The sequence below is a fragment of the Methylomonas sp. MS20 genome, assembly GCF_050275925.1.
Taxonomy (GTDB): Bacteria; Pseudomonadota; Gammaproteobacteria; order Methylococcales; family Methylomonadaceae; genus Methylomonas; species Methylomonas koyamae_A.
Map to the genome: position 1 here is coordinate 686,614 of NZ_CP189962.1, position 57,671 is coordinate 744,284.

Here is a 57,671-nt window from a genome sequence, read left to right on the forward strand (position 1 = left end):
CTTGGGGTCTTCCTGGCTGGCGTCGCGCAGCGCGGCGATGTCGGGATGCAAGGCCAGGGCGTTGTCGTCGAAATTGATTTTGCCGTCCAGCGCCAGCAGTTTGCCGTCTTCGGTTTCTATCAGCGGATTGATTTCGATCTGGCTGCAATCCTTGCTTAGGAACAGTTCGTACATGCCGTTCAGGATGGCCGGCAATTGCACCTGTTGCTCTTTGCCCAAGCCGAGCGCCGCGCCGATTTGCCGGCCCTGATAGGCTTGCAGGCCGGCGGCGGGGTGCACCGGAATACGGACGATCTTCTCGGGCGTTTCGGCGGCGACGGCTTCGATGTCCATGCCGCCGGCCGCCGAGGCGACAAACAACAGGCGCTCGCTTTCCCGATCCAGCAAGAGGCTCAAATAAAATTCGTTTTTGATCGCGGATGCCTCTTCGACCCAGACGCAGTTGACCGGCAGTCCGAAGGCGTCGGTTTGATGAGTGACCAAGCGTTTTCCCAGCATTTCGGCGGCGTGCTCGGCGACTTCGCGGGCATCGCGGGCCAGCTTGACGCCGCCGGCCTTGCCGCGCGCGCCGGCATGGATTTGCGCCTTGACGACCCAGGCATCGCCGCCCAATTGTTCGGCGACCTTGGCGGCGTTCGCGGCGCACTCCGCGATATCGCCTTTCGGCACCGGTACACCGTACACGGTAAACAGTTGTTTCGCCTGGTATTCGTGGATATTCATGTCCCGCTCCGATTCACGTTGATTGCCGCCGTCACTATAAGACTAGCCGCCGGGCAGGTCCTCCGCCGACTTAATGCTATGATGAAAGCCATCTTCATTCTAACTGAAACCCGCTGACAGAGACGGCATGCCTCCCGGTCAAACCCATACCTATTACCCTTGTCCGTTTTCCCGAGGTTACGGCATACCCGAGCGGCAAGCATGGCTGATGCTGAAGATATTCGCCATCTATCGCTTCATGGCCGGCAGTTTGTTCGTGATGCTGTTTTATTTACGGTTCGGCGCATCGACGCTGGGCACCTACGACAACACATTGTACCAGTTCGCTAGTCTCGGATACCTTGCGATTTCCGTGGTTGCCGCGCCGATCACGCTCAGGCATCGCTTCGGTTACGCGATGCTGGCGCAGATGTTTATCTTCACCGATATTGTCTTTATCACGTTGATGATGCATGCCAGCGGCGGCATCGCCAGCGGCATCGGCATGTTGTTGGCGATTTCGATCGCCGCCGGCGGGCTATTGATCGGCGGCCGTTGCGCGATCTTGTTCGCGGCGCTGGCTAGTCTGGCGGTGTTGGCCGAGCAGGTTTACGCGATTCAGACGCGCAGTTTCGAGCCGGTGACGCTGACCTATTCCGGCATGCTGGGCATTTCGTTTTTCTCGATTGCGTTCCTCTCGGTGATTCTGGCTCAGCGCGCCGAGCAGTCGGCGATTCTGGCGCAACAGCAAGCACAGACTATCGCTCGCTTGGAAGGCTTGAATCGCTACATTATTCAGCATTTGCAATCCGGAATTTTGATCGTGGATGGTGAGCGAATGCTGCAATTAGCCAATCAGTCGGCGCTGCGGTTATTGGATCTGGCGGATATTCCGCCGACATTGGCGGACTTGGCGGCTCCCTTGCAAGAAGCCTTCGGCTTATGGCGCGACAACCCCGAGCAGGATTTTGCCATCTTGCATTTGTCCGGCGACAGGGAAATTCAGGTACGGTTTTCCGTGTTATCGATGGACGGCGAGGCTTTGTATCTGTTGATCATCGAGGATATCGCTTTGTATAACCAACGCTTGCAGCAAAGCAAGCTGGCTTCGCTGGGTCGCTTGACCGCCAGCATCGCCCACGAGATTCGCAACCCGCTTAGCGCAATCAGCCACGCAGGACAGTTGTTGTCCGAGGCGCCAGGCTTGCCCGCCCAGGAAGTGCGGTTAACCGAGATCATTCAGAACCACTGTCAACGGGTGAACTGTATTATCGAGGATATTTTGAAGTTGTCCCGCCGCCACTTCAGCCATAAGCAAAAAATCAATCTGGACGCTTGGTTGACGGCTTATTTCAGCGAGCAGAAATTCGATTTGGGCGGACGCGCAGATGCGTTCGCGCTGGCGTTTGTCAGGACGGGCTTGACGGCTTGCATCGACGACGGCCATTTGAAACAAATTCTGGATAATTTGTGCGCCAACGCACTGCAGTACGGCAGGCCGGAAGCGGGGAAAATCCGGGTTGTGGTCGATCTGGTCGACGAACAGCCGACGATCAAAGTGATCGACAACGGTCCCGGCATCGGCGGTGAACATCTGACGCATTTGTTCGAGCCGTTTTTCACGACCTCGCACAAAGGCACCGGGTTAGGTTTGTACATTTCCAAAGCGCTCGCGGAACTGAATCAGGCCGATCTCGGCTACGTTCAGGATGGCGGAAAATCCTGCTTCGTGCTGGCGCTGGCTAACGCGGAAAACACGGTGATAGAAATATGAGCCCACCCGTCACGCTGGTTGTCGACGACGAGCCCGACATTCGGGAATTGCTGGAAATCACGCTGAACCGAATGGACATTCAAACCCGCTGCGCGGCTGATTTGGCCGGGGCCAAGCAATTGCTGGCCAATCAACGTTTCGATCTGTGTTTGACCGATATGAAATTACCGGACGGCGACGGTTTGGAACTGGTCGACCACATCCAAGCCTGCGGTCTGCCGTTGCCGGTGGCGGTGATTACCGCGCACGGCAATATGGATATCGCCATCAAGGCCATGAAAAAAGGGGCTTTCGACTTCCTATCCAAGCCGGTCGATTTGGCGGTGTTGCGGCAGCTGGTCAACCATGCGTTGCAAGCCTCGCAAGGGCGGGCGGCCGAAAAAGAGCGCCGCACTCGCGATGTGTTGTTGGGCGATTCGGTACCGATGCGGGCGATACGCTCGAAAATCGAGAAGGTGGCGCGCAATCAGGCGCCGGTCTACATCAGCGGTGAGTCCGGTTCCGGCAAGGAATTGGTGGCGCGCTTGATTCATCAGCAAAGCCCGCGCGGCGCGCAGCCCTTTGTCGCGATCAATTGCGGCGCGATTCCGCTGGAGTTAATGGAAAGCGAGTTCTTCGGTCATAAAAAAGGCAGCTTTACCGGCGCGGTCAGCGACAAGCAAGGTTTGTTTCAGGCTGCCGAAGGCGGCACGCTGTTTCTCGACGAAGTCGCCGATTTGCCGTTGCCGTTGCAAGTCAAATTGTTGCGAGCCATCCAGGAAAAGAAGGTCCGGCCGGTTGGCGAGCAACGCGAAGTCCCGGTTGACGTGCGCTTGCTGAGTGCCACGCATAAGGACTTGGCGAAAATGGTCCAGGAAGGGGCGTTTCGGCAGGATTTGTATTACCGGATCAATGTCATCGAACTGAATTTGCCGCCGCTGCGGGCCAGGGAAGTCGATATTCCGCAATTGACCCGCCACTTACTGACCAAGTTAGCCGCCGCCAACGGCACGGCAATTCCCGATCTGAGCGATGCGGCTTGGCGAGCGCTAAAGGGGTACTGCTTTCCAGGCAATGTGCGGGAATTGGAAAACATTCTCGAGCGAGCGTTGGCCTTGCACGAGGGCAATCTGATCGATGTTGACGATTTGAATTTGCCGTTGGGGCTGGAGGCTGCCGCGGCCGAGGATTTCGACGCGCAAAAGATGTCGCTCGAAAGCTATTTGGAGGGCATCGAAAAGAAAGCGCTGAGCAGTGCGTTGGAAGAAAATCGTTGGAATAAAACCGCGACCGCCAAGCAACTGGGCTTGACCTTCCGTTCGTTGCGGTATCGGCTGAAAAAGCTGGGACTGGAGTGATTGCGGCAGCCGGATCGGCTGCCGAGAAGCGGGTTGCGTTAGCGGTACTTGTCCATGGCGGCCAGTTGCTGTAGCGCGGCCTGGATTTTGGTTGTCGCGGCTTCGTCCAGTTCGTTGTTTTTATAGACTTTGTCGAGCAAGCCTTCCTCAACCAGCGCATCCTTGATCCAGCGCTTGGCAAAGGCATAGTTGCCGGAAATTTTCGCGACTTCGCCTGTTTTCGGATTTTTGACGCTGTCGGCAGTGGCGGTCGGTGCGGCGGCTTGGGCTGGCGCGGCCGGCTTGGCGGCGGTTTTGCGGGTGGAAGGACGGGGTGTCGCGGGTTTTGCGGCGGGGGCTGGCGGCGGGGGTGTCGGTTCGGCTTGACTGGCCGTGGGTTCCGGCGCCGGCGTTATCGCCGCTTCCGGTTTGGCGGCGCTCGGCTTGGGATTTTTATCGCCCATGACCACAAAGACGACGTAAGCGACAAATATCGTGGTCGCGATGAATAACAGTTCGGCCATAACCCTTCCCCTTTGTAAATATTATTTTTTGGTTTAAGAACAATGTGATGACAATTGTAGACGCCGGCCGCGAATATACCAGAGGCGGGCGAAGCGGTAAATACGGGCGATTTTCCCGGCGGGTAACTCGGCTTATTTCACCGGCGTTTGATTGGTGTGGCCGTTCAGCAAAATCGCGATCGACACTTTATGGCTATCCAGAAGATTGATGTCGGGCTTGCCGAAGGCGTAGCCCTGGCCGAAATTGACGCCGATTTCCTTGAGCTTGAGCGCGGTGCTGGCCGATTCGACGAATTCCGCGATGGTTTTTTTGCCCAATTTGGCGGCGATTTCGACCATGGATTTCACCAAAATCTGATCGGTTTCGTTTTCCAGAAGGTTTCGGATGAACTGGCCGTCGATTTTGACGTAATCGACCGGAAAGGTTTTCAGGTAATTGAACGAACAAAAGCCGGCGCCGAAATCGTCGAGCGCGAACTTGCAACCCAGCGCTCGAATTTTGTTGATCATGTGGCGGGTTTTTTCGAAATTGTCGACGGCGGCGGTTTCGGTAATCTCGAAGGTCAGGCGGCCGGCTTCCACCCAGGTCAATTCCAGCTTGTCCCGTATCGTCGGCAGCAGATCGGGATACTGGAAGGCGGTACTGGACAGATTGATCGCCAGCGACACGTAAGACATGTAAGACGGCATCGCCGCCAAAAAATCGATCGCGTGTTCGACGACCCATAGGTCGATCGCGTGGATCAAGCCGGTGCGCTCGGCGACCGGGATGAACTGATCCGGCGTGATCACTTCGTTGTTTTCGCCGCGCATGCGCAGCAACACCTCGTAGTGGGAGATATTGCCGTCGCATAACTGAACGACCGGTTGAAAAACCAGAAACAGGTTGTTTTCGCGCAAGGCCTTGCGAATCAGCGGTACCCAATAGATGTCGCGGCGGCGTTCCTTGACCGAAATATCTTCGCTGTTGTAAAGGCATACCTTGTCCCGTCCGCTGTTTTTAGCATAGTTGCAGGCCTGACGGGCGTGCAGAATCATCTCGCCGGGATGCACGGCGGCCACTGAATTATCGAGTGCGGCGATGCCGATCGAAACCGATGCGCTATAACAAACTTCGCCGGTAAAAAAACGGAAATTGTCGACCGCGTTCTTGATCGTCTCGGCGAACACTCTGGCTTGTTTTTGGGTTTTGTTTTCCAGGAACAGACAGAATTCGTCGGCGCCGATGCGGGCGAACAAACTGCCCGGCGGCGCCATTTTCCGGACCAGTATGGTCAATTCGACCAACAGACGGTCGCCGACTTCGAAACCCTCCAGCTCGTTGATCAAGCTAAAGCGATCGACGTCGATAAACAGCAGGGCGCCGTCTTTCTGCAGTTTATTGCTGCGGTTCAGGATTAAACGCAGTTGCCGTTCGAAACTGCTCCGGTTAAACAAACCGGTCAATTCGTCGTGGGCGACCAAAAACTTCAATTTGGCGTCGATGATGCTTTTGGCGGCCAGTTCGTTGATCAATTGTTCTTCCTGCTTGAAGCGCAGTAAACGCTCCTGATGCAGGCTAAGCAGAAAGCGGACCGCCAGCAACAATTCCTGGGTGTTGAATGGATTGTTGATTTTGTACACCAGGCAGTTTTCGTACTCCTGAGGGCATGGCGACGCACTGCAGTCGGGGTTTTCGTCGTCCAGGATCACGACCGGTATCACCGACGCTTCGTTGGCATTGGCCAAGCTGTGACAGAGATCCGCGGTTTTACAGGCCGGCAATTTGGCGTTCAGCACGATCAGGCCGACGGCTTGCGGCTGGTCGTGGAAGGGTTTGAGAATCTGGTAAATTTGTTCGCCGTTGCTGGCCGAACGGAGGTTTCCGAAGCCTTTGGCCTTGAGGGTGGCGGCGATTTTTTGGGCGGAAACCTCGTCATGCTCGGCAATGATGATAAGTTTTTCCTTGAGCGCGTCACTGGCAATCATCTGTCCATACCGTCCAGGTATTGAAAAAATCTTGAACCATCATAAACCATAGCGTGCGCAGGAATCCAGCAGGGTGAGGATTGAAAAATTATATAAATGGTCTAGGTTTAAACTGAGTGCTTAAAGTCATTTCTATAAAGCTGCGGTTTAGTATAGGTTAAATTTTCATTCCAATAATCCAGATGCAACTTTCTTCGTCGTTGGGTTTAAGCGTTTCGGATTTACTTCGAGGCGACATTCAGTTGGTTTCGCCCCCCAATGTTTATTTTCTGCTTAAAAAAATCATAGACGATCCGCAAAAATCGGCTAGCGATGCGGCCTTCGTTATCGAAGACGACGCGGCTCTGGCGTTGAAGGTTTTGAAGATCGTCAATAGCGCGTTTTACGGGTTTCCGTCGCAAGTCAGTTCGATCGCCAAGGCGATTTCGCTGATCGGCATGCGCGAATTGCAGAACTTGGTGTTGGCGATGGTGGTGGTTGAGAGGTTCTCGGAACTGCCGGGGCAATTGTTGTCGATGCACGACTATTGGGCGCGCAATTTACGTTGCGCGCTGCTGGCGAGAGCGCTCGACAAACTGCTGGGAAAGCGTTACGCCGATACCGCCTTCGTGTGCGGATTGGTCCACAACATCGGCCAACTGGTGTTCTACCGACGAATTCCGGTGCTGGCGCGGGAAGTCGATTTGTTGCTGCAGTCGCAAGCCCAACCGGAAAGCGACGACGAAGTGCGCATCGAGCAAAACGTCATTGGCTTCGATCATTTCCAAGTTGGCGCCGAGCTTTGCCGGCTTTGGAAGCTGCCCGAAGTCATCGTCGAAAGCGTCAGGCTGCATTGCTATCCGGACACACTGGCACCCTGCGCCGACATTGCCGCCATCGTCAGACTGGCGAATCTGCTGTGCCGAATCGAGAATCCCTACGATGCTTTTACTATCGACGCTCTGGGCTTGACGCCCGATCAGCTCAGTGTCGTGTTGGACGACATCAGCATGGAATTCGAAGGCATTTTTAAATTGTTCTATTCCTAAACCCGAAGCGGGCTATCCGAGGCCGCCGCCTACGGATTTTCCTTCGCCGAAGCCGGCGAGTTTCAGGTTGCAGCGTCGCTATGCCCGGCTTTTCGGTTTCGTTTGGCGGCTGAATCCGGTTATTATCGGGTTTTGGCCGATTTCGAGGGAAATCCATGATGGCTGCGTCAAACAAACTTCGCCGCGCTGGGTTTTGGTGCGCTTGCTTGCTGATGTTGCGGATGATACCCGCGCATGCCGCCGAAACCCGGCCGCCGGCCTGGCCGGAATTTGTCGAAGGCTTTATTGCCGGCTACTTTGAGCAGCAACCCACCTTCGCCGCCGAGGCCGGCCGCCACGAATTCGACGGTCGCTTGCCGGATTGGAGTCCGCAAGGTTTGCGCGATACCGAACGCTGGCTGGAAGCGCAGCGGATGTTGGCGCTGGCCTATCCGGACCAAGCCTTGACGCCGGCGCAACGTTTCGAGCGCGACTATTTGCTAGCGACCGTGGCCAAGGAATTGTTCTGGCGGCAAGTCGCGCGGCGGCCGTTCAAAAGCCCGCAGTTTTATGCCGGCGCCTTGGACCCGAATCTTTACATCAGCCGGCCTTATGCACCGTTGGCCGAGCGGATGCGGGCGTTCATTGCTTACGCCGGCAACGTGCCGCGCGCCGCTGCCCAAATCCGCGCCAATCTGGAATTGCCGCTGCCGCGCACCTACCTCGACATCGGCAAAACCGTATTCGGCGGCCTGGCCAAATTTTACGAAGCCGAGGCCAAGGCCGCGTTTGCCGATGTCGCCGATCCGGAATTGCAACGGGCGTTTGTAGAAAAAGTCGGTCCGGCGGCACAGGCGCTGCGCGAGTTGGTGGATTGGCTGGAGCAACAAAGGCCGACGGCGACCGACGCATTCGCGCTGGGGGCGGAAACCTTCAGCCGGATGCTGGCTGATACCGAAACCGTCGAGCTGCCGTTGCCGAAGCTGGAGCAAATGGGCCGCGCCGATTTGCAGCGCAATCTGAAAGCATTGGCGCAAGCCTGCCGCCGGTTCGCGCCGCAAGCGACGACGGCCGAGTGCGTGGCGCGGGCGGAGGCGCATAAGCCGGCGGCCGGTCCGGTCGCCGCCGCCGGCGAGCAACTCAAGCACTTGAAAGCCTTCGTCGCCGAGCGGCAATTGCTGACCATCCCCAGCGACGACGAAGCCCATGTCGCGCCGTCGCCGCCTTATGCGCGTTGGAATCTGGCTTACATCGACATTCCGGGACCCTACGAGCACGGCCTGCCGTCGGTGTATTACGTCGCGCCGCCCGATTCGGCCTGGAGCGCGGCCGAGCAGGCCGCCTATCTGCCCGGCCAAGCCAATTTGCTGTTCGTGTCGGCGCACGAGGTCTGGCCCGGCCATTTTCTGCAATTCCTGCACGCCCATCGGGCCGGCTCCAAATTCGGTCAACTATTCGGCAGCTATGCGTTTTCGGAAGGTTGGGCGCATTACGCCGAGGAATTGATGTGGGAAGCCGGCCTGAACGACGGCGATCCGGAAACCCACATTGGCCAGTTGGTCAACGCCTTGCTGCGCGACGTGCGCTTTCTGGCCGCGATCGGCTTGCATACCCAAGGCTGGAGCGTCGAGCAGGCCGAACAAATGTTCCGGGAACAAGCCTTCCGCGATCCCGGCAACGCCCGCCAGCAGGCCGCGCGCGGCACCTTCGATCCGGCCTATCTGAACTACACGCTGGGGAAATTGCTGATCCGGCAACTGCGCGACGACTGGAGCGCCCGGCGCGGCGGCCGTAAAGCCTGGCGGCAATTCCACGATACGTTTTTAAGCTACGGCTCGCCGCCGATTCCGTTGGTCGCGAAGGCGATGTTGGCCAGCGAAGGGCGTTAACTCGCATCGGAAATGCGGTACGTCCGGCGCGGATCGGCGGATGGCAGGCACTCCCATGCCGTAAAGTCGAGGATTAACCGTTGGTCCCGAGCGCGGCCGGAGGGCGAACTGGTAAACCGTCCATGGTTCGACAGACTCACCTCGAACGGTTTACGAGCTACCGCGAATGGTTCGACAGGCTCACCGCGAACGGTTTACAAGTTCACCAGCAACGGTCTACAGGCTTGCCGCGAGCGGTATTGAGGGCCGGTTTAATCGCCAATGGCTTTGCTCTCGCGACGGCTGTTTTTATAACAAAGTCGCCGGTCCAGCCGCCGGCGCACGGTTTCGGCGCGCTGCCGATCGCGGCGGAAGCCGTGCCTACGCCGATGCGTTTTATTCCGCGCGGTGAAAATCCCGTCCTGATCGTTAGGCTATGCCGGTAGGCGGTGGCGGGCCTCAAATTGTGTATCGGTTTCGCTGCACCGCGCGGGATTTTCGGCCGTTGCCACATTCCGCCGAGTCGTCGGCACGGCCGGGTGATTCGACTGTATCCGTCGCCCCCAACAGTGCCTGGACCTTTTTTGCGAGATCAACAAGGCGGTGGCTTCGGCCAAGGCTTTGTCCTTCCGGTTCTTGGAAGGATTCATTTTTTGATCTCAAATTTAAATTCGGTTGAAAATTTGAGGCGACAACTATTCTGACGCGGGCGGTCAGTTGAACAACCTGTCCCACATCGCATCAACCTTTTTAATGACGTCCTCGCGCATCACGATAGGCCTGCCCCATTCGCGCTGGGTTTCGCCGGGCCATTTGTTGGTGGCGTCGAAGCCGACTTTCGAGCCTAGACCGGACACCGGCGACGCAAAATCCAGATAATCGATTGGCGTGTTTTCCAGTATCGTCAGGTCGCGGGCCGGGTCCATGCGGGTGGTGATGGCCCAAATCACGTCTTGCCAGTTGCGCACATCCACGTCGTCGTCAACGACGATCACAAACTTGGTGTACATAAATTGCCGCAGGTAGGACCAGGTGCCGAGCATGACCCGCTTGGCGTGGCCGGCGTATTGCTTCTTCATGCTGATTACCGCCATCCGGTACGAGCAGCCTTCCGGCGGCAAGTAGAAATCGACGATTTCCGGAAACTGCTTTTGCAGAATCGGCACGAACACTTCGTTCAAGGCCACGCCGAGAATTGCCGGTTCGTCAGGCGGCCGGCCGGTGTAGGTGCTGTGGTAGATCGGCACTTGGCGCTGGGTGATGCGCTCGATGGTGAACACCGGGAATTCGTCCACTTCGTTGTAATAACCGGTGTGGTCGCCGTAGGGACCTTCCGGCGCGGTTTCGCCGGGATGGATAAAGCCTTCCAGGACGATCTCGGCGCTGGCCGGCACCTGCAAATCGTTGCTCAGGCATTTGACGACTTCGGTCTTGCTGCCGCGCAACAGGCCGGCGAAGGCGTATTCGGACAAGGGGTCCGGCACCGGCGTCACCGCCGCCAGAATCGTCGCAGGATCGGCGCCCAAGGCCACCGCGACCGGGAACGGTTCGCCGGGCCGCTGCTGTTGCCATTCCCGAAAATCCAGGGCGCCGCCGCGATGCGCCAGCCAGCGCATGATGACCTTGTTTTTGCCTATCACCTGCTGGCGGTAGATGCCCAGATTCTGGCGTTCCTTGTTCGGCCCCTTGGTAATCACCAGCGGCCAGGTAATCAACGGCGCGGCGTCTTCCGGCCAGCAGGTCTGGATCGGATAATCGGCCAAGTCAATCTCGGCGCCGATGCGGATTACTTCCTGACATGGCGGATTGCTGACGACTTTGGGTGCCATGTTCAGCACCTGCTTGAACACTGGCAGTTTTTCGAAGGCATCCTTCATGCCCTTGGGCGGCTCGGGTTCCTTTAAATACGCCAGCAATTCGCCGATGCCGCGCAGTTCGGAAATATCGGTGGCGCCCATGCCCATCGCCACCCGCTTGGTGGTGCCGAACAGATTGCCGAGCACGGCGATATTGGAGCCCTTGACGTTTTCGAACAGCAAGGCCGGGCCGCCTTGCTTCAGCACCCGGTCGCAGATTACCGTCATCTCCAAATAGGGATCTACCTCGATTTTGATGCGTTTCAGTTCGCCTTGTTTTTCCAGTTGGGCGATAAAGTCTCTTAAGTCTTTGTATTTCATCGGATGGTGGGTGGTCAGTGGGGCAGGGAACGGCAGGTTTTAAGACCGAACGACCGGCGGTTCCAGGCTAATCGGCGACAAGTTTGCCCGCTTTGTCGGGGGAATTGCAAGGCGAGCCGGGCGCCCGAGCGGCGAGCGCTTAAATTCGGTCGGCGTCGTTAGGCTTCGGAGCGGATAGCCGGGTACCGAACAGGTAGTCGCACCCAGGCCAGGTCACGCACCAGTTGCCGGGTTTGGGTAAGGTGTGGTGGTCGTAGTGCCAACTTAAATGGCGCCGGCCCCAAGCCGGGTCTAAATGGGCCTTGCGGTGGCGGGTGTAATAAATCAGTAGAGAAAAATACAGGCCGCACGGAAAGCCGGGCCAGATCGCTAGTAACGGCGCGTGCAGCGAGGCGATGCCGGCCAATACCGCCAGTTCCTTGGTCTGCGCGTTCCATGCGTTCAAGCGGATTTTCGCGTAACCCGGATCGTACATCGCGTGTTCGGCGCAGGTCGCGTGGTGCCCGTGCCAGTGATAGGCCCAAAAGCTGTTCCGGCGCTTGCCCAGGCCGTGCAGGATAAATTTATGCATCAACCATTCGCCGAGATTGGCGTAACAGAGCGCTAGAACAAACTGGACGGCAAACATCATCGGTAATCCTGTTCGATTGGGGGAAGACGCTTTGGAGGCGGCTGTGGCGACTTGGACTGGCGTGTCGATGTTCGATTTCTTGTCGGCTGCCCCCTCATCAGGCTCGGTTTTGTGTGGCGGCGCGGCCTGCTGAAGGCTGAGCGTATTGTAACTATTCAGCGCGAAGTAAAAACGCCCTCTCCCGGCGGAACGGGGGATGAACTTCTCAATGTCAGCTATGCCGTTCGCTGAGCGGCGTCGAAGCGAAATCGCTGGCTTCGGCTCCGCTCAGCCAACGCCTCATTTCGGCTCAGCCAGCACCTTATTTCGGTTCGGCCAGCGCCTTATTTCGGCTGGGCCAAAGCCTCATTTCAAGCTCCGTTCAGCCAGCGGCCTACATGGACTGCAACCGTTTAACTTGGCGCCGTTGGTCATCACTTCCCCCCAAAAACGCCTATGACTAGTTACGGCGTATTTATATAAAAAAGCTATCGATATTATAAAAACAATCGATTTTATTTATATAAAAATCTTCTCCAGAATAGCGACCAAGCCGGACGAACCGGGCGAGATATCGCCGCCGGCCTTATCAAACACCTATCAGGAGAACAGCCATGAACACCAGCAAAACCATTAAAATCGCCGCCGTTATCGCCACCGTATTGATGGCCGCCAACGTACGCGCGCACGGCGACCGAATTGAAGCCAATAGCGGGGAAGCCAAAACCGCTATCGCCGAAGTGGTCTACGACAATCCGGCCTATAGCCGGGGCATACACAGCTACCCGAACCCGATCGCGGAGCATCCGATGGGCAAAGCGCGGGCGATCTACGTCGATAAAGCATACGGCCAAGCTATTTATAGCTATCCGGGCAACTGGCGGTAATCGCAACAGCGCCGGGCGGCGCTTAATGGGCAATGCGGTAAAGCTGTCCGGCGCGCTCCAGGATGGCGGTGAGGTCTTCGGCCGGCATCGGTTTGCCGAACAAGTAGCCTTGGGCTTCGTCGCAATCGTTTTGCATCAGGTATTGGGCTTGTTGCTCGGTCTCCACGCCTTCGGCGATGACCTTGAACTTGAGGATACGGGCGATCGAAATAATCACTAGTACGATGGCGGCCGCGTCGGCGTCGTGCATGATGTTGGCGACGAAGGAGCGGTCGATTTTCAACTTGTCGAAGGCAAAGTGCTTCAGTTGGTTCAAGCTGGAATAGCCGGTGCCGAAGTCGTCTATCGAGATTTGCATGCCGGCTTCGCGCAGTCGAGCCAGAATCTCGCGCTTTTTTTCCGGGTGGCGGATGAATAGACTCTCGGTCAATTCCAACTCGACGTATTGCGGCGGCAGGCCGGTATCGGCGACGATCGCGGTCACCTGATCGGCGAAATCCTCGTGATCCAACTGGCGTGCCGAGACGTTGACTGCAACGCTGAACGGCGGATAGCCGGTTTGCTGCCACAAACGGTTTTGCCGGCAGGCTTCGCGTAACACCCAGGCGCCTATCGTTTCGATCAGACCGATTTCCTCGGCCACCGGGATGAAGGCATCCGGCGGCACCAAGCCTAGTGTCGGATGCTGCCAACGGATCAACGCTTCGGCACCGATGATACGGCCGGAATTCAGATCGATTTGCGGTTGGTAGTGCAGAAAGAATTCGTCGCGTTGCAAAGCCCGGCGCAAATCGCTTTCCAACCGCAGTTTCGACGATACCGCGAATTCCATGCTGTCTTCGTAAAAACAAAAAGTGTTGCCCTGTTCCTTGGCGCGGTACATCGCGGTGTCGGCGTGTTTGATCAACAAACCGCTGTCGATGCCGTCGGCCGGAAACAAGGAGATGCCGATGCTGCAACTGATATAGAACTCTTGCTCCATCAGCAGGAAGGGCTTGGCGATGGTGTTGCAGATTTTGTCGGCGACCGCCACCGCGACCTGGGCGTTGCCGATTTTTTCCAACAGTAGAATGAATTCGTCGCCGCCGAAGCGGGATACCATGTCTTCCTTGCGCACGCAGCTCTGGATGCGCTCGGCGGCGGCTTTCAACAATTGGTCGCCGACATCGTGGCCCATCGTGTCGTTGGTGAGCTTGAAGCGGTCCAAATCCAGAAATAACACCGCGTGCAATTGCGGGTGGATGCCGTCGGCCTGGATGACCGCGTTCAGTTTGTCCATGAACTGGGCACGGTTGGCCAGATTGGTCAATGGGTCGTGATAAGCCAGGCGGTTCAGCGTGCGCTGGCTGCGGCTGGCATCCAGCAAGTGGGCGATGCGTTTACGCAACACCGTGAAATGGATCGGCTTGGGAATGTAGTCGTTGGCGCCTATCGAGAAGGCCAACTCCACCGAATGTTCGTTTTCCAGCGCGGTGATCATCAAAATCGGCACTTCGGCGCCGTTCGGCAGCGCCCGGATTTTTTGGCAGGCTTCGAAGCCGTCCATCTCCGGCATTAGCGCATCCATCAGGATCAGATCGGCCATTTGCTGTTGACAAATAGCGACGGCTTGCTGACCGGTGCCGGCCAGGTCGACGATGTAGCCGTCCTTTTCCAGAATATCCTGCAACGCAAAGCGCATCGCGCGGTCGTCGTCGGCCACCAGAATGCGCGGACCTTGCGGCGTGGGCGCGGCGTCGGCGATCGTTTCGGTGCCGATTTCGCGTAGCAGCAATTGTTCGATGAATTGATATTCCTCGCGCAATTGGCGCAGCAGCGCTTCGCTGTTTTCAAGACTATGCTGCTCTCCGGCATCTTCCAGCTGCTTGGCGACGGCCGCCAGCTTATTGGCGCCGAGGTTGCGGCTGGCGCCTTTCAGGCTATGGGCGAGTTCGCGAACCTGTCGTGCGTCGTTGGTCGTCAAGGCCAAAGCCAATTGTTGGATTTGGACCGGCGAATCTTCCAGATAAAACCGTACCATCCGCTCGAAACCTTGACCGATTTCGTCGCGCAATTGGCGCAAGACCTGGTCGTCCAAGGTGTTGGGCGTCGCGTTGGCGCGGATATTGGGCTTCGCCGCGACAGGGGCGTTCTCCAGCCAGTGCAGCAGCTTTTCGCGCAACGGCGCCAATTTGATCGGCTTGGCCAGGTAATCGTCCATACCGGCGGCCTGGCACAAGTCGCTGTCGCCTTGTCGGGCGTTGGCGGTCATCGCCACGATCGGAATGCGCGCCAACGGCTCGGGCAATAGCCGGATGCGGCGAGTGGCTTCGAAACCGTCCATGTTCGGCATGTGGCAATCCATCAAGACCAGGTCGAAGGGTTTGCGCGCCAGCCATTCCAAGGCTTCGTTGCCGGACGCGGCGATTTCGTACGCGCAGCCCAGCCGCTCCAGCATGCCGGCCGCCACCATCTGACTGGCGCGGTTATCCTCGACGATCAGGATTACGCGGCCCAACTCGGCTGAGTGCGGCGTTTCGGCGGCGGCTTCGACCGGCGCGGAGTCCCGGTAATCCTGGCCGACGGTCAGGATGAAGTCGTATAACTTGGATACCTGTACTGGTTTGGTCAGATTGGCGGCCACGTTGGGCAGGCGGGACTGGCCGGCGGTGTTGCCCGGATTGGACAGCAGGATGATTTTCAGGTCGGCCAGCGCCGGATCGTGAGCGATCAAATCCAGCCAACTCAGGTCGCCGGCGTCTTTCAGATCGACGATCGCGAATTGGTACGCCTGGTCCTGTTCGCGCGCCGAGCGCAGCATGTCGACCGCGCGAATGCCGTATTCGCTGTGGCGGTAATGGATTTGCCAATGTTCCAGGGTCTGGGTCAGGAATTGGCGCATCTTGGCGTTTTCGGAAATTACTAGGACGCGCAAATTGGCGAAATAAGCCTGGCGGGCTTCCGACAACGCTTGAGTGCCGCGCGGCGCCTCGAAGGGCACGGTAAACCAGAAGGTGCTGCCGCCGCCGGGCTGACTGACCACGCCGATCTTGCCACCCATCAGATTGACCAGTTGCCGACAGATCGCCAGGCCCAGGCCGGCGCCTTCGTGGTGGCGGGTGCTGGAGCCGTCGGCCTGTACAAAGGCGTCGAAGATGGTTAACTGGGCGGCGGCGGAAATGCCGATGCCGGTGTCGCTGACCTCGAAGCGCAGCAGATGCAGGTCGGCGCTGGCGCTTTCCACGCTAACCCGAATCGAGATTGCGCCTTGCTCGGTAAATTTCAGCGCGTTCCCGACCAGATTGATCAGCACTTGCCGGACCCTGGAGGCCTCACCGTTCATCACCAACGGGATTTCGTCGGCGACGGCGTAATGGAGTTGCAGGTTTTTGCGGTGAGCTTGGCCGGCCATCAATTCGACGACTTCGTCCAACGTTTCGTAAAGTACGAAATCCACCGGCTGACGTTTCAACATACCGGCTTCGATCCGGGAAAAGTCGAGGATGTCCTCGATCAATTTCAACAATGCTTCGCCGGCGTTGCGGGCGATCATCGAATATTCGAGTTGCTTGGGCGTCAGGCCCATGTCCTGCAATAGTTCCAACATGCCCAGCACGGCGTTCAGCGGCGTGCGCAATTCGTGGCTGACGTTGGCGGCGAATTCGCCTTTCAATCTCGCCGATTCCAGTGCGGTGTCGCGGGCGCGTTCCAACTGCTTTTCGCGGGTTTCCAATACTTCCATCATCGTATTGAAGGCGCTACCCATATCGGTGATGTCGCGCGGGCCCTGTAATTTGGCTCGGACGTTTTTCGCGCCGGCCGATGCCTTGCCCATTTGCTTGGCCAGCAGTTGGATCGGCAGGGTCAGGCGGCGGGTCATCGCCAGCAGGAACACGAAAAACAGCATGGCCGCGCCGCCCGAGACCAGCAGCGTCGCCCAGAGTATCTGTTTTTTCATCACGTTCAGCGAGTGTTTGCCCTGGGCCAAACGCACGTAACCGATCAACTCCGGTTCGGCCTGGGCCTCGAACGGCGACGCGTCCTGGTCGCCGCCGCGCGCGAACACCGGTGCCACGAAATACCAGGCTTGATCGGTTTCCTGGACCAGACGCAGGTCGTCCGGCCAGCCGGATGCGTCGCCGCCGTCGGGCAGCGTGGTGTCGCCGCGCTCGAACAAGGCTTGCCGGGCGGCGTTGAAAATCGCAACCCCGCGCACGTCCGGGAAGGACAGAAATCGCCGGGCCGGTTCCTCGGCGTTTTCCTTGCTGGCGTAGAGCAAGGCCAGCGCGCTTTGGGCGGCGAAGGCTTCGGTGGATTGGCGGCCCTGGGCGATCCATTGATCGCGAACGATGCGGTAGGACAAGGTCGAAATGCCGAACGAGGACAGTAGTGAGATCGCCAGCAGCCCGACGGTAAAGGTGACCGTCAGTTGTTGTAAAAAACTCGCTCCCCGCAGGCGTGGCCTCGATCGCTGCTTCATTCGGGCTTAGGGGGTTGGGAAAACCATGGCGAATTCGCGGCGGGTCTGACTGGAAAAACGCAGGCCTAAATGTTCGGCGGTCCGTAAGTTGACGGCGACCAGCAAATCCCGCAGCAATTTGACCGACTCGAATTTGCCGTCGGGCCGGGCTTGTTGCAAGGCCAGGCTGGCCAAGCTGCGGCCCATGCCGAAATTGTCCGGATACAACGAAAACAACGCGCCTTTGCGGACATGGTCGAGATTGCTGGAGAACACCACGAAGTTTTTCTCCCAGGCTTCCCGGAGCACTTCGGGCAACAGCGATTGTTCGTCCATCGCCGCGTTTTCGCGCGGTAGCCACAACGCGATCGAGTTGTCTTTGATTTCCAGCAGGATCTGCCGGAACAGGTCCGAGGAATCGCGTAGGTTGCCGGTCGGTTGGGCCGTCAGGATCAAGTCCCTCTCCTTGGCGGCACGTTCGGCGTGTTCGATTTCCCAGGCGGTTTGGCGGGGATCGTAAATCACAGTGACTTTTTTGATGTCCGGCACCAATTTTTTCAGATGGTCGAACATCGCTTCCGGGGCCGGCGTCAGACTGATGCCGGCCAAGCCTTGCGGTACCTCGTCCGGGCGGATCATCGTTGCGCCGATCACGACCGGAAATGCCGCCGAGAGCGGCTTGGCCACCGCCAGTCCGGCGCGGCCCAGCGTGACGACCACGTCGATCCGGTCGTTTTTCAGGGCGCCGATCAAGCGGTCGGCGGCGGTCGAGTCGCGGTCGTTGAGCAGATAGTGGCCGACCGGTTTGCCCAGTTCCTCCTCCATGCCGCGGGCGATTTCCAAAAACACCGAGCGGTAAGGTTCGCGGACATCCGGATAAACGATTGCTACCGTCGGCGTATCGGCTCGCGCGATACCGGCCATCGCCGACAAAAAGACTGCCAATAGCAGCGTGAAAATCAAACGACCGAACAAAATAACTCCTGAATAATGCATGAATGAGCCAGTCGCGGCGACAATTCGTCGGCTAAAAGTTAACGCTGATTTCCCCGTAAAAACTGCGGGTCGCCAGCGGTAAATCGTTGGGGATGGCGGTCGGGCTGCCAACCAAGCTGGGTTCGCGGGCGCTGACGTCAAATAGGTTGCGAACCGAGAACGCCACTTCGACATGTTTGGCCAGATTTTGCCGGCGTAGGGTCAAGTCGACCCAAGTATAGTCGGCTACCGGCTCGCGTGTGTCGCCGTAGCTGCGTTCGCGGCCGACAATCCACTTGGCTTGCGGGCTGAGCGACCAGTCAGGCAGGAATTCCCAATTGGCGCGCAAATAAATCTGGTGATGCGGCGCATAGCCGGCATCGTGATTCAGCGCTTCGTCGCGGCTGCGTTGGTAGGCGTAATTGCCGATCAGTTTCAGATTGTCGGCGGCCTGCCATTCCGCTTCGAACTCGGTGCCGTAACCTTGTTGGGTGCCGGTGTTCCGCGCGGTGGACGTCGTCGAACCGCTGTCCGGCACGAAGCGGATAATATCCTTCCACCAATAGTTGAAGAAGTTCAAGCCCAGGCGCAGGCTGTCGGTTGGCCGGTAGTCGAAACCCAGTTCGAGGTTTTCCATCGTTTCCGGCTTCAAGCGCGGATTGCCGAGCTGCGCCGGGTTGTTGATGATGTACATCTCCTGAAACGACGGCGCGCGGAACGCCGAGCCGTACATCAACTTGGCGGTCAGGTTGTAGTCGGCCTCCCAGATCAACGCGGCGCGCGGATTGAAGGTGTTGCCGAAATCCGAATAGCGGTCGTAGCGGGCGCCGGCGGTCAGCGTCCAGTCGTTGGCGAAATTCCACTGATCCTGCAAAAACAAATAGGCGACCTTGCGGTCGACTTCCGGGATAAAGGTCGACGCGGTGCCCGAAACATCGGTGAGCGGAATGCCCGGTAGCGACGGAATCGGCAGGCCGGTGGTCGGGTCGATACCGAAATTCTGACTGACTTTGGCCCGGAACAGACTGTCGTAATTGAAGCCGATACCGCTGCGCAATAAATGTTGCTGAAAACCGGTGTAAGCAATCGATTGGTTGATGCGAACATGGCGTTCCCAGACTTCCGGGTTGCCGATATAGCCGTTCGGGAAGGTGACCGGCGCGCCGAGGCCGATCTGGCCGTTGCCGCCGATCGGCAACGTGGTGCCGGGCGGAAACAGTGTCAAATTGCGTTCGATTTCCTGGGTGGTTTCGAAATAACTGGCTTGGGTGGTCAGATCCCAGTTATCGATATCGTCGTTATGGTAGGTGACGTCGGCATTCCAGCGGTCGCTGGCGTAGCGGTTGATCGGGTCCAGCGCCTGAGCGACGCCCGAGCCGTTACCGAAATCGCCGCGATGTTGCAGGCCGCCGCGAAACCGCCAATGACCGCGCGATAAATCGATGCGGGCATCGAGATTGTCGCGCGACAGATTGAGCGGTCCTGGTGCCAACGAGGCTTTCGGCCCCAGGCCCAGACTGTCGAAATAGCTTTGCAGGTCGGCATCGACGATCGAATCCTGGCCGGCGGTCTTGTGGTATTCCAGCGCCAACGCCACGTCGAAGCCGGCCCATTCGCCGCCGTGCAGCGCCCAGCCGTCGTACGTGTCGAAGCTGCCGACCCGGCCGCCCACCTCGGTGCCCTCGATGTCTTGCCGAGTTTTGGTGATGACGTTGATGACGCCGGCGAAGGCGTCCGCGCCGTACACCGCCGAGCCGGGACCGCGCACCACTTCGATCCGGGCGACGTCGCGCAGCGGCATGCCGCCCCAGGCCTCGCCTCGGCTGCCGGTATAGGAATTGGTGATCGGGATGCCGTTGACCATCATCAGCACTTGCTGATTGAACTGCGAAAAAATGCCGCGAAAGGTGTAAATCGGGTTATAGCCTATGGTGTTGCGCTCCACATGCAAGCCGGGAACCGTTTCCAACGCCTCGTCGATATCGGTCGCGCCAATCGATTTGATGTCTTCCGCGGTGATGACCGTCGCGATTGACGGCGCTTTGGAAATCGGCTGTTTGTAGCCGCTGGCGATGCTGACCATTTCTTCGCCGCCGTAGATTTGCGATAGGGCTTTTTCTTCTTCCTCGGTCGAAACCGGTTGCGCCGAGGGGCTTGCGCTGACGCAAACCGCGGCGAGGAAGAACAGGCGGCGATGCATGGTGGGCTCCTGAATGGATGTCTTGTCTTGATGGCGAAGCTCGGGTCACCGATGGGCCGGGCCGGTTGCGGAGCATACCAAGCCCGGACCATCGATTGCCAGAGATAATTGAAGCGCAGTTTAGTCGGGCTTTGCGGGATGCCAAGTGCGGCGAGGCGATCCGTCGTAAACAATGCCGTCGCACGGCGTAGGGTAGAGCGTGCCGGCCGGGCGTTCGCTGGCTTCGATATAACCCGGCGGCATTCCGGCCAGAAATACCGGAAAGATGAACAAATACAGCTCGCGCGCGCTCATGCCCAGGTCGCTGCCCAAGGCGGCGACCAGCGCGGCGTAATTCATTTTCATCCGCCAGCGGCCGTTCAACAACATTTGCTCGACCGCCAAGGCCAACTTTAGATAAGGGCCTTGGTCCAGGCCCAATGCCTTCGCCAAATCCAACAACGGACCGATGCGTTCGTCGCCGTTGACTAGCGGCCTGCCGTAACCGCCGATGCCGCGGTGGGTGGTCAGTTCCTCGCGAATACAGGTCTCCAGATCGCCACCTTGTTCGAGTTGGCGTAACGCGCGGCTGAAAAAGTCGATCGATCGTACGAAAATGCCGCCGCCGTATATTTCCGCTTCCGATACCGCCAGGGCCGCCGCCAGACCCAGCGTCCCGGTGCTGCGGGTACTGCCGGCCAAGGCCGCGACCCGATTGTTCCACAGCCGGACGTCGGGATAACTGGTGTAAATCCAGATCGCGTGCAGCAATTTCAGTTGGGCTGGGTCGAAGTGGCGGCCGGTGATGCCGAACACGTACAACTCCAGCCAGTCCATGTCTTTTAATTCACTCAGCAAATCCCGGCCGCGAAACACCACGTGGCTGCCGGGGTAAAACTTGCCCATCCGGCTTTTCAAGACGCCGACGTGGCGGTCGAGTAATTTTGCCCCCCTCATGCCGCTTGCTCCACCGGTGGCGTTTCCAATTCGACGACGCCGAACGGAAATTTCTTGTAACCCAGCGGCCGCTGTTCCAAGGCATGCGCCGCCGCGCCCGGCAGACGCAACAGCAGATACAGCATTTCGCTTTGTTCCGGGTCGAAACCCAAATCCGCTAGCGCCGCCGCCGCGACGCCGGACAGTGCCAAAGGCCGGCCGGCCAGTGCTTGCAGCGCCGCCAGATTTTCGATCAGCCAAGGCAGGCGCGGCCCAACGCCGTATTTCGCCAGGCAGTCCAGGGTTTGCCGTACCGGTAGCGAGGTGCCGGCGCCATGGTCGTCAAACCCGGACGGATGCTCGACCGCCGGCCAGACACTGCCCGGATCGGCGGTCAGCGACTCGGTCAGCCAACGCCGCCAGGCGTTCAAATCGGTGCCGCAGCGCAGCCAGCCGTTCGCCGCGTTGTAGACTTCGCGAGCGCCGCCGGCCTGACCGGCGCCGACCGCCAACGCCGCCATCAACGACGAGGCGGCCGGCGAGCCGCACACGCCGCCGCACATGGCCGCATGCACGGCCGGGTCGCGCGGTCCCGGATTCGCCAGCGCCAGCGCCAAGCTGTCCAATAGGGCGGATTGTTCGGCGCTCGGCGCTTCCGGCATGAACAGCATATACAAGAGATCGGTCCAGCGGGCCTGGCCCAGCATTTCCCCGTAAACGTCGTAGCCTCGGCAATAGGCGGTTCGGGTGGCGAAACGGTTGTCGGACTCGGCTTCTTCCCGCCAGATGCGGGTGCGTATCGTCGGGATGGTTTGATCGGCGCTCATAATGCCTCCTAGGGTAAACAAACTAAACTGATGCCGCCGTCGACGACGATTTCTTCGCCGACGACATAGGCCGAATCGTCGGACGCCAAAAACAACGCGACCTTGGCGACTTCCTCCGGCGCGCCGAAGCGCTTGATCGGCGAACGGCCCTCGATATCGGTTTTGATGGCTTGAAACACGTCGCCGGGTAACGGCAGGCGGTTGAAGCCTTCGGTATCGATAGGGCCGGGGTTGATCGCGTTGACCCGTATGCCTTGTCCTATCAAGGTCAATCCCAACGATTGCACCATCGAACGCAAGGCCGCCTTGGTGGCGGCGTACACGCTGAAATTGGGGGTGCCGCTACGGTTGGTGATCGACGTGGTGACGATGATGGAGGCGCCGGGTTTGAGCATCGGCAAGGCTTTTTGGATCGTAAAAAACACGCCCTTGAAATTGACCCGCATGATGCGGTCGAATTGGTCTTCGGTGGTCAGTTCCAACGGTGTCGGTTCGGCGATGCCGGCGTTCAGAAACAGAATGTCCAAAGTTTGAAAATGTTGGCCGACCTGTTCCAGCAGGGCTTCGATGTCGTTCAGACAACCGGCCTCGCTGACGAGGGCCAGCGTGTCGTCGCCCAACTGTTGGCGGGCGGTTTCCAAGCGTTCCGGGTCCCGTCCGGTGATCGCCAGCCGGGCACCCTCGGCGAGGAATAGTTTGGCGCTGGCCAGGCCGATGCCGCTGGAGCCGCCGGTAATCAACGCGGTTTTACCGCTGAGTTTGTTCATGAAGTCGCCCCGCTTATAAGGTGTTGGTCAGGACGCGCATCCGCACGTTCATCGGCGGCTCTTCGTCGGGATCGATCAGCACGTCAAGCAGGGTCGGCCCCTTGCGTGCGCAGATCGCGGCGATATTCAGATTGGTCAAGTCGTGCGGCGAGCGGATCGTGTAAGCGTCGGCGCCGAGGGCGCGGGCCAGGGCCGCGAAGTCGCTGGGCGGCAAGTCGCAACCGATTTGTTCGGCCCCGGCCAAGCGCTGGCCGTGTCTGACCATGCCCAACGACTGATCGTTGAGCACAATAAACACCACCGCCAGACGCTCGGCGACCGCGACCGAAATTTCCTGACCGTTCATCAACATGCTGCCATCGCCGGTGATGCACACGACCGGCTGACGGCGGTTGGCGATCGCGGTGCCGATCGCGCCGCCGATCGCCCAACCCATCGCCGCGAAATTCATCGTTACCCGCAACCAGCCGCCGTCGGTGCGGCGCAGGCCCGGCGTGATCTTGCGGCCGCCGCCGCCCAATCGGCGTTCGCCGACCCGCCGGTCGATGCCGGGGTGCAGATAATGCACGGCCCACGACACGCTATTGCCGGTGTCGGCCAGAAAGCGGGTGGTCGGCGGAAACAGTTGGCCCAATTCGCGCATCAAGCGCTGCGGTTTCAGCGGCGTGGCATCGCTTTGATATTTTTCCGGCGCGCTTAACAGTTGGTGGGGGTCGTGTTGGTCGACCTTGTGTTCGCGGGAGGCGCGCTGCCGGGCATATTCGAAATTGTCGGTTTTTTGCTGGTGATGCAGTTGCTCGACCAGCCGGCTGAACACCGACAGAATACGGCCGCGCACATGCAGGCGGGCCATCGGCGTACGCGACAGGTTTTCCTCGGACTCGTCGATGTGTACCAGGCGCTCGTTGAGCAGGCTGTCGCTCCAGCCGCCGCTGTTCCACTCGCCCATGTTGGCGCCGATGGCTAGGATCAAATCGACTGCTTTGTCTCGCAGCGCGGCGTCGGCGGTTTCGTGACCGCCGAAACCAAACACGCCCCGGAACAACGGATGGCGTGGATTGACCAGGCCTTTGCCGTCGGGCGTGGTGACTAGCGGCGTGCCTTTCAGCGCGGCGAATTGCAGAATCGAACCGATCGCTTCGCCGCAGCCGCCGCCGATCAGCAGAACGACGTTTTGGGCCTCGGCCAGCATGTCGCGCAATTCGGTGATGGCGTCGTCGTCCACCATCGACGACGGCGCCAGCAGTTGCTCCAAGTTGTAGGACGGTGTGCCGCGGCTGCAGGGGCTGCGGAACACATCCACCGGCACGGTCAGATGCGACGGTCCGCGCGGGGCGCGAATCGCCCGTTGCAGCGCGGTCACCAGTTTGGTTTCCAATTGCTTGGGGTGGGAGACCAACGAGTTGTATAGCGTGCAATGCCGGAACATGCCCAGCGTGTTGATGCCGGTGCACGAGGATTCTTGCAAGGGGTATTTGCCGAACGCCGGCAGGGCCGGCTGGCCGGTAATGACCAACATCGGAATGTTGTTGTCGTAAGCGCAGGCCACGCCGGTAATCAGGTTGGTGGCGCCGGGACCCGACGTGGAGCAGCAGACGCCGATTTTGCCGGTTTCCCGAGCGTAGCCGTCGGCCATGAAGGCGGCGCCGGCTTCGTGGCGGGCCAGCACGTGACGGATACCGCCGCGCCGGCTGCTACGGGCGATGGCGTTGTAGAGCGGCTCGATGGCGCCGCCGGGCACGCCGAAAACGTATTCGACCCCCATCTGTTCCAGATAGGCGACCAGCAGATCAGCGATGTCCGCCGGCTGCGCATGTCTGGGATCGGCGATGTCGTCGATTAGGTCTGTATGGTGATGAATCAGGGAAATTTGCGCGCTCATGGTTACCCCGCGAGGTTAAACAATACCGGGTTATCGATAGCCGAATGGTTCGGGTGCCGGAACAGCGCCGCCGCGCTGCTTGCGGCAGGGTTGGCCGAACTTGGCCGGTGCGGTTCCGAAGAGAAAGTGTAGAGGAGCAATTTCCGCCGGTAGCGCGGGGGAATCGGGAGCGTTTCCAAATCGGGAGGGATTTTACGCGTGGCGGATGGTGGCGCGGCCGGATTGGCGGCTAAGCTTGGCCGGGGTACGCTTTATTCCAAGGCCGCTCGGGTTTTCTGTATCTTTTTGAGAAAATCGGCAAGCGTTGTCGCTCTGCTGCAAGCTCGATTGATCGCGAGGCGCCGACGGGCATTTAGGCGCTGGAAGGACAAGTCCAATCTGTGAAGAGGCTAACAAACGAATTTGCCTTGCCCGCGATTTGATGCAAGCGACGGCTGAGAAATGCCCGCCTTCAGGCTAACGGATTTGCGAAGTGGATCGCAAATTCATCGGAGTCGCCAAGTGTCGATTGCGGCGTATCGATCAGGTTGGCGAATGCCGGGGTTGGTGGCTGGCGACCAAGCGTTACCGAAACAGCCAAATCGCCAACCAGGGCACGACCAGAATCGCCAAGCCGGTTTGCCAGGTCGCTAAGGAAGCGCTGGGCGGCGGCGGTTCCAGACGGTCGGCATCCGGGCTGCTGGGAATAAAGGCCAGTATGAGGGCGACCAGCAGCATGAACGGCGGCGCAAACAAAAATCCCAGTAAAATTCCCCATGCCGACGAGCCCAGATCGCGAGCGCGTTTGATCATTGCCGTGATGCCGAACAGACCGAGACCGCCGACCAAGGCCCAATAAAAACCGTTGCGGATGTCGTCGGACCAATGCTCCGGCCGCAGTTCCAGCATGTAGATCACCAACGCGGCATTCAGAAGACTGGGTAGGCCCAGGGCGATAAAGCGGGAGCGGTCGTAACGAAGCATGTTCGCGGGTATTCCGAAAGGTGGCGCAAGTTGGGATTTTAACGCATTCGGATTGACGCGCGCCCGTTCTTACGAACGGCGGCCGGCCGCGCTAGCTTGAATATTAGGTACTTTACGTCGCCCGGAGCGTAGAATGCGACCCTCCTATATCAATAAAAGTCGGGGGTTGGACATGAAGAACATAACATTAGCGCTGGTTTTGTCGGTCGTCGCAAGCCAGGCGTTTGCCGATGTCCCGCTGCAATCCGGCGACGAAGTACAAGGCAGTTGGAAACTGGAATACACCAAAAAATCGGCGGCGACTCAAGAAACCATCAAGCGGGAAGACACGTGGACCTTTGGCGCCGGCAAGGTCACGATCACCCATATCCCGCGCGAAGGCAGCTATTACGACCAATCGCCGGTCAATTACGAAGTGGAAAACGGTAAATTGAAAATTTCGCTGCTGGGCCGGTCGGATAAATTCGATATCTTCTCGCTGGTCGAAAAGGACGATAAAACGATGACGTTAAAAGGCAAGTTTGGGGATATTTACCACTTTAACAAGAAATAGATTTTTTGAATTGTAGGGCGGCTTTGCGCAAGCAAGCCGCCAAACTGTATGTATTTAGGCTGGTGTATTTAAATTATTAGTGATTTTAAGGCCCATGAAGGGAAAACCAAATTATGGATTATTGAAAGGTAACTTTCGGGGCTTTCATGGTTCAAAACAGTGAACGCAGTATTTGACGTTTCTTCAAAAATCGCCAAGCCTTTTGGAGTTATGCATAAGTTTAGGTCTGGGTGTTTTATCTGGTTGTCTAGAATATGTTTCTGAATTTGGCCTTCTGGGTTTTTAGCAATTTCTGAAATTTTTCGAATCCAGTGACGTGCTTTGTCTGTCGACTCCATAACCCTGGTTGAGGTTGCTGCGGATGTAATACCCAATCCTGGACCAAAATATGCCTTTCCGTTTAAGATAATAGGGATATTTATTCCGGCCAATCTTAGTTTTTGGATTTCTCGCGGAGATATGGTTTTTTGTGGCGGCAGTATGTCTCTTAAATGAAATTGTTCCATATAGTTTGGCCAACTATGATTAACTAATATTATTAGTTCGTTGTCTGAAAACAATCCATCATCATTGTGCTCTCTGACATCTATTAGAGCAAAAGTGTCATTCTCAACTAGGAAGAATAATAGCCAACTTCTACCGTCGCTACACTTTCTCTCTGAAAATAATTCGCCTGGTTTGATCGGTATATCTGTGATATGTAAGTGAAATATGTTCCAGTCTGCCCATAAAAGGTCAGTGCGTTTGGCCTTTCTTTTTCCGCTAATGTCGTGGAAACGTTGAATTGATTTGGATTGATATGCGTTTATATCTACTCCCATACGCATCAGTTTTTGTATATGAAGAAAGCCAGTCTCGACAGTTTTAGGAAGTTTTTTTGGGAAAACCTCTGAAAATACTATCTGCCTGGGTTTGGGGTCAATATATCGGAGGCGAAAATCCAGCCATCTCATTAGAGGGCAGCTAAGGCCATTAATTTGCTTTTTGAATTCAAGATTGTAGTGTGAAATTAGGTCCTGGGCGATGCCATTTAGATCGGTTTGAAACTTCTGATTCAAATTATTCATTTGGCTGTTGACGAGGCAATTTTAAGCGCTTGAAAACTTGTCTTTGGCGTGAGTTTAAGTAACTAATTAAACGATACTGGCATGCACATTATCTGCGATTACACTTCACTATTCGGAGGAATTAAGGTGTTAAACTCGTTGGGTTACGTTTCACGAATCGGATCTACATTTCTGGAATTCCAATTTGTAATGTTTGAGCCTCTCTTGCAGCGTCAACACGTTTCAATCTTCAATCGTTGCATTAGCATTTGAAAAATTGCCGTTCAGTTGGATTTGCGTGTTTATTGGTCTATCGATAAGTCCGAATTTTTGAAATCGCGGCGTTTATGAACCACTGTGACAACATAGGCTTGATTAAACTTAATTTGGTAAATGATTCTCCAAGAATGCACGCCGATTTCCCTTAATTCCTGTTGTTCAAACTCGGGCACTTTTTTACCGAGGTAAGGAGACACCAGCAGGCTGTCGGTTTTTTGTATCAATTCCCGGATGATGCGTTTGGCAGTAAGCGGTGAATCCTGCGCGATGTAATCATGAATGGCTTTGAGGTCTGTTCTGGCGCGAGGCGTCCAAATTACCATTGCTCGATTTCGCGTAGCAAGATCTCGCTGCTAATGCCCTTGCCGTGCTCTACATCTTCTAGCCCCTGATATATTTTGTTCAGAACGTAGAGCCGATACACGATTTCTTCAAAATCTACCGTGTCTGGCAATAGACTGATGGCGGCGATGGCTTCTTGCTTGGCGGTTTGACAGTGCGACATATTACCTCCAAAAAATTAAAATCAAGATTTAGGCGCCAATCGTATCAACAACTTCTCCAAAAACGCCACCTTATCCTCCATGTCCTTAAACGTGTTGGTAAAGCGCAATTTATCGGCGCCGTCGAATTTGTAGACCTGCGACTGGCTTTGGATCATCAGGATTAACTCGGCGGTATCGATTTGCGGCGTGGCGGTAAACACGATGCGGCCGCCGCTGGCGTGGGCTTCGATTTTCTTGATGCCCAGGTTAGCGGCGTGTTGCTTGAGTTCGGTGACCGCGAACAAGGCTTTGACTTGATCCGGCAACAAGCCGAAGCGGTCGATCATTTCGATTTTTAATTTGCGCAAATCGTCTTCGGTTTCGGCGCTGGCGATGCGTTTGTACAGCACCAAACGAGCGTGAATGTCCGGCAAGTAGTCTTCCGGGATCAGCGCGGCGATTTGCAAATCCACTTCCGGGCCGGTGTCTAGCGGCGCATCCAGTTCCGGTTGTTTGCCGGATTTCAAGGCTTTCACCGCGCGTTCCAGCAACTCGGTATACATAGTAAAACCGATTTCCTGAATCTGGCCGCTTTGCTCGTCGCCCAGCAACTCGCCGGCGCCGCGGATTTCCATATCGTGCGAGGACAGCATAAAGCCGGCACCCAGTTCGCCGGAGGTTTCGAAGGCTTCCAGGCGTTTGATCGCGTCCTTGGTCATCAAAGACTTGGGCGGCACGATGCAGTAAGCATAAGCGCGGTGATGCGAACGGCCGACCCGGCCGCGCAATTGATGCAACTGGGCCAGACCGAGCTTGTCGGCGCGGTTGATGACGATGGTGTTGGCGCTGGGAATGTCGATACCGCTTTCGATAATCGTCGTCGCGATCAATAGATTGAAGCGCTGGTGGTAGAAATCCAGCATGATTTGCTCCAGCTCGCGCTCCGCCATCTGGCCGTGGGCAATCTGAATGCGGGCATCCGGCACCAGTTCGCCGAGTTCGCGCATCATCTTGTCCATGGTCTTGACATCGTTGTGCAAGAAAAACACCTGGCCGCCACGTTTGATTTCGCGCTGGCAGGCTTCCTGGATTTGCGAGTCTATCCATTCGCTGACGAAGGTCTTGATGGCATGGCGGTTTGGCGGCGGCGTGGCGATGATCGAGATGTCGCGTAGGCCGGCCATCGCCATGTTCAAGGTGCGCGGAATCGGCGTCGCGGTCAGCGTCAGCAAATCCAGTTCGTAGCGCAGCTTTTTGAAATGTTCCTTTTGGGTGACGCCGAAACGGTGTTCTTCGTCGATGATCACCAGACCCAAGGCCTTGTATTTCATCTCTTTGGATAACAGCTTATGCGTGCCGATGACGATGTCGACCTTGCCGTCGGCCAGATCGTCGGCGATCGCGGTTTGTTGTTTGGCGGTGACGAAACGCGAGGTGACTTCGACGCGCACCGGCCAGTCGGCGAAGCGGTCGCGGAAGTTTTGATAGTGCTGTTGCGCCAGCAGGGTAGTCGGCACCAATACCGCGACCTGTTTGCCGCTTTGCACCGCGACGAAGGCCGCGCGCATCGCCACTTCGGTCTTGCCGAAACCGACGTCGCCGCAGACCACGCGGTCCATCGGTTGCGGCGCGGCCATGTCCTGCAAGATGGCTTCGATCGCGCTGAGCTGGTCCGGGGTTTCCTCGAACGGGAAGGCGGCGGCGAAGGCGTTGTAATCGCTGTTGTCGATGTTGAAGGCAAAGCCTTCGCGGGCGGCGCGTTTGGCGTGGATGTCCAGCAATTCGGCGGCCACGTCGCGGGCCCGCTCCATGGCTTTTTGCTTGGCCTTGCTCCATTGCTCGCTACCGAGTTTATGCAGCGGCGCGTTTTCGGCGCTGACGCCGCTATAGCGGCCGATCAGGTGTAGCGATGCCACCGGCACGTAAATTTTGTCGCCGCCGGCATATTCCAACATTAAAAACTCGGCTTCGATGCCGCCGACCGTCAAGGTCTGCAAGCCCAGATAGCGGCCGACGCCGTGTTCCTGGTGTACCACCGGCGAGCCGACGCTCAGTTCGTCGAGATTGTTGAAGATGTTTTCCAGCGCGCGGGCGGCGGATTTGGCCCGGCGCCGGCGTTGCTGGACTTTCTCGCCGCTGAGCTGGCTTTCGGTGATGATGGCCAGTTTTGGATCTTCAAGCCATAAGCCTTGGTCCAGCGGCGCGACGACGATGCAGGGCGAATCTTCGCCGCGTAAAAACTCCGGCCAGCTCTGTATCTGTTTGGCGCTCAGCTTGACGCTTTTTAGCTTGTCGATCAGGCCTTCGCGGTGGCCGGCGGTTTCGGCGACGAATAGTACCTTTCCGGAAAAGCCTTCGATAAACTGCCGCAAGCGTTGCGCGGGCTCTTTCAAGCGGCTGTCGATCGCGACATCGGGTAGAACCCTGCAATCGAGCGATTCGCCGTGTTCGGCTTGATTGTCCAGCACGATACGGCTGAAGCCGGCGATGTGGTGCTGGATTTCCTCGGTCGACAAAAACAAACGTTCCGGCGGCAACAACGGCCGGTCGACATCGTATTTGCGCTGCTGATAACGCTCGTCGGCTTCGTGGTAAAAGCGCTCAGCGTCGCCGGCGAAGTCGGCCGGCAACACGAATAACGCGGTCTGCGGCAAGTAGGCGAGCAGCGATTCGGTACGTTCGACGAACAAGGGTAAGTAATATTCGATCCCGGCCGGGGCGATTTGCTTGGAAACGTCGAGGTAGAGAGGGTTTTTTGGCGAGGCATTCGGGAACTGTTCGCGAAAGGCCTGGCGGAAGCGTTTAATCGCGTCGTCGCTAAACGGGAATTCGCGGGCCGGAAACAACTCGATCTTTGGCATTTTGTCTTGCGACATCTGCGTGTCGGGATCGAAGCTGCGGATCGATTCGACGTCGTCGTCGAACAGCTCGATGCGGTAGGGCTGTTTTGAGCCCATCGGAAATAAATCCAGAATCGAGCCGCGCACCGCGAATTCGCCGTGCTGGTAGACTTGCGACACACACTGGTAGCCCACCGCTTCCAGCTTGGCGCGAGTTAGCTCCAGGCTCAAGGTGCCGCCGACTTCGATCGCAAAACTGTGAGCGAGGATGTGCTCGCGCGGCGCCAGCCGGTGCATCAGCGTCGAGACCGGTACGATCAGCGCGCCGCGCTTGGTTTCCGGCAACAAGGCCAGCGTTCGCAGGCGTTCGGAGATGATTTCGGGTAGCGGCGAGAATACGTCGTAGGGTAGGGTTTCCCAGTCGGGGAATTGCAGGATGGGGTAGGCGTTGTCGAGAAAAAACGCCAGTTCGTGTTCCAGCCGTAGCGCGGTTTGAGTGTCCTGGGTGACGATAACCAACAGGCGCTTTTCCTGGGTAATCGCACTGGCCAGCGCTAGCGAGTCGCCGCAGCCGCTCAGGTCTTTGAAAGTTTGAGTGGCGGCGGAATCGGGTAGACTGGGAAGTTTGAGTGGCGAGCGAGTCATCGGTTATTGGCGGTGGAGAATGGCGAGGTGTGTGGCTGAAATTTGACGGTCGCGCTGGCCGCGCAAGTCGCCTGAAAAGTCTTGAGCGGAGATTGGTGGCTGGTATGCGCTTGAATCTTCGGAGGAGCGCCGACGTAAGAGCGAATCGACTGTCTGCCGATGATCTTGGCGCGCGCTAACCGATGTTTTTTTGTTGCCGCTCGATGTCTTGGACGTAACGTTGAATGCTGGATTCGAACATCTGCGAAACTTGGGTGAACTGGCAGCCGACCCGCTGCTGTTTACCGGCCGCTCCGGCCCGCATGGTGGCGATATCGCGGACCATGATGCCGACATTGGCGCGGCTGCCGTCGTTTAGATACAGCGCGCAATCGCCATGTTCGGCGCCCTGTTGCAGGAATTCGGAGAACTTGGTGTCGTTTACCAGCATCGCGAATCCGGAAATGCTCAGATCGGCCAACGGAAAAATCCCCGAGAGCGTTTGCGGATTGTTGTCTTCATCCACGGTGCGAAACTCGATTTCACAGAAACTGTTTTTATGCGAGAGCGGAATTTTTACTCGATAAAACTGGCGGCGCTGCATCCAAAATATCGCGTCCGGCAACGGCATCGCTAGAACCGCCATGCCGTTACGCTCGGTTTTTTTTATGGCTTTGCCCCGGAAAGAGACTTTGATACCGTCGAACTCGGTACGGAACAGGACTTTCGCCGAAGTCAGCAATTGTCGGTTCAGTTGCTCGTTGGGCGCGACATCGAGCGCCAGCAGATTGGCTTTCTGGTCGAGCTCGACGATGGTGGTCAAGAACGAAGCGTTGTCTTCGCCGAAATTCGCGGCGATGATGCACTTGTTTTTTACCAAGTCGGTCAAATGGCCATAAATCATTTTGGCGTTGCGAACGAGGTAGTCGGATTCTTTTTCCATTTACAGGGCTAAATAATGCGGTTTGACAGAAACGCTATTGTAAAATGCTCCGATTATAGCGTATGTCCGAGGAGAGTTGATGGGTTGGCTGTTGCTGTTGGCGGCGGGTTGTTCTGAGATCGTATTCGCGATCAGTCTTAAATTTAACGATGGCTTTACCAAGCTGTGGCCGAGCGTGGTGACCGGGATTTCCGGCGCCGGCAGTTTTTACCTGTTGATGTTGGCAATCAGAACCTTACCGCTGGGCACCGCGTACGCCGTTTGGACCGGTATGGGCGCGGTCGGCGTGGCGATCGTCGGCATTTTCCTGTTCAAGGAATCTTCCGATTGGATACGGTTGGCTTCGATTCTGTTGATCGTGATCGGCATCGTCGGCTTGAAACTGACCCATACCGAATAATGTTGCATATCGTGGCTTCCTCGCCGGTCAGGCCGGAATGGCTGGAGCGTATCGGCTCGGGCGATGACGTCGTGCTGTTGGATGCCGCCGCGTTGTCGGCTCGCGCCGGACATCGGGATAACCCGCTGTTGCAAAGCGTGCTGGATCGGGAATGTGGGGTTTTCGTGTTACGGGAATACGCCGAGGCCTGCGGACTTGCGCCGGACGCCGCGATGGCCGGCGTGGCCTGGACGGATTACGCCGGGTTGGTCGATTTGACGGTCAAGCATCCGGTGGCTCATACATGGCGTTGATAGTCGACGGTGCCGAATTGGCTACGACCGATGACGGATTTTTGCGGAGTGCCGATCTGTGGAATCGCAACGTCGCCGACGAATTGGCGCGTCTGGAAGGCTTGGTGATCGAAGAGGCGCATTGGGAGATTTTGCTGTTTATCCGCGATTACTATCGAAAATTCCAGCATTTGCCGAATGCCCGGATGTTCGCCGCCGCGGTACGCAAAACCCTGGGTGAAGAAAAAGGCAATAGCCGCTATCTGCAAAAATTGTTTCCGCAAGGCCCGTTGAAATACGCCTGCAAAATCGCCGGCCTGCCCAAGCCGCCCACCTGTTTATAGTGTTATCGAGAATGTCGAATGAGTAACCCCCGTGTTGGATTTATCAGTTTGGGCTGCCCGAAAGCCCTGGTCGATAGCGAGCAGATCTTGACCCGCTTGCGTAGCGAAGGCTACCAAGTATCGCCGAATTACAAGGATTCCGATCTGGTCATCGTCAATACCTGCGGCTTCATAGACGCGGCGGTCGAGGAGTCGCTGGACAGCATAGGCGAAGCGCTCGCTGAAAATGGTAAGGTCATCGTCACCGGTTGTCTGGGCGCGCGGCAGGACGAGATTTTGGCACGGCATCCGCAAGTGCTGAAAATCACCGGCGCTCACGCGACCGACGAAGTGGTCGAAGCTGTGCACGAGTATCTGCCGCCGGCGCACAATCCGTTCATGGACTTGGTGCCGCCGCAAGGGATTAAATTGACGCCCAAGCATTACGCCTACTTGAAAATTTCCGAAGGGTGCAATCACCGTTGTACGTTCTGCATTATTCCGTCGATGCGCGGCGACTTGGTCAGCCGGCCGTTGGACGAGGTGATGGTGGAGGCGGAAACGCTGGCTGCCGCCGGTGTTAAAGAGCTGCTGGTCGTGTCGCAAGACACCAGTGCTTATGGTTTAGACTTGAAATATCAAAGCCGCGATTGGCGGGGACGAGCTTACCAAACCCGATTCCAAGACTTGGCGGCGGCGTTGGGCGAACTGGATATTTGGGTCCGAATGCATTATGTCTACCCCTATCCGCACGTCGACGACGTGGTGCCGTTGATGGCGGACGGTAAAATTTTGCCGTATCTGGATATTCCGTTTCAGCATGCCAGCAGCAGGATCTTGAAATTGATGAAACGCCCGGCCGCCGCTGAAAACAATCTGGAACGCATCCGTGCGTGGCGGCGCATTTGTCCGGATTTGACGATACGCAGTACTTTCATCGTCGGTTTTCCCGGCGAGACAGAGCAGGAATTCGCAGAGCTACTGCAATTCTTGAGCGAAGCGCAAATGGACAGAGTGGGTTGTTTCGCCTATTCGCCGGTCAAGGGCGCGGCGGCGAACGCGTTGCCGGATGCGGTGCCGGAAGAAGTCAAACAGGAGCGATTGGCACGATTTATGGAGCACCAAGCCGCGATCAGTGCCGAACGTTTAAAGCAACGGATAGGCCGTCGTGAGGTGGTGTTGATCGACGAGGTTGTCGAAGAAGGCGCCGTGGCTCGCACTAAAAGCGATGCTCCGGAAATCGACGGTCAAGTGTTTATCGATGGTGCAAACCACCTGAGGGTCGGCGAATTCGTTGAGGTCGAAATCGAGGAAGCCGACGACTACGATTTGTGGGGTGCCTTACTCTAACGACGGAACGAGCCATCTCTCCGCGCCAAACGGTGCGGTTGGATGGATCGTGTTACAAGCAAATCGGCCGCAAATGAAAAAGCCGCTGGTCAGGCGGCTTTTTCAGTTCAATTTACAGCGGTGTTACGTTTTCCGCTTGCGGGCCTTTTTGGCCGTTGGTCACTTCCATCGTGACTTTTTGGCCTTCTTTCAGGGTTCTGCGGCCGGAACCGTTGATAGCGCTAAAATGGACGAATACGTCTTTGCCGCCTTCTTGCTCAATGAAGCCGAAACCTTTCTCGTCGTTAAACCATTTAACTTTGCCTTCTACTTGAACTGACATAAATCTCTCTTGCTAAAAAGTGCTTTCGCTGTTTGGAACTAGGGTTGGTGAATAAAGCGGGTAAGCGGAAAACAAAGTTTGTTGATCCTATTGCGAGCTTGAAAAGCGACAACGATACCGAGCTAAATCGGCTTCATTATACATGGCTATTCCAAGCGTTCCACAAAAATAGCAGGATTTTGCGTGTTAATGGATTATGACGATCGAGCAAAGAAATGAATATTCGTCAATCGGTTTGATGTACAGGGAGTGGTTTCTTATTAAGTAATTGAAATTTTTAGAAAACTGGGTGTTGGCCGCGTGTTGCCGAATTGGCCGCTCGGTTTACGGTAGGTTAAAAATAGTGGCTGTTTAATAAAAAATGCGCGGCGATACTGCCGGCGTAACCGAGCAGGATGACCGGCATCCACTTTAAATGGGCGCTAAAGGTGTAAACGCCCTTGACCTGCCCCATCAGGCCAACCCCGGCCGCCGAGCCGATTGCCAGCAGACTGCCGCCGACGCCGGCCGTCAGCGTGACCAACAGCCATTGGCCTTGGGAAATCTCCGGGTGCATCGTCAGCACCGCGAACATGATCGTGCCGTTATCGATGAAGGCCGACAAGATGCCGACGACGATATTGGCGATCGTCGGATCCATGCCGACATACAGCACGTCGGAAGCCATCGTTAAATAACCGATGAAACTTAGTCCGCCGACACTGACCATCACGCCGTAAAAAAACAAGAGGGTATCCCATTCCAAATTGGCGACGTTTTTGAACACGTCGAAGCGTTGATTTTGATTGGCCAACGGCAGTTCGACGTTGAATAATTTGTAAACGTGGGCAAAATCGCTGACTTTTTGTTTATCTTCGGTTTTTTGCAGGTAGTAGCCTAAAAACTTCAGATAAGTCAGTCCGGCCAGCATGCCGGCGGCGGGCGGCAGATCCAGGAAGTTTTCGAAACTGACCGCGGTAATGATCGTCAACAAGAACAACACCATCATCGTCAAAGCTCCTCGTTTCATTTTCGGAGCTTTTCCGACGGCGGCCGGGTGTTCGTTGGGTATCCAAAAATGCATCACGGCGGCTGGCAGCGCGAAATTGACGACGGCCGGAATGAACAGCGAATAGAAATCCACGAAGGGCACAACGCCGCTTTGCCAAACCAGTAATGTGGTGATATCGCCGAACGGACTGAACGAACCGCCGGCGTTGGTGGCAACAACAACATTGATGCAGGCCATCGTCATAAAGCGCTTATTATGCTTGCCCATTGCGACGATGACCGCGCCCATTAGCAGCGCGGTGGTCAGGTTGTTACACACCGACGACATAAAGAATGACATCACGCCGGTTATCCAGAACAACTTGCGATAACTGAAGCCCTTGCTGAGCAACCAGACACGTAGGTTGTCGAATACGCCGCGGCTTTCCATCGCATTCAGATAGGCCATCGACACCATGATAAACAAGAACAGTTCGGCGTAACTTTCCAGGCACGCACGGAAGGCGCGGCCGGCTTGTTCGCCCATCCCGCCTTGCACGTAAATCGAAGCAATGAAGGCCCAGATCAAGCTGGCCGCCAGCACCATCGGTTTGGACTTGTTCAGCTCGGTGATTTCCTCGGTCATCGCCAGCATGTACGCCAGCGCGAATATTGCGATCGACAGATAGCCGACCCAATGCCGAGTCAGGTTGAGGGCGACTTGGTTGGCATCGGCGTCAGCCCAGGCCAGTAGCGGTAGGAAAATTAACGAAATGGCAAGCAGGGTGCGCTGCAACACGTGTGAACTCCAATTTCAAAGGCTGTCGGCGAGGTGTCCGGCGCGGAATACTAAGGTTCGCGGCGCCTCGCGAGCGGTTCCGCCACCCGGTTCGGCGGGTGGCGGTGGGCCGAGCTGGATTGGCTCTAGCCGCGTTCGCTTTCCAACAAATAGGTTAGCCACAAGGACGACAATTTCTCCTGCACCGTATTTTGCCTCAATCGCGCATTCAGGTTGGGAAAGTCGACGTAATCCAGCGCTTGATCCTGGTTGTAGCAGGAATACATAAAGCTTTCCTCGCCGGTTTCCGGATCGACGTGTTTGCACATACATTGTGCGCAAACGCCTTTCATCATGCATTGCATCGGCGAATTGATCGAGCCGACGGCTTCGTGGCCTTCTTTCAGGTAAGGCTTCAATGCGCCGAAGCGGGCCGCCTTAACCGCCGCCATCATCCGGTCGGAACCGATCACGATCAAATGCTCGACATCCTGCAGTTTCAACGCGGTGTCGCCCAGTTGGCCCTCGGCATAGGCGATCATCGCTTCGACGATGTTGCCGACGAACGTTTTGTCCTGTGGACGGGTGACCGGAATCGCCTCGTTGCCCGGCAATTTATCGACCGCCCAGACGATGACGTCGGAAGCGTCCTCGATTTCAGGCACCTTGAACAAGTCGATGCGGTTGCGGTAGCCGGCAAAATACAACACCTTGTTGCCGGCGGCGCGCATGGCCTTGCCGATCGAGAACAATACCGCGTTGCCCAAGCCGCCGCCCAATAACAATACGGTTTTGCCGGTCGGGATTTCGGTCGGTGCGCCGGTGACGCCCATCAATACCAACGGATCGCCGGCCTTCCAGGTCGCACATAGACGGCTGGAGCTGCCCATTTCCAATGCAATCAAGGATACCAGGCCTTGGTCTTTGTCAACCCAGGCACCGGTCAGAGCCAAACCTTCGGCTGCCAGCGCGGTGCCTTCGACGACGGGCGCCAAGGACTCGTAGTTCTGTACTCGGTAGAATTGACCCGGCTCGAAGTTTTTCGCCGCCGCCGGAGCCTTGATCACGACTTCGATAATGGTCGGTGTCAGGCGGTTGACTTCGACGACATGGGCCAGGAACAATTCGTCGAGTCTATCCTGCATGGCCCGCCAGGCCGCGTCGCGCTCGGCTTGTTTTCCGGCATCCAGCTTGGCGATTTCGTTTTCGAACAGCTTGACGATATACGGATAACCGTCCTTGGCGCTGGCCATCGCTTTGACGACGTTGCCGGCATAAACCGGATGGTTGTCGCCGTAGAAGCTGATGTAACGGCCTTCGCTTTGGTACGAGGTAAACGGTGCGGGCTTGCCGACCTTGACTTGCGCCTCGTCGGCCATCGGTACCAGTTTGGCCTTGCCTTGCAGCCAGTCGGGTTCGTGGCGTTTGTAGAACTTGCCTTCCATCGCGAAAGTGCGTGGGTGTTCGGACTGGTAAATCGTATTCGGCGCGGTGCCGGCGGCGATAAACAGGCCGCGCAACGCGACTTCCTGTTCACCGACGGTGCGCCAACGGCCTTCCTGCAATTCCAGCTTCTCGAAGCGCACCGCTTTTAGGTGGCCGTAGTCGTCGTTGATGGCTTCCAGCGGACTCATGCCTTCGGCCAGATAAATCCCTTCCGACAGCGCTTCGTGGATTTCTTCGTGGTTTTGCCGATAGGCCGGCGAATCCTTGATGCCTTTGCGATAGAACATCGTCACGCCGCCCCATTGTTTCAGGAAGGGCAGGAAGTTCGGCGTTTCGCCGGCCGCCGCCGCGCGGGCGCGTTCGGCTTCGATCACCCGGCCGTGGGCTAGGAATTCTTCCAGGATTTCCAGTTCTTCCTTGTCGTAACGGCCGCGTACTTCGGCCTCGCCGTATTTGGCGACCAATTTGTCGTAACGTTTGGTGATTTTGCTGACTTGCAACGGATAGTAAGCCAGCAATTCGGTGGCGGTATCGATAGCGGTCAAACCGCCGCCGATCACGCCGGCCGGCATTCTGACTTGCAGGTTGGCCAGTGACGATTCCTTGGCCGCGCCGGTCAATTGCAAGCCCATCAAGAAGTCCGAGGCCTTGCGAATGCCGCGGGTCATGTTGTTTTTCAGATCGATGACAGTCGGTTTGCCGGCTCCGCTGGCGATGGCGATGTGGTCGAAACCCAGACCCCAGGCCTCGTCGATGGTGATCGTGCCGCCGAAACGCACGCCGCCGTAACATTTGAAGGCGCTGCGGCGCAGCAGGGTCAGGTAAATCACTTTCAAAAAATTCTTGTCCCAACGCACGGTGATGCCGTACTCGGCGACGCCGCCGAAGCCGAGCATTACTCGTTTATCCAGATCCTCGTAAAGCGCTTGGAAATCGATGATCGGTAACGGCGGATTGTCCCGGTCGCCGGTCAAATGCAAGGGCAGCGGTTCGATTTTCAACGCGTCGATGCCGACCACGCCGAAGCCTTCGTTGAGCAAATAATGCGATAGCGTGTAACCGGCGGGCCCCATGCCGGCCACCAAGACGTTTTTACCGTTGTAGGGCAGTGCGACCGGGCGCTTGACGTTGAGGGGGTTCCAGCGGGTCAACAGGCTGTAAATCTCGAAACCCCACGGCATGAACAGCACGTCGGTCAGGACGTTGGTTTCGATTTGCGGAATGTTGACGGCCTCGGTTTTTTGGTAAATGCAGCCGCGCATGCAGTCGTTGCAAATCCGGTGGCCGGTGCCTGGGCACATCGGGTTGTCGATGATGATCATCGCCAGCGCGCCGATGTTGTCGCCTTGACGCTTGACCAAGTGCATTTCGGAAATTTTTTCCTCCAGCGGGCAACCGGTCATCAACGAACCCAGGTGGTTGGCCTTGAAGGTGTTGTCTTTTTTGTTCTTGATGCCTTTCGAGCACGAATCATTGTCGCGATCGTGGCAGTAAATGCAGTGATCGATTTCGTACAGTGCCTGGCGTTGTTTGAAGCGCTTGTCGGTCAATGCAAAACCATCGCGGCGGCGGTGATGGTGTTCGTCGCAGGCCCAGACTTCGTAGCCGTCTTGCAAGACGCTGGCGTGCGCCACCAAGTTGTCCAGGTCGGTTTTTTCGGCGATCTTGAAGCTCAGCCATTTTTCGACGACGGCTTGCAGTTCCGGCACTTGTTTGGCGGCGAAGCTCCAGCGGCGGACGATGTCGAGCAGCGCGGCGGCGAAGGCGGCCGGGCCGTCGCTGATGACGGCCTTGCTCAATATCGGTGAATCGGTGACTTGTTGCTTCAATGCGGCAATGTCGGCATCGCTGAGATCGGCATTTTGGGTTAAACGCCAAAAGTCGGCGCCGAGCTGGCTGACCGCCAGTTCCGGATCGGTTGCATATAGCTCGGATCTGCCGGTTGCCGCCAGCAGGGCATCCAACTGTGCGCCGAGTTCGGCGATGTCCCAGTCCTCGATAGTCTGGCCTTTGAACAGTTTGGCCAAATTGCCGACGATTTGCGTGCGGTAAGTGAACACGCTGTCGAACTCGCCGCGAATCTTGTCGATTTGTTGATCGCGCACATCGCCGACGTTGAACAGTTTCGCGACGAAGGTGCCCACTAGCGGCGCCATTTTGACCAGAAGTTCCGAGATGTCCTCGGGCCTCATGCCCGCTCCGCCGCAGGCGCGGTAAGCCGCGATTTCCTTGAACAAGTTAGGATCGTGTTGCTCGACCGACAGGTCGAACACGGTCATCAGGTCGTTCAGTCGCCGACTGTCGTACAGGTCTCGATAGTCGAAACCGGGGATGCCTAAAGTGAGTTGAGTCAGGTCGCGGGTGTTTAACTGTTTGGTCATCAAGTGTTTCCGTGATAGTTCGCTTGAAGTGGAAAATCGTAGTCTGGCATCGCGGCCGTCGTCACGGCCGCGATATGGAGCGCGCCGTGGCGCTCCTTGCGTGGAATGTTTTACGGCAGTTGATCGACGGTTTCATCTTTTTCGGGCGGCATCAGGTCTTCCCGGGTCAAGCCCAGGCTTAACGCCAAGGAGCTGGCGATATAAATCGACGAATAAGTACCTTTGATGACGCCGATCAACATCGCAATCGCGAAGCCGTGTATGGTTTTGCCACCGAGGAATGCCAAGGCCAACAGGGTCAGGAATACCGTCAGCGAGGTCAGAATGGTCCGGCTCAAGGTGTCGTTCAGGGCGCGGTTGGTGATGTCGGCGATCGGTTCGCGGCGGCTGGTACGGACGGTTTCGCGAATTCGGTCGTAGACGACGATGGTGTCGTTGATCGAGTAACCGATCAGCGCCAGGATCGCCGATAGCACGGTCATGTCGAATTCCCAGCCGAACACCGAGAAGAAGCCCATCGTGATGATGGTGTCGTGGAACAGCGCGGCGATCGCGCCGACCGACAGCTTCCATTCGAAGCGTATGCTGACGTAGACCATGACGCCGACGAAGGCGAAGAACAGCGCCAAACCGCCGTCGTTGATCAATTCGTCGCCGACTTGCGGGCCGACGAACTCGACGCGGCGCAGCTCGCCGGCTTGGGCTTGACTGCTGTTGGCGACGGACAGGACTTTCTCGCTGAGTTCCTTTTGGCTGATGTTTTCGATCGGCTTTAGGCGGATCAAAATATCTTGCGAGCTGCCGAAATTTTGTAGGTTGGCGTCGGCGAAGCCTTGTTGTTCCAGGGTCGAGCGCATTTTGTCGATGTCGACCGATTGGTTGTAATGCATCTCGTAAACGCTGCCGCCGGTAAAGTCGATGCCCAAGTCCAGGCCCTTGACGAAAAACGAAATCAGAGAGATCAGGAACAGGGTGCCGGAGAAGAAATAAGCCAGCTTGCGCTTGCTGAGGAAGTCGATATGGCGTTCGGCGGTCATGACTAGGGTTTCCGATAATTGAAGTGGTGGCGGGGCCAATGCCGGACGGCGACGGCGCCCTCGGGCGATAAGGCTGGGAATTGTACTATTTTCTCCAGAAAGTGGGAGTAAAAAGCACGATCAGCGTGATAATTTCCAAACGTCCGAGCAGCATTGCCGCCGAGCAAATCCAGGTTTGAAAATCGCCGAGGCTCTGATAGTTGGTAGCCGGGCCGACTTGGTTTAGTCCGGGGCCGGCATTGTTGATGCACGCCAGAATCGCGCTTAACGCCGAGATCGCGTCCAGCCCGGAAAAAATCAGCGAAAAGGTCAGCACCACCACCGAGATAAAGTACATAAAGATAAAGGCCAGAACCGCGAAAATGATCTTATTGGGTATCGGCATGTCGCCGATCCGGATCGGGTTGATGGCCCTCGGATGGAGAATGCTGAACATCTCCCGGCTGGCCTGCTTCCAAAGCAGCAGTGTGCGAAACATCTTGATGCCCCCGCCGGTAGAGCCGGTGCAGCAGGTAATACAACTCAAATACAGCATCCACCAGGGGACGAACGGTGGCCATTTGTCGTAATCGACGCTGGCGAATCCGCAGTCGGTCGCGATCGAGACCAAGTTGAACGCCACGTGTCGCAAGCTTTCGAGAAAGGTGGAATACACACCGTTATCCCAAATGTACCAACTGCACAGCCAGATGCTAAACGCGACCAAGGCCAACATAGGCAACACTTCGGCATCCTGCTTGTAGGGCATTAGGCTTCCGAGGTGTACGGCCTGGTAATGCAGCGCGAAGTTCATTGCCGAAATCAACATGAACACGATCAAAACCAGTTCGATGGCCGGCGAGTCGTAATAGCCGACGCTGGCGTCGTGGGTGGAGAAGCCGCCCAGGCCCATTGCCGAGAATGCATGGCATATCGCGTCGAACCAACTCATTCCGGCCATTTTAAGCGAGGCGATGCACGCCAGCGTGATGCCGGCATAGACTAGCCACAGCAGGCGGGCGGTTTCCGTGATGCGGGGCGTGATTTTGCTGTCCTTGATCGGCCCGGCGATTTCAGCTTTGTAGAGCTGCATGCCGCCGATACCTAAAAGCGGCAGAATCGCCACCGCCAACACGATGATGCCGAGGCCGCCGATCCAGACCATTTCGTGCCGCCACAGATTCAGCGACGGCGCTAGCGCGTCCAGACCGATCAATATCGTGGCGCCGGTGGTCGTAAAGCCGGAAACCGTTTCGAAGAAAGCGTCGGTAAACGACAGGCCAGGGATGCCCCACAGTAGCGGTAGCGTTGCCGCCGCCGACATCAATATCCAAAACGAGGCGACCAGTAGGTAGCCGTCGCGGGTTTTAATGTCGCCGCGAAAGCGCATCGTCAGACCGGCCAGCACGCTGCCAAGGCCGATATTCAGCGACATGCCGCGGACGAAATGATCGGCCATGCCGTCGTCGAAGTAGAGCGAGGTGGCGATGGGCAGTGCGTAAGTCAGGCCGAAGACCATCAATATCAGGCCGAGTACGAATCCTAATGTACAAAAACGTTGCATAGTGCCCCGAGGTTGCCGGAGTGGGAACGGATCGATCATGGGTTGCCGGTAGCGCAAGGTCTTGCGCGACGCCGGGCGCGACCGTAAATTGTAGCAAACCTGGCGCGCGGCTAAAAATTCAATCGCCGCGCGCTCCATCGCGCCGGAAATTGCCAACCGGAGTCCGCCGGGATTGAAATCGCGCGAAGAAACCGTAGGCGATTCATTTGGTATAGCTTGCTCGGCCGGAGTCGAGCAACCATTGCTCGAATTGCTCCGCCGGCAAGGGAACGGTATACCAATAGCCTTGCGCGTAATCGCAGCCGGCCGCGGCCAGCAAGTCGCGCTGCCGTTCGGTTTCGACGCCTTCGGCGATGACCTGCATGCCCAGCGTGTGGGCCATGGCGATCATCGCCGCGCATAACACCCGGTCGTTCTCGTTGCTGTCCAGGTTGCGGACGAAGCTGCGGTCGATTTTCAGGAAATCGATGTCGTAGCGCTTCAGGTAGGCGAGCGACGAGTAGCCGGTGCCGAAGTCGTCGATCGCCACCTGGATGCCGGCATCGCGAAACAGTTGCAGCTTTTCGGCGACGATGGGTTTGCCGCCCAAGGTCAGGCTCTCGGTGATTTCGATCGTGACGCTGTCGCCCGGCAAACCGGCGTCGAGCAGAATTTGCAGCCAGTTCTTGTAAAAGGTTTGATCGGTCTGAAACTGTACCGGCGACTTGTTGACGCTGATCTGGAAATCGGGGCGAAAGCGCTCCCGCCATTCGCCGACTTGGCGGATCGCCCGCCGGAAAACCCAGTCGCCGATATCCAGGATCAAGCCTTGTTCTTCGGCCAGCGGGATGAAAATATCCGGCCCAATCAGGCCGCGTTGCGGATGTTGCCAGCGGATCAGCGCTTCGGCCTTGTAAACCGAACCGTCGCGCAGGTCGACGATGGGTTGGTAGTAGAGTCTGAGTTCGGCGTTGGCCAGGGCTTGGCGCAGGCCGTTGACGATGCTCAGTCGATTCAGCGCGACTTCGCGCATGTCCGAGGTAAAGTAGCTATAGCGATTGCGACCCTGGTGCTTGGCATCGTACATCGCTTGATCCGCATTTTTGCGTAAGTCGTCGAGCGCCTCGGCGTCGTCCGGGTAAAACGTGATGCCTATACTGGCCGAAATGTAAAAAACCTCGCCTTCCACATGAAAACTGGTCGCCAGTTTTTCCAGGATATGTTCGGCGATACGCGAAGTGGCGCTCGGCGACTCGATGTCTTCGAGAATCACGGTAAATTCGTCGCCGCCCAAGCGCGCGACCGTGTCGGTGGCGCGCACGCTGCCGCTCAGACGCCGAGCCGCTTCCTGCAGCAATTTATCGCCGATGTCGTGGCCCAGCGTATCGTTGATTTCCTTAAAATGATCCAGGTCGATAAACATCAAGGCCAGCGGAATGCCGCTGCGCTCGGATTTTTTGACGGCTAAACTGAGGTGTTCTTGAAACATCCGGCGGTTGGGTAGGCCGGTGAGCGGATCGAAATTGGCCTGGGTCCAGATCAATTCCTCGGCGCGCTTCTTTTCGGTGATGTCGGAGAACAGAGCCACACGCCGGTGCGGCGCGCCGGCTTCGTCGAAAATCGTATTGATCGTCAGCCACTCGGCAAAGATTTCGCCGTTTTTGCGCTTATTCCAGATTTCGCCCTGCCAGGAGCCGCAAGTGTTCAAACGATGCCACATTTCCTGGTAAAAGCCGGCATCGTGGCGGCCGGAATTGAGCATGCGCGGTTTTTTGCCGACCACTTCGTCCAGCCGATAGCCGGTCAATTCGGTAAAGGCCGGATTGATGTTCAGGATCGCCCCGTTGGCGTCGGTGACCATCATCGCTTCGCCGCTGTTTTGATAGATCAGCGAGGCCACTCGCATTTCGTCCTCGTTGCGCTTGCGTTCGGAGATGTCGCGAATGAATGCGGCAAATTCCCGGCCTTGCGCGGTTTCGACCAAGGTAACCGACAATTCCACCGCGAAATGCCGGCCCTGCCGATCGATCGCCAGGGTTTCGACGCGCATGTTCAGGCGGTTGGCGCCGGATGCCAGAAAGGTCCTCACGCCTTCTCGATGCTGCTGCCGATAAATCGGCGGCACGATGGTTTCCAACAGTTTCCGGCCCAAGGCCTGGTCCCTCGGCCAACCGAACATCGTTTCCGCCTGATGGTTCCAGCCGCTGATGGCCCCGCTTTCGTCCATCAGCACGATAGCGTCCAGTGCGTTTTCGATGATCGCATCGAGCTTGAGTTGTTTTTCCAGGACCCGGTTTTCGCTGGCCAACAGTGCCGCCTGATAGGTCAGCTCGGCGATTTTGGCTTGGTGCTGGCGCAATTCGTCCAGTTGTTCGTGAATGATCTGATTGAGCAGGTCGATGTACTGGCCTTCGGTGTGCTTGACCACGTCGTGTTCGCCGACGGTGGCCAGCATGTCGCCCCGGTCGTCGACAACGACCAGGTGACGGACGCCGCGAGTCTGCATCAGTTGAACCGCGTCGATGACCAGATGCTCGGGAGACACGCTGAGCACCGGACTGCTCATCGCGTCGCCGACCAGCATATCGGCGGCTTGGCGGCGATAAAGGCGGACCATGTCGCGTTCGGTGACGATCCCTACCGGCTTGACGCCGTCGACGACGATCGCGCAACTGGCGCGGTTGGCGTGCATGCGGATGGCGGCGTCGCCGACGGTCGTGGTGCGGCGTAGCGACAGCACGTTGGTGTCCATGATGCTGGCGATCGTGCGCAGCCCGACGAATTCCTCGATCCCGCTGTGCCGGCGAAAATCGGTTTCAGTGACGATGCCGGTGAGCCGGCCTTCGTCGTCAACCACCGCCAGATGGCGTATTCCGTGCTGGATCAGCAGATGAACCGCGTCCCGGAAATCGGTGTCCGCTGGCGCGGTAATCAGTGGGGCGGCCATGAAATCGCCGACCGGCAACGCCAGATCGGTGCCGTTGCCGAGCAATTTGACCATGTCCCGTTCGGTGACAATGCCGAGCGGCATTTGCTGTTCGCCGATGACCAACGAGCTAATGCGGCGGCGCGCCATCATATCGGCGCAATCCGCCAGCGGTGTCGCGGGCGCGACTTGCACGACCTCCCTGGTCATCAAATCGGCAATGGTTTTTCGACTCATCCTAATCTCGTGGTGCCCTATGCGGTGTCAGGCCCGGCCGAGCCTTCCGCTATTTTAGCCCTTTCGCGCCGGATCGGGTTGTCACACAACCTTAAACAAACCTTCATTCCACTGTCACACGGCCAATTTAAGCTAGTCCCATCGCGTTAAGGACCAAATAACAAAAGGAAAAACGGTTTTCCAACGCCGTGCGGCCGTCGCGGTCGACACGCGCGGCAAAGTTGAGGGGGAAGGGCCATGAAGCTGATTTATTCGATACACAAATACGACGTTTCGTTATTTACCTGGCTGAACGGCGTCGGTGCGCACGCCAATTTGGTAGGTGTATGTCGATCGATTTCCAAGACCGGCGACGGCGTGCCGTATGTGATGCTGGCGATTTGGTTGTACTGGGACCAGGGCGGTCACGACCGGCTGCTACAAGCGCTGTTGCTGGCATTTTTGTTGGAGCGTCCGATTTATTGGTTGCTCAAAAACGGTTTCAAACGCAACCGGCCGCAGCAGGCGCTGCGCGATTTTCGCAGCACGATCAAGCCGTCCGACCAGTTTAGTTTCCCGTCCGGCCATACCTCGGCCGCTTTCATGGTGGCGACTCTGCTGGGCAATTTCCTGCCGACGCTGATGCCGTTGTTGTATCTGTGGGCGGCGTCGGTGGGGTTTTCGCGGGTAGTGTTGGGCGTGCATTTTCCGACCGATACGTTGATGGGGGCTCTGCTGGGCGTTGCCATCGCGATTTTTAGCTTAAATCAAACCTTATTATGAAAATATTTTACGGGGTGCAGGGGACCGGCAACGGTCATATCACCCGCGCCAGAGTGATGGCCAGGGAGCTTAACGCGGCCGGTTTCGATGTGACGTTTCAATTCAGCGGCCGGCCGGCCGACAAGTATTTCGACATGGAAGTGTTCAACGGCTACCAGCTCAAGGATGGCTTGACCTTCAATACTCACAAGGGTCAGGTCAGTTACGTTAAGACCGCGTTGCAAGCCAAGCCTATCCGCTTTGTCAAGGACATCGGCAGCCTGGACTTGAGCGGCTACGATTTGATCATCAGCGATTTCGAACCGGTGACGGCTTGGGCCGCCAAACGCCAGCGCAAGCCGGTGTTGGGTATCGGTCATCAATACGCCTTTGGCCACGACATTCCGCGGGCCGGCGGCGACCCCATCGCCGAGCGGGTCATGAAGTATTTCGCGCCCGCCGACATTGGTGTCGGCCTGCATTGGCATCATTTCGGCCAGCCTATATTGCCGCCCATCATTGAAACCCCGGCGTTTCCGCAAAGCGTGCAGGCGAACAAGATTCTGGTGTATTTGCCGTTCGAGGACATCGGCGAAGTGATGACGCTGCTGAGTCCTTTCGAAAATTACCAGTTTCATGTCTACGCGCCGGAGCCGATCGCCAGCCCCTACTCGCATATTCAGTGCAAACCGCTGTCTCGACAAGGCTTTCAAACCGATTTGTACGACAGTGCCGGCATCATCAGCAACGCCGGCTTCGAGCTGGCCAGCGAATCCCTGCAATTGGGTAAGAAGATACTGGTCAAGCCCTTGCACGCCCAGATGGAACAGATCTCCAACGCCGCCGCGTTGAAACAACTGGGTTACGGGCACACGATGTACAACCTGGACGCGGCGGTGATCGACGAGTGGTTGCGGCATCCGCACGCGGTGCATGTGACTTATCCGAACGTTGCCAAAGTCATCGTCGATTGGCTCAAGGACGGCATGCCGGCAATGGACGCCGACTTCACCGAACGGGTCTGGGAAAAAGTGGACGTGCTACAGGTCAGCTATTGATCCCGTCTTCAATCATCGCCTTCGCCGCTGGCGGTGCCTTTCAATTGCTGAGACAGCAACGTCTGCGCGCCGGTCGTGACGACTTCCTCGCCGGCTTGCAGGCCGGCCGTCACGAAATAGTCAAGACCGTCCGCCGCGTAGTCCAGCAACGGCCGCGCGCTGAAACGGTCGTCGGCCGCTTTGACGAACACCGTGGCTTGCCCCAAATGCCAGACCAGCGCGGAGGCCGGAATCCGCACGCCGGTCTGGCCGGTTTCGGCGCCGGGCAGCCAGGCCGTTAGCGGCGCGCCGTAGGGCAGGCGGCAGGCCCGACACAACATAAAGTAGCGGCGGCCCTGGCTGACCGGATCGACTTGCGGCGCCGGGGCGATGGCTTCGGCGGTCAGTTCGGTCTGGCGTTGGGCGTCGGCCTGAATTCGGGCCTTGCCGACGGCAAGATCGACGGGTGCGTCGGCCGGTAAGGTGATTTGCAATAGCTGGGCTTGGCCGGTCAGTAGCTGTTCGGCTTGCGGATGATTCGGGCGGGTGAACCAGTCGGTCAGCGTGACGCCCCAGGTCAGGCGGCTGGCGGCGGCGATCGCTTGTTGTTGGTAGCCGCTACTTGCCAGGCCGGATTTGTCGGCCTGCCACAGCGCTTGTTGTTCCTGGAGGCGGCGAGTGGAAACAATGTCTTGCCGGTGCAGGTCGCGGGTCCGGGCCAAGTTATGGGCCGATTCGTCGAATTTGGCCCGAGCGCTGTCCTGTTGGACTTGCGCGGCCAAATATTGCTGGCGGATTGCCAACAGCGGCTCCGGGTTCAGCGCGCTGCCGTAGGCCGAAAATTCGGAACGGCGCCGGCTGCTTTCCAGGCGACGGGTGACGATGCCGGCCAAACGTTGGCCGGACCGAGTCAGCGTCAGCGCCTCGGTGGTGGCGCCTGCGGCCGGGACCTGGCCGGGCTCGGCATCGTCCGGGTCGGTAGCCGCGGCGGCGCTGGCCGCGACCGAGGCAGCGAGCAGACAGGCCGGAATACGGAGATTGCGCATGATGTGATCGAGTGAATGTCTGAGAAACCGGCCGATTCGACGCCGGCGGATCGTCGAAATTATAAGGGTGCGCGCCAATGGCGCCCTGAATTTTTTGTTGTGTAAAAAAATTAGCCCGTTATGCTGTTGGGCTACCGTTAGGCTTTACAGGATATCGTCATGAGTGAAACGCCAGAAAACTTGAAATACGCGGCCACCCACGAGTGGGCCAAGCTGGAGGATGCCAACCTGGTTCGGGTCGGGATTACCGATTTCGCCCAGTCCGAACTGGGCGACATCGTGTTCATCGGCTTGCCGGAAGTCGGCAGGACCGTCAAGCAAGGCGAGCAATGCGCCGTGGTCGAGTCGGTAAAAACCGCGTTCGATCTGTACAGCCCGGTTGGCGGTAGCGTCGTCGCGGTCAACGACAGCGTGGCCGACGCGCCGGAGCAGGTCAACGACGCGCCGTACGCCACTTGGCTATTCTGCGTGCAGGCTGCCGATCCCGGCGAATTGGACGGCTTGCTGGACGCCGCCGCGTATACTGCTCAAATCGAGGCTTAGGAAACGGCATGGCCAATCAAAACGCAAAAGGATTGAAGCGCTTGGTGAATGCCTGCTTCTTCTCGATCGCCGGCTTCAAAGCCACCTGGCAACATGAGGAAGCGTTTCGCCAAGAGGTGGTTTTGTTCCTGGTGACTACGCCGCTGGCGATCTGGTTGGGGCATACCCCAATCGAAAAAGCCTTGCTGATCGGCAGCGTGGTGTTGGTGCTGTTGGTGGAACTGTTGAATTCGGCGGTTGAGGCCGTCGTCGATAGAGTCGGTTTCGAGCATCACGAATTGTCCGGCCGGGCCAAGGACATCGGCTCGGCGGCGGTGATGCTGTCGCTGATTTGGGCCGCCGCGACCTGGGCTCTGATCTTGTTGTAACGGCCGGACCGGTTCGGCCGGTCTGCTATCTTTGCCTTGTACCGGGCGCCAACATCCGGTACCTTAGCGCCCGCCGAAAAACGTTATTTCAAGGACAACAATGAGCGCACTTATCTGTGGATCGATGGCCTACGACACCATCATGGTGTTCCACGACAAATTCAAAAATCACATCCTGCCCGAGAAATTGCACATATTGAACGTGTCATTTCTGGTACCGGCGCTGCGCCGCGAATACGGCGGTTGCGCCGGTAATATCGCGTATAACCTGAAACTGTTGAACGAGGAACCGCTGATCATGGCCACGGTCGGCCACGATTTCGAACCCTACGCCCATTGGCTGAGCCAATGCGGCATTTCCAGTCGTTACATCAAGGTGCTGGACGACCATTACACCGGTCAGGCTTACATCACCACCGACGTGGAAGACAATCAAATCACCGCCTTCCACCCCGGCGCGATGAATTTCTCCCATCTGAACAGCGTGCCGTTGGCGTCCGAGATCAGCGTCGGTATCGTTTCGCCGGACGGCAAGCAAGGCATGCTGGAGCACGCCGAACAATTCGCCGAACTGGGAATTCCGTTTATCTTCGATCCCGGCCAGGGCATGCCGATGTTCGACGGCGACGAATTGTTGAAGCTGATGGATCTGGCCAATTACGCCACGTTTAACGATTACGAGTCGGAATTGATGCAACAGCGCACCGGCTTGAGTCTGGAACAACTGGCCGAGCGGGTCGACGCGTTGATCGTGACCTTGGGCGGCCAAGGGTCGAAAATTTATACGCGCGGCGAGTGCATCGACATCCCGTCGGCCCAGCCCAAGCAACTGGCGGACCCGACCGGTTGCGGCGACGCATTCAGGGCCGGCTTGTTGTACGGTCTGATGAACGACTACGATTGGGACGTGACCGGCCGGATCGCGTCGTTGCTGGGCGCGATCAAAATCGAGCACAACGGCACTCAAAACCACACCTTCACACTGGCGGAATTCAAGGCCCGTTACGAACAAACCTTCGGATCGACGTTTTGAGTTTAGCCAAAACCCAAGCCTTGCTGGCCTTGATGGCCCGGCTGCGCGACCCTGAGACCGGTTGTGCCTGGGATGTCAAGCAGGACTTCCGCAGCCTGATTCCCTACACGATAGAAGAAGCCTACGAAGTCGCCGACGCGATCGAGCGCGACGACTTCGACGATCTGCGCGGCGAACTCGGCGACTTGCTGCTGCAAGTGGTGTTTCATTCCCGAATCGCCGAAGAACGCGGCTTGTTCGATTTCGAGCAAGTCGCCGGCGCGATCGGCGACAAGCTGGTGCGCCGCCATCCTCACGTATTCGCCGACGCCAAATTCGACAGCGACGAACAGCGCCAGCAAGCCTGGGAAACCGCCAAGGCCGAGGAACGTCAACAAAAGCGGCCGGCCGACGCCGATGAAAGCGTGCTGGCCGGCGTCGCCCAAAGCCTGCCGGCTCTGGTGCAATGCGAGAAAATTCAAAACCGCGCCGCCAGTCACGGCTTCGATTGGCCGGCCGTCGAACCGGTGTTCGACAAGGTTCGCGAAGAATTGCAAGAAGTCCATGAAGCCTGGCAATCCGGCGATCAAGCTCACATCCACGAGGAAGTCGGCGATTTGCTGCTGGTGGCTGTCAATCTGGCCCGCCATCTGAAAGTCAATCCGGAAATCGCGTTGCGCGAAGCCACTCGTAAATTCACCCGCCGCTTCAATTTCATCGAACGCGAGGTCAAGGCCAGCGGCCGGCAATTGTTGGATTGCGAGCTGGCCGAACTGGACGCGTTGTGGAACGAAGCCAAGCGCCGCTTGCAAAGCCAATGAGTCGCTTGGCCGGTCCGATCAGGGGGGCGTGTCTCGCCGGGGCGCTATCGTTGGGGGTATTGGTGGCCGGGACCGTCCGCGCGGAAGTGCTGGGCACGATTTCCGAGGACTCGGCCCCGCCAACGGTGCCGGCCGAGAGCAGCGGCCGCGACGATCGGCGAATTGTTTACCGGGTCATTTGTACGCCGGAAGACCACGATTTACCTGATTGCGATCAATCCACTGTCGATGGCGGCGTTGTCCCGTCTTCGGCCAATGCGGTTGCGGTACCCGATTTACCGGCCGATGCCGAGGACGACGCCAAACTGGAGCGCGCGGCCGCCGAACCGGCGGCCGCCCATGCCCGAAAATCCGGCAAGTCTAAAAAAGCCGGAAAAAAGACCGCGGCCAAATCCAGCACCGGCAAGAAACGGCATCGCTAGCCGCCGAATCGGGTTTCAGGCCGCCTGGGCGTAACCGCCGGTGGCGGTTTGCGGCTCCGGCGCGGCATCCAGCAGGCGTTGGCTGTCTTCCAGCCAATGTACGATGCTCAACTGGCCGGCGGCATTCTCGACCAGGGCGGTACAACTTTCCACCCAGTCGCCGCAGTTGGCGTAAGTCTTGCCGAACTCCATATCGCTGATGTCGGCGTGGTGGATGTGGCCGCAGATGATGCCGTCCACCTTGCGCTTTTGGGCTTCCAGACTGAGGATGTGCTGGTAGTTGTCCATGAACGCCACGATATTCTTGACCTTATGCTTCAAATACGCCGACAGCGACCAGTATTTGTAACCCAAACGGGCGCGGATCGCGTTGAACCAGCGGTTGATGTACAGCAGCACTTCGTAAGCCTCGCCGCCGATGTAGGCCAAGCTCTTATTGTGGCAGACGATGCTGTCGAACTCGTCGCCGTGCAACACCAGAAAGCGCCGGCCGTCCTGGGTCTTATGGACCGCGTTTAGTTGAATGTCGATGCCGTTGAAATGCATGCCGGCGTGTTTGCGGAACATTTCGTCGTGGTTGCCGGGAATGTAGACCACGCGGGTGCCGGCCTTGGCTTTTTTGATGATGCGTTGCACGATGTCGTTATGCAGCGCCGGCCAGTAAAAGCCGCTACGAAATTTCCAGCAATCGATGATGTCGCCGACCAGATACAGGTAGTCGGACTCGCTGTTGTCTAGAAAGTCCCGCAAGTACTCGGCCTTGCACCCCTTGGTGCCGAGATGGGTATCGGAAATCCAGATCGAACGATAGTGCAATTTCATGGCACGCTCACCATAGCAGTTTGACATGAGTTCAGCATAAATCCGTTATGTGACAGCTCGGTAAAGCTTGCGTGACATTTCGGTTAAAGCTGCTTGGGCCGCCACTTTCGGCGTTGTCGGCTATGCTTGTGGCGTGGCGTCCAGCTTGATCGCTCCGTCGATCGGCATGGTTGTCGTTATCCGAATCGCCATCGTTTCAGCCGAACCTACGGAGTAGTCATGAGTACCGAAATCAACCTGTCCGACACCGAACTGCGCCAGATCGACGCCTACTGGCGCGCGTGCAATTACTTGGCCGCCGGGATGATTTACCTGCGCGACAATCCCTTGCTGCGCGAGCCGTTAAAACCCGAGCACATCAAGCGCCGCCTGCTTGGCCATTGGGGTTCCAGTCCCGGTTTGAGTTTTGCCTACGTGCATCTGAACCGCTTGATTAACAAGTACGACCAAAGCGTGCTGTTCATCGCCGGCCCCGGCCACGGCGCGCCGGGCGTGTTGGCGCCGGTTTACTTGGAAGGCACCTATAGCGAGATTTATCCGAACAAGGGCGAAGACGAAGAAGGCATGCGTCAGTTTTTCAAGGAATTCTCGTTTCCGGGCGGTATCGGCAGTCATTGCACGCCGGAAACGCCGGGCTCGATTCACGAGGGCGGCGAGCTGGGTTACAGCATTTCCCACGCCTTCGGCGCGGCTTACGACAATCCGGATCTGCTAGTCGCGGCCGTGGTCGGCGACGGCGAGGCCGAGACCGCCGCGTTGGCGACCTCCTGGCATTCCAACAAATTCCTGAATCCGGCCCGCGACGGCGCCGTGCTGCCCATCCTGCATCTGAATGGCTACAAGATCAACAACCCGACCTTGCTGTCGCGCATCTCGCATCAAGAGCTGGAAGACCTGTTCAAAGGCTACGGCTGGACCCCGTATTTCGTCGAGGGCGACGATCCGCTGACAATGCATCGGAAAATGGCCGAGACCCTGGAAACCTGCCTGCTGGAAATCCGCAAGATACAACAGGCCGCCCGTGCGGGCAGTGACGTGGTAAGGCCGCGCTGGCCGATGATCGTGTTGCGCTCGCCCAAGGGTTGGACCGGCCCCAAGTTTGTCGACAATCGCAAGGTCGAAGGCTTCTGGCGCGCTCACCAAGTGCCGATGGCCGAAGTCAGGGAAAAGCCGGCGCATTTGGCGCAATTGGACGAGTGGCTGAGGAGCTACCGGCCGGAAGAATTGTTCGACGCCAACGGCAGTTTAATTCCGGAATTGAAAGCACTGGCGCCGAAGGGGCCGCGACGGATGAGCGCGACGCCGCACGCCAATGGCGGCGTATTGCGCCGAGCATTGCGGATGCCGGATTTTCGCGACTACGCGGCGGCCTTGCCCGGCCCCGGCAAATCGGTCGCCGAGAACACCCGGCCGCTCGGCCTGTTCCTGCGCGACATTATGGCGGAGAACATGCGCAACTTCCGGGTATTCGGCCCGGATGAAAATTCGTCCAACAAACTGGATGCGATCTACGGTGCCAGCAAAAAAACCTGGCTGGCCGACTATTTGCCGGAAGACGCCGACGGCGGCGAATTGGCGACCGACGGCCGGGTCATGGAAATGCTGTCCGAGCACACGCTGGAAGGCTGGCTGGAAGGCTATCTGCTGACCGGCCGCCACGGTTTTTTCTCGACTTACGAAGCCTTCGTTCACGTCATCGATTCGATGTTCAACCAGCACGCCAAATGGCTGGCGATGATGAAGGCCGTGTCTTGGCGGGCGCCGGTGTCGTCGTTGAATCTGCTGATTACCTCGACGGTCTGGCGCCAGGACCACAACGGTTTCACCCACCAAGACCCCGGTTTCCTGGACGTGGTCGTCAACAAAAGCCCGGAAATCACCCGAATCTACCTGCCGCCCGACGTCAACTGCCTGTTGTCGGTCGCCAACCATTGTTTGCAAAGCACCAATTACATCAACGTCATCGTCTGCGACAAGCAAAAACACTTGCAATACCTGGACATGGACGCCGCGATCAAGCATTGCACCAAGGGTATCGGCATTTGGGAATGGGCCAGCAACGACAACGGCAGCGAGCCGGATGCGGTGTTGGCCAGCGCCGGCGACATTCCGACCAAGGAAGCCTTGGCGGCGGTGGTCCTGCTACGCGAGCATTTCCCGGACTTGAAAATCCGCTTCGTCAACGTCGTCGATCTGTACAAGCTGACCCCGGCCGCCGAGCATCCGCACGGCTTGAGCGACAAGGACTTCGACAGCCTGTTTACCGTCGACAAGCCGGTTATCTTCAATTTCCACGGCTATCCGTGGCTGATTCACCGTTTGACCTACCGCCGCACCAACCACAAAAATCTGCACGTGCGCGGCTACAAGGAAAAAGGCAGCATCAACACTCCGCTGGAATTGGCGATCCAAAACGAAATCGACCGTTTCAGTCTGGCCATCGACGTGATCGACCGGATACCCGCGCTCCGAGTCGCCGGCGCCCACGTCAAGGAAAAGCTCCGCGACCGCCAAATCGAATGCCGCAACTACGCCTACGAAAACGGCGTGGATCTACCGGAAGCCGACAACTGGCTGTGGCCGTGATCGTTTGCTAAACCCGTCGGCAGCCAGCCATTCCGGCGCCGCCGGAATGGCTGGGACATCGCCTCGGGCGCGGCGGAAACCTAACAGGCTGTTGAAATTTGCCGATATACCTTCGGTTTCGACGCCATTTTCCGAAGCACCGGGTGGTCTGGAAGCCTGATTGGGCCTCAAAAACCGGTTTTAGCCGGTTATATTCACCCCGAAGGGGGGCAATTCCGCCTTTGGGCGGATTTCAGGCGTACTAGCGCCTAGGCGGTCGTGTAACGCCAGCCGAAAATGGCGCCCATCCGCGTTAGGTTATAGGCCGCAAACGTAAAAATCGTTTGCGCGGCGACTTTCTTCAAACCCCGGAACTTGGTTTGCCGTAGCGGACCGACGGTCTTGGCCCAGCCGAAGACCTCTTCGATCCGCTTGCGGATTTTGAGGCTTTTGCGGTAGCCGTCGTGTCGGGTGGTGCGGCCGTCGATGGCCGAGCCTTTGTCCTTGCTGGCGACATGCGGGGTCACCTTGCGCTGGCGTAGATTGGCGACAAAGTCTTGGGTGTCATAGTTTTTATCGGCACCCAAGGTCGCGCTCGGCTTGTGGATCGTACGCTTGACCATGGTTTGAGCCGCTTCGCGTTCCGCTGTTCCCTTGGCCTGAGTGACTTCGACATCGACCACCAGGCCGTTACGGTTTTCCATCAAAGCATGACCAAGAAATGCCAACTGCGATTTGTCGCCCTCGCTCTTTTTGTACAGCCGCGCATCGGGATCGGTACGTGATACGTGAGTCTCGTTACTGCGCTTCTCGCCCTTGAAGTTGACCGTGGGATTACGGCCGCCGTCTTCCGGCGGCGGGGTCGAGCCGTCTTTTTTGACGAAACTCTTGTGCGAGGCCCAGGCCTGAATCAGCGTACCGTCCACGGAAAAATGTTCGTCGGACAGCAACTTTTGCCAGTCCGCCAAGGCCAACACCCGTTCGAAAAACAAACGACTGATGCGCTCGTTCAGCAAGCGGTCGCGGTTGGCGCTGAAGGTGGAGTGGTCCCACACGGCGTCATCCATGGTCAAGCCGACGAACCAGCGGTAAAGCAGATTGAAGTCGATATGCTCCACTAACTGCCGCTCCGAGCGGATGGACAACAAGACTTGCAGCAGGCTGGCGCGTAACAGGCGCTCCGGCGGAATGGAATCCCGGCCGCGACGGGCGTAGAGCGCATCGAACTCGTCATCCAATGTGGCCAGCAACAGATCGACCACTTTGCGCAGCTTGCGGAGCGGATGTTTTTTTGGAATCCGTTCTTCCAGGGTTCGGTAACTGAACAGTTCTTCTTGGGTAATGTCGGCGCCGCGCATGGATTCGATGGAATATGTGGAAAACAAAAGCATTTTACCATGAATAACAACGTGTTACGAATATATCCAGCACCTAACTCAACGAATCAATGCGGCTTGCGGGGGAGATAAAATCAACAGCCTGCTAAGTGTTGTCGCCTGGCGCTTGGCTTGATTCAATGGCCGCGCCTTAACCGCGATTGCAGATCGTAAAATGATATATGGAAAGAACAGCACGAATTTAAACAACAGGTTTCCGCGCGGGAATCGTGGTTTGGTGGTATGCGGAAACTGTTTAATTGCTTGTTAGGCACACTCGTTATTTCAATAAACATATGGATTCTAAGAAGGACCGTAGGTCCGATTAGCGGTAGCGTAATCGGACGTATGCGATTTCGTTCCTCCGATTAAGCTACGCTAATCG

45 protein-coding genes (1 of these 45 running past the window's edge) are annotated in these 57,671 nt (G+C 57.5%); 18 read left to right on the forward strand and 27 right to left on the reverse strand.

Annotated elements, in window-relative coordinates; genetic code table 11:
* Positions 1 to 723 carry the 5' portion of an ADP-forming succinate--CoA ligase subunit beta gene (sucC, locus tag ACQE3D_RS03030; RefSeq protein WP_064031615.1) on the reverse strand. The gene continues 447 nt to the left of window position 1, outside the view, so the window shows 723 of its 1,170 coding nt (coding positions 1–723); the start codon lies at positions 721 to 723; the stop codon falls past the left edge of the window.
* Positions 724 to 850: 127 nt separating this feature from the next.
* Here sucC and ACQE3D_RS03035 point away from each other — a divergent pair, with 127 nt between their 5' ends.
* Together ACQE3D_RS03035 and ACQE3D_RS03040 are read left to right on the forward strand one after the other, a co-directional pair.
* Positions 851 to 2,476 carry a sensor histidine kinase gene (locus ACQE3D_RS03035; protein WP_313729144.1) on the forward strand — a complete coding sequence of 542 codons (1,626 nt, stop codon included), beginning with the start codon at positions 851 to 853 and terminating at the stop codon, positions 2,474 to 2,476.
* Positions 2,473 to 3,813: a sigma-54-dependent transcriptional regulator gene (locus tag ACQE3D_RS03040; protein WP_313729143.1), complete on the forward strand. Its 1,341-nt coding sequence runs from the start codon at positions 2,473 to 2,475 to the stop codon at positions 3,811 to 3,813. Before ACQE3D_RS03035 ends, ACQE3D_RS03040 begins: the two co-directional genes overlap by 4 nt.
* A 38-nt stretch (positions 3,814 to 3,851) precedes the next feature.
* Here ACQE3D_RS03040 and ACQE3D_RS03045 read toward each other — a convergent pair whose 3' ends face one another.
* Positions 3,852 to 4,316: a hypothetical protein gene (locus ACQE3D_RS03045; RefSeq protein WP_313729142.1), complete on the reverse strand. Its 465-nt coding sequence runs from the start codon at positions 4,314 to 4,316 to the stop codon at positions 3,852 to 3,854.
* Between the two features lie 132 nt (positions 4,317 to 4,448).
* Positions 4,449 to 6,284: an EAL domain-containing protein gene (locus ACQE3D_RS03050; protein ID WP_313729141.1), complete on the reverse strand. Its 1,836-nt coding sequence runs from the start codon at positions 6,282 to 6,284 to the stop codon at positions 4,449 to 4,451.
* 182 nt (positions 6,285 to 6,466) lie between these two features.
* Here ACQE3D_RS03050 and ACQE3D_RS03055 point away from each other — a divergent pair, with 182 nt between their 5' ends.
* Both ACQE3D_RS03055 and ACQE3D_RS03060 read left to right on the forward strand, forming a co-directional pair.
* Positions 6,467 to 7,312 carry an HDOD domain-containing protein gene (locus ACQE3D_RS03055; RefSeq protein WP_168029954.1) on the forward strand — a complete coding sequence of 282 codons (846 nt, stop codon included), beginning with the start codon at positions 6,467 to 6,469 and terminating at the stop codon, positions 7,310 to 7,312.
* A 155-nt stretch (positions 7,313 to 7,467) separates the two neighbouring features.
* Positions 7,468 to 9,180, forward strand: a complete 1,713-nt coding sequence (locus ACQE3D_RS03060) for a DUF885 domain-containing protein (protein WP_427501207.1) — start codon at positions 7,468 to 7,470, stop codon at positions 9,178 to 9,180.
* A 692-nt stretch (positions 9,181 to 9,872) separates the two neighbouring features.
* Here ACQE3D_RS03060 and ubiD read toward each other — a convergent pair.
* Together ubiD and ACQE3D_RS03070 are read right to left on the reverse strand one after the other, a co-directional pair.
* Entirely contained in the window at positions 9,873 to 11,336 is a 1,464-nt protein-coding gene (ubiD, locus tag ACQE3D_RS03065) for a 4-hydroxy-3-polyprenylbenzoate decarboxylase (protein WP_313729139.1), read from the reverse strand.
* A gap of 139 nt (positions 11,337 to 11,475) precedes the next feature.
* Entirely contained in the window at positions 11,476 to 11,967 is a 492-nt protein-coding gene (locus tag ACQE3D_RS03070; protein ID WP_313729138.1) for a sterol desaturase family protein, read from the reverse strand.
* Positions 11,968 to 12,560: 593 nt separating this feature from the next.
* On the opposite strand from ACQE3D_RS03070, the gene ACQE3D_RS03075 reads away from it, so the two are divergent.
* Complete coding sequence (locus tag ACQE3D_RS03075; protein WP_064031606.1) at positions 12,561 to 12,833, forward strand: hypothetical protein; 273 nt, start codon at positions 12,561 to 12,563, stop codon at positions 12,831 to 12,833.
* A gap of 22 nt (positions 12,834 to 12,855) precedes the next feature.
* Here the strand turns inward: ACQE3D_RS03075 and ACQE3D_RS03080 are convergent, their stop codons facing one another.
* From ACQE3D_RS03080 to ACQE3D_RS03115, 8 genes are all read right to left on the reverse strand, one after another.
* Positions 12,856 to 17,292, reverse strand: a complete 4,437-nt coding sequence (locus ACQE3D_RS03080) for an EAL domain-containing protein (protein ID WP_313729136.1) — start codon at positions 17,290 to 17,292, stop codon at positions 12,856 to 12,858.
* 6 nt (positions 17,293 to 17,298) lie between these two features.
* Positions 17,299 to 18,246 (reverse strand): ABC transporter substrate-binding protein, encoded by a 948-nt coding sequence (locus ACQE3D_RS03085; protein ID WP_313729134.1) that lies wholly within the window; start codon positions 18,244 to 18,246, stop codon positions 17,299 to 17,301.
* A 52-nt stretch (positions 18,247 to 18,298) separates the two neighbouring features.
* Positions 18,299 to 20,446 (reverse strand): TonB-dependent receptor plug domain-containing protein, encoded by a 2,148-nt coding sequence (locus tag ACQE3D_RS03090; RefSeq protein ID WP_313729133.1) that lies wholly within the window; start codon positions 20,444 to 20,446, stop codon positions 18,299 to 18,301.
* Between the two features lie 120 nt (positions 20,447 to 20,566).
* Complete coding sequence (locus tag ACQE3D_RS03095) at positions 20,567 to 21,382, reverse strand: citryl-CoA lyase (RefSeq protein WP_313729132.1); 816 nt, start codon at positions 21,380 to 21,382, stop codon at positions 20,567 to 20,569.
* A complete protein-coding gene (locus tag ACQE3D_RS03100) occupies positions 21,379 to 22,188 on the reverse strand; it encodes a citryl-CoA lyase (RefSeq protein ID WP_313729131.1) in 810 nt (269 codons plus the stop codon). The genes ACQE3D_RS03095 and ACQE3D_RS03100 overlap by 4 nt, the downstream gene beginning before the upstream one ends.
* Positions 22,189 to 22,196: 8 nt before the next feature.
* On the reverse strand, positions 22,197 to 22,955 hold the full coding sequence (locus ACQE3D_RS03105) for an SDR family oxidoreductase (protein WP_313729130.1): 759 nt from the start codon (positions 22,953 to 22,955) through the stop codon (positions 22,197 to 22,199).
* A gap of 13 nt (positions 22,956 to 22,968) precedes the next feature.
* Positions 22,969 to 24,837 (reverse strand): thiamine pyrophosphate-binding protein, encoded by a 1,869-nt coding sequence (locus ACQE3D_RS03110; RefSeq protein ID WP_313729129.1) that lies wholly within the window; start codon positions 24,835 to 24,837, stop codon positions 22,969 to 22,971.
* Positions 24,838 to 25,401: 564 nt separating this feature from the next.
* Entirely contained in the window at positions 25,402 to 25,800 is a 399-nt protein-coding gene (locus tag ACQE3D_RS03115; RefSeq protein WP_313729128.1) for a DUF805 domain-containing protein, read from the reverse strand.
* Positions 25,801 to 25,972: 172 nt separating this feature from the next.
* Here ACQE3D_RS03115 and ACQE3D_RS03120 point away from each other — a divergent pair, with 172 nt between their 5' ends.
* On the forward strand, positions 25,973 to 26,353 hold the full coding sequence (locus ACQE3D_RS03120) for a lipocalin family protein (protein WP_064031599.1): 381 nt from the start codon (positions 25,973 to 25,975) through the stop codon (positions 26,351 to 26,353).
* A 68-nt stretch (positions 26,354 to 26,421) separates the two neighbouring features.
* On the opposite strand, the gene ACQE3D_RS03125 is transcribed toward ACQE3D_RS03120, so the two are convergent.
* The 5 genes from ACQE3D_RS03125 to ACQE3D_RS03145 all read right to left on the reverse strand — a co-directional run bounded on the left by ACQE3D_RS03125 (position 26,422) and on the right by ACQE3D_RS03145 (position 32,570).
* Positions 26,422 to 27,420 (reverse strand): hypothetical protein, encoded by a 999-nt coding sequence (locus ACQE3D_RS03125; RefSeq protein WP_313729127.1) that lies wholly within the window; start codon positions 27,418 to 27,420, stop codon positions 26,422 to 26,424.
* 281 nt (positions 27,421 to 27,701) lie between these two features.
* Entirely contained in the window at positions 27,702 to 28,001 is a 300-nt protein-coding gene (locus tag ACQE3D_RS03130) for a type II toxin-antitoxin system RelE/ParE family toxin (protein WP_064031596.1), read from the reverse strand.
* Positions 27,995 to 28,183, reverse strand: coding sequence for a hypothetical protein (locus tag ACQE3D_RS03135; protein WP_313729126.1), 189 nt, complete (start codon positions 28,181 to 28,183; stop codon positions 27,995 to 27,997). The genes ACQE3D_RS03130 and ACQE3D_RS03135 overlap by 7 nt, the downstream gene beginning before the upstream one ends.
* Positions 28,184 to 28,204: 21 nt before the next feature.
* Entirely contained in the window at positions 28,205 to 31,648 is a 3,444-nt protein-coding gene (gene mfd / locus ACQE3D_RS03140; protein WP_313729125.1) for a transcription-repair coupling factor, read from the reverse strand.
* A 175-nt stretch (positions 31,649 to 31,823) separates the two neighbouring features.
* Positions 31,824 to 32,570, reverse strand: coding sequence for a flagellar brake protein (locus ACQE3D_RS03145; RefSeq protein WP_313729124.1), 747 nt, complete (start codon positions 32,568 to 32,570; stop codon positions 31,824 to 31,826).
* Between the two features lie 79 nt (positions 32,571 to 32,649).
* Here ACQE3D_RS03145 and ACQE3D_RS03150 point away from each other — a divergent pair, with 79 nt between their 5' ends.
* From ACQE3D_RS03150 to rimO, 4 genes are read left to right on the forward strand one after another with little or no spacing between them, the layout of a single operon-like run.
* Positions 32,650 to 32,970, forward strand: coding sequence for a DMT family transporter (locus ACQE3D_RS03150; protein WP_064031592.1), 321 nt, complete (start codon positions 32,650 to 32,652; stop codon positions 32,968 to 32,970).
* On the forward strand, positions 32,970 to 33,263 hold the full coding sequence (locus ACQE3D_RS03155; RefSeq protein ID WP_064031591.1) for a DsrH/TusB family sulfur metabolism protein: 294 nt from the start codon (positions 32,970 to 32,972) through the stop codon (positions 33,261 to 33,263). Before ACQE3D_RS03150 ends, ACQE3D_RS03155 begins: the two co-directional genes overlap by 1 nt.
* Positions 33,254 to 33,586, forward strand: coding sequence for a TusE/DsrC/DsvC family sulfur relay protein (locus ACQE3D_RS03160; RefSeq protein ID WP_313729123.1), 333 nt, complete (start codon positions 33,254 to 33,256; stop codon positions 33,584 to 33,586). Before ACQE3D_RS03155 ends, ACQE3D_RS03160 begins: the two co-directional genes overlap by 10 nt.
* An 18-nt stretch (positions 33,587 to 33,604) precedes the next feature.
* Entirely contained in the window at positions 33,605 to 34,915 is a 1,311-nt protein-coding gene (gene rimO, locus ACQE3D_RS03165) for a 30S ribosomal protein S12 methylthiotransferase RimO (RefSeq protein ID WP_313729122.1), read from the forward strand.
* A gap of 112 nt (positions 34,916 to 35,027) precedes the next feature.
* On the opposite strand, the gene ACQE3D_RS03170 is transcribed toward rimO, so the two are convergent.
* From ACQE3D_RS03170 to ACQE3D_RS03195, 6 genes are all read right to left on the reverse strand, one after another.
* Positions 35,028 to 35,237 carry a cold-shock protein gene (locus tag ACQE3D_RS03170; protein WP_054760518.1) on the reverse strand — a complete coding sequence of 70 codons (210 nt, stop codon included), beginning with the start codon at positions 35,235 to 35,237 and terminating at the stop codon, positions 35,028 to 35,030.
* A gap of 334 nt (positions 35,238 to 35,571) precedes the next feature.
* Positions 35,572 to 36,861, reverse strand: a complete 1,290-nt coding sequence (gene nhaD, locus ACQE3D_RS03175; RefSeq protein ID WP_409521103.1) for a sodium:proton antiporter NhaD — start codon at positions 36,859 to 36,861, stop codon at positions 35,572 to 35,574.
* A 269-nt stretch (positions 36,862 to 37,130) separates the two neighbouring features.
* Entirely contained in the window at positions 37,131 to 40,811 is a 3,681-nt protein-coding gene (locus tag ACQE3D_RS03180; protein WP_313729121.1) for a pyridine nucleotide-disulfide oxidoreductase, read from the reverse strand.
* A 110-nt stretch (positions 40,812 to 40,921) separates the two neighbouring features.
* Complete coding sequence (secF, locus tag ACQE3D_RS03185) at positions 40,922 to 41,848, reverse strand: protein translocase subunit SecF (RefSeq protein WP_064031587.1); 927 nt, start codon at positions 41,846 to 41,848, stop codon at positions 40,922 to 40,924.
* 85 nt (positions 41,849 to 41,933) lie between these two features.
* A complete protein-coding gene (locus tag ACQE3D_RS03190; protein ID WP_064031632.1) occupies positions 41,934 to 43,391 on the reverse strand; it encodes a TrkH family potassium uptake protein in 1,458 nt (485 codons plus the stop codon).
* A 202-nt stretch (positions 43,392 to 43,593) separates the two neighbouring features.
* Positions 43,594 to 46,533: an EAL domain-containing protein gene (locus ACQE3D_RS03195; protein ID WP_313729120.1), complete on the reverse strand. Its 2,940-nt coding sequence runs from the start codon at positions 46,531 to 46,533 to the stop codon at positions 43,594 to 43,596.
* A gap of 237 nt (positions 46,534 to 46,770) precedes the next feature.
* On the opposite strand from ACQE3D_RS03195, the gene ACQE3D_RS03200 reads away from it, so the two are divergent.
* A complete protein-coding gene (locus tag ACQE3D_RS03200; protein ID WP_071155866.1) occupies positions 46,771 to 47,295 on the forward strand; it encodes a phosphatase PAP2 family protein in 525 nt (174 codons plus the stop codon).
* Complete coding sequence (locus ACQE3D_RS03205) at positions 47,292 to 48,332, forward strand: MJ1255/VC2487 family glycosyltransferase (protein ID WP_313729119.1); 1,041 nt, start codon at positions 47,292 to 47,294, stop codon at positions 48,330 to 48,332. The genes ACQE3D_RS03200 and ACQE3D_RS03205 overlap by 4 nt, the downstream gene beginning before the upstream one ends.
* A gap of 8 nt (positions 48,333 to 48,340) precedes the next feature.
* On the opposite strand, the gene ACQE3D_RS03210 is transcribed toward ACQE3D_RS03205, so the two are convergent.
* Positions 48,341 to 49,357 carry an efflux RND transporter periplasmic adaptor subunit gene (locus ACQE3D_RS03210; RefSeq protein WP_313729118.1) on the reverse strand — a complete coding sequence of 339 codons (1,017 nt, stop codon included), beginning with the start codon at positions 49,355 to 49,357 and terminating at the stop codon, positions 48,341 to 48,343.
* A 159-nt stretch (positions 49,358 to 49,516) separates the two neighbouring features.
* Between ACQE3D_RS03210 and gcvH the strand changes: the two genes are divergently transcribed.
* The 5 genes from gcvH to ACQE3D_RS03235 all read left to right on the forward strand — a co-directional run bounded on the left by gcvH (position 49,517) and on the right by ACQE3D_RS03235 (position 52,523).
* Complete coding sequence (gene gcvH, locus ACQE3D_RS03215) at positions 49,517 to 49,900, forward strand: glycine cleavage system protein GcvH (protein WP_427551394.1); 384 nt, start codon at positions 49,517 to 49,519, stop codon at positions 49,898 to 49,900.
* An 8-nt stretch (positions 49,901 to 49,908) separates the two neighbouring features.
* The gene (locus ACQE3D_RS03220; protein WP_064031581.1) at positions 49,909 to 50,268 is read left to right on the forward strand and encodes a diacylglycerol kinase; all 360 of its coding nucleotides are present in this window, start codon (positions 49,909 to 49,911) and stop codon (positions 50,266 to 50,268) included.
* 100 nt (positions 50,269 to 50,368) lie between these two features.
* Positions 50,369 to 51,301: a carbohydrate kinase family protein gene (locus tag ACQE3D_RS03225; protein ID WP_064031580.1), complete on the forward strand. Its 933-nt coding sequence runs from the start codon at positions 50,369 to 50,371 to the stop codon at positions 51,299 to 51,301.
* Positions 51,298 to 52,101, forward strand: a complete 804-nt coding sequence (gene mazG / locus ACQE3D_RS03230) for a nucleoside triphosphate pyrophosphohydrolase (protein WP_313729117.1) — start codon at positions 51,298 to 51,300, stop codon at positions 52,099 to 52,101. Before ACQE3D_RS03225 ends, mazG begins: the two co-directional genes overlap by 4 nt.
* The gene (locus ACQE3D_RS03235; RefSeq protein WP_313729115.1) at positions 52,098 to 52,523 is read left to right on the forward strand and encodes a hypothetical protein; all 426 of its coding nucleotides are present in this window, start codon (positions 52,098 to 52,100) and stop codon (positions 52,521 to 52,523) included. Before mazG ends, ACQE3D_RS03235 begins: the two co-directional genes overlap by 4 nt.
* A gap of 15 nt (positions 52,524 to 52,538) precedes the next feature.
* On the opposite strand, the gene ACQE3D_RS03240 is transcribed toward ACQE3D_RS03235, so the two are convergent.
* A complete protein-coding gene (locus ACQE3D_RS03240; protein ID WP_064031578.1) occupies positions 52,539 to 53,345 on the reverse strand; it encodes a UDP-2,3-diacylglucosamine diphosphatase in 807 nt (268 codons plus the stop codon).
* A gap of 219 nt (positions 53,346 to 53,564) precedes the next feature.
* On the opposite strand from ACQE3D_RS03240, the gene ACQE3D_RS03245 reads away from it, so the two are divergent.
* Positions 53,565 to 55,931: a phosphoketolase family protein gene (locus ACQE3D_RS03245; protein ID WP_313729114.1), complete on the forward strand. Its 2,367-nt coding sequence runs from the start codon at positions 53,565 to 53,567 to the stop codon at positions 55,929 to 55,931.
* 248 nt (positions 55,932 to 56,179) lie between these two features.
* On the opposite strand, the gene ACQE3D_RS03250 is transcribed toward ACQE3D_RS03245, so the two are convergent.
* Positions 56,180 to 57,268 (reverse strand): IS5 family transposase, encoded by a 1,089-nt coding sequence (locus tag ACQE3D_RS03250; RefSeq protein WP_313729464.1) that lies wholly within the window; start codon positions 57,266 to 57,268, stop codon positions 56,180 to 56,182.
* Between the last annotated feature and the right edge of the window lie 403 nt (positions 57,269 to 57,671).

What these genes read in the sequence shown, in the direction of transcription:
- ACQE3D_RS03035 (WP_313729144.1), top strand. Translation starts at nt 851, where the DNA reads ATGCCTCCCGGTCAAACCCATACCTATTACCCTTGTCCGTTTTCCCGA.
- ACQE3D_RS03040 (WP_313729143.1), top strand. Translation starts at nt 2,473, where the DNA reads ATGAGCCCACCCGTCACGCTGGTTGTCGACGACGAGCCCGACATTCGG.
- ACQE3D_RS03045 (WP_313729142.1), bottom strand. Translation starts at nt 4,316, where the DNA reads ATGGCCGAACTGTTATTCATCGCGACCACGATATTTGTCGCTTACGTC.
- ACQE3D_RS03050 (WP_313729141.1), bottom strand. Translation starts at nt 6,284, where the DNA reads ATGATTGCCAGTGACGCGCTCAAGGAAAAACTTATCATCATTGCCGAG.
- ACQE3D_RS03055 (WP_168029954.1), top strand. Translation starts at nt 6,467, where the DNA reads ATGCAACTTTCTTCGTCGTTGGGTTTAAGCGTTTCGGATTTACTTCGA.
- ACQE3D_RS03060 (WP_427501207.1), top strand. Translation starts at nt 7,468, where the DNA reads ATGATGGCTGCGTCAAACAAACTTCGCCGCGCTGGGTTTTGGTGCGCT.
- ubiD (WP_313729139.1), bottom strand. Translation starts at nt 11,336, where the DNA reads ATGAAATACAAAGACTTAAGAGACTTTATCGCCCAACTGGAAAAACAA.
- ACQE3D_RS03070 (WP_313729138.1), bottom strand. Translation starts at nt 11,967, where the DNA reads ATGATGTTTGCCGTCCAGTTTGTTCTAGCGCTCTGTTACGCCAATCTC.
- ACQE3D_RS03075 (WP_064031606.1), top strand. Translation starts at nt 12,561, where the DNA reads ATGAACACCAGCAAAACCATTAAAATCGCCGCCGTTATCGCCACCGTA.
- ACQE3D_RS03080 (WP_313729136.1), bottom strand. Translation starts at nt 17,292, where the DNA reads ATGAAGCAGCGATCGAGGCCACGCCTGCGGGGAGCGAGTTTTTTACAA.
- ACQE3D_RS03090 (WP_313729133.1), bottom strand. Translation starts at nt 20,446, where the DNA reads ATGCATCGCCGCCTGTTCTTCCTCGCCGCGGTTTGCGTCAGCGCAAGC.
- ACQE3D_RS03095 (WP_313729132.1), bottom strand. Translation starts at nt 21,382, where the DNA reads ATGAGGGGGGCAAAATTACTCGACCGCCACGTCGGCGTCTTGAAAAGC.
- ACQE3D_RS03100 (WP_313729131.1), bottom strand. Translation starts at nt 22,188, where the DNA reads ATGAGCGCCGATCAAACCATCCCGACGATACGCACCCGCATCTGGCGG.
- ACQE3D_RS03105 (WP_313729130.1), bottom strand. Translation starts at nt 22,955, where the DNA reads ATGAACAAACTCAGCGGTAAAACCGCGTTGATTACCGGCGGCTCCAGC.
- ACQE3D_RS03110 (WP_313729129.1), bottom strand. Translation starts at nt 24,837, where the DNA reads ATGAGCGCGCAAATTTCCCTGATTCATCACCATACAGACCTAATCGAC.
- ACQE3D_RS03115 (WP_313729128.1), bottom strand. Translation starts at nt 25,800, where the DNA reads ATGCTTCGTTACGACCGCTCCCGCTTTATCGCCCTGGGCCTACCCAGT.
- ACQE3D_RS03120 (WP_064031599.1), top strand. Translation starts at nt 25,973, where the DNA reads ATGAAGAACATAACATTAGCGCTGGTTTTGTCGGTCGTCGCAAGCCAG.
- ACQE3D_RS03125 (WP_313729127.1), bottom strand. Translation starts at nt 27,420, where the DNA reads ATGAATAATTTGAATCAGAAGTTTCAAACCGATCTAAATGGCATCGCC.
- ACQE3D_RS03130 (WP_064031596.1), bottom strand. Translation starts at nt 28,001, where the DNA reads ATGGTAATTTGGACGCCTCGCGCCAGAACAGACCTCAAAGCCATTCAT.
- ACQE3D_RS03135 (WP_313729126.1), bottom strand. Translation starts at nt 28,183, where the DNA reads ATGTCGCACTGTCAAACCGCCAAGCAAGAAGCCATCGCCGCCATCAGT.
- mfd (WP_313729125.1), bottom strand. Translation starts at nt 31,648, where the DNA reads ATGACTCGCTCGCCACTCAAACTTCCCAGTCTACCCGATTCCGCCGCC.
- ACQE3D_RS03145 (WP_313729124.1), bottom strand. Translation starts at nt 32,570, where the DNA reads ATGGAAAAAGAATCCGACTACCTCGTTCGCAACGCCAAAATGATTTAT.
- ACQE3D_RS03150 (WP_064031592.1), top strand. Translation starts at nt 32,650, where the DNA reads ATGGGTTGGCTGTTGCTGTTGGCGGCGGGTTGTTCTGAGATCGTATTC.
- ACQE3D_RS03155 (WP_064031591.1), top strand. Translation starts at nt 32,970, where the DNA reads ATGTTGCATATCGTGGCTTCCTCGCCGGTCAGGCCGGAATGGCTGGAG.
- ACQE3D_RS03160 (WP_313729123.1), top strand. Translation starts at nt 33,254, where the DNA reads ATGGCGTTGATAGTCGACGGTGCCGAATTGGCTACGACCGATGACGGA.
- rimO (WP_313729122.1), top strand. Translation starts at nt 33,605, where the DNA reads ATGAGTAACCCCCGTGTTGGATTTATCAGTTTGGGCTGCCCGAAAGCC.
- ACQE3D_RS03170 (WP_054760518.1), bottom strand. Translation starts at nt 35,237, where the DNA reads ATGTCAGTTCAAGTAGAAGGCAAAGTTAAATGGTTTAACGACGAGAAA.
- nhaD (WP_409521103.1), bottom strand. Translation starts at nt 36,861, where the DNA reads ATGCTGGCGATGACCGAGGAAATCACCGAGCTGAACAAGTCCAAACCG.
- ACQE3D_RS03180 (WP_313729121.1), bottom strand. Translation starts at nt 40,811, where the DNA reads ATGACCAAACAGTTAAACACCCGCGACCTGACTCAACTCACTTTAGGC.
- secF (WP_064031587.1), bottom strand. Translation starts at nt 41,848, where the DNA reads ATGACCGCCGAACGCCATATCGACTTCCTCAGCAAGCGCAAGCTGGCT.
- ACQE3D_RS03190 (WP_064031632.1), bottom strand. Translation starts at nt 43,391, where the DNA reads ATGCAACGTTTTTGTACATTAGGATTCGTACTCGGCCTGATATTGATG.
- ACQE3D_RS03195 (WP_313729120.1), bottom strand. Translation starts at nt 46,533, where the DNA reads ATGAGTCGAAAAACCATTGCCGATTTGATGACCAGGGAGGTCGTGCAA.
- ACQE3D_RS03200 (WP_071155866.1), top strand. Translation starts at nt 46,771, where the DNA reads ATGAAGCTGATTTATTCGATACACAAATACGACGTTTCGTTATTTACC.
- ACQE3D_RS03205 (WP_313729119.1), top strand. Translation starts at nt 47,292, where the DNA reads ATGAAAATATTTTACGGGGTGCAGGGGACCGGCAACGGTCATATCACC.
- ACQE3D_RS03210 (WP_313729118.1), bottom strand. Translation starts at nt 49,357, where the DNA reads ATGCGCAATCTCCGTATTCCGGCCTGTCTGCTCGCTGCCTCGGTCGCG.
- gcvH (WP_427551394.1), top strand. Translation starts at nt 49,517, where the DNA reads ATGAGTGAAACGCCAGAAAACTTGAAATACGCGGCCACCCACGAGTGG.
- ACQE3D_RS03220 (WP_064031581.1), top strand. Translation starts at nt 49,909, where the DNA reads ATGGCCAATCAAAACGCAAAAGGATTGAAGCGCTTGGTGAATGCCTGC.
- ACQE3D_RS03225 (WP_064031580.1), top strand. Translation starts at nt 50,369, where the DNA reads ATGAGCGCACTTATCTGTGGATCGATGGCCTACGACACCATCATGGTG.
- ACQE3D_RS03235 (WP_313729115.1), top strand. Translation starts at nt 52,098, where the DNA reads ATGAGTCGCTTGGCCGGTCCGATCAGGGGGGCGTGTCTCGCCGGGGCG.
- ACQE3D_RS03240 (WP_064031578.1), bottom strand. Translation starts at nt 53,345, where the DNA reads ATGAAATTGCACTATCGTTCGATCTGGATTTCCGATACCCATCTCGGC.
- ACQE3D_RS03245 (WP_313729114.1), top strand. Translation starts at nt 53,565, where the DNA reads ATGAGTACCGAAATCAACCTGTCCGACACCGAACTGCGCCAGATCGAC.
- ACQE3D_RS03250 (WP_313729464.1), bottom strand. Translation starts at nt 57,268, where the DNA reads ATGCGCGGCGCCGACATTACCCAAGAAGAACTGTTCAGTTACCGAACC.